Origin of the sequence: Leucobacter rhizosphaerae (assembly GCF_022919175.1) — a bacterium.
GTDB lineage: Bacteria > Actinomycetota > Actinomycetes > Actinomycetales > Microbacteriaceae > Leucobacter > Leucobacter rhizosphaerae.
The window spans coordinates 114304-169192 of sequence record NZ_CP095043.1 but is presented as its reverse complement, the minus strand read 5'-3'; the positions used below and the strand labels follow the sequence as shown (position 1 = coordinate 169192).

The 54889-nt window shown below is 70.6% G+C and carries 58 protein-coding genes (2 of these 58 running past the window's edge); 11 read left to right on the top strand and 47 right to left on the bottom strand.

Annotation, left to right across the window (positions count from 1 at the left end):
* Positions 1 to 618, bottom strand: partial view of a succinyl-diaminopimelate desuccinylase gene (gene dapE, locus MUN76_RS00825; RefSeq protein ID WP_244686312.1) — the 5' portion only. The gene continues 489 nt to the left of window position 1, outside the view; only the first 618 of its 1107 coding nucleotides appear in the window; its start codon is at positions 616 to 618; the stop codon falls past the left edge of the window.
* A gap of 41 nt (positions 619 to 659) precedes the next feature.
* On the opposite strand from dapE, the gene dapD reads away from it, so the two are divergent.
* Positions 660 to 1634 (top strand): 2,3,4,5-tetrahydropyridine-2,6-dicarboxylate N-succinyltransferase, encoded by a 975-nt coding sequence (gene dapD, locus MUN76_RS00820; protein ID WP_244686310.1) that lies wholly within the window; start codon positions 660 to 662, stop codon positions 1632 to 1634.
* Between the two features lie 84 nt (positions 1635 to 1718).
* Here the strand turns inward: dapD and MUN76_RS00815 are convergent, their stop codons facing one another.
* The 17 genes from MUN76_RS00815 to MUN76_RS00735 form a co-directional block, all read right to left on the bottom strand.
* Positions 1719 to 3380, bottom strand: a complete 1662-nt coding sequence (locus MUN76_RS00815; RefSeq protein ID WP_244686308.1) for a transporter — start codon at positions 3378 to 3380, stop codon at positions 1719 to 1721.
* The gene (locus MUN76_RS00810) at positions 3362 to 4153 is read right to left on the bottom strand and encodes an ABC transporter ATP-binding protein (RefSeq protein ID WP_244686306.1); all 792 of its coding nucleotides are present in this window, start codon (positions 4151 to 4153) and stop codon (positions 3362 to 3364) included. Before MUN76_RS00810 ends, MUN76_RS00815 begins: the two co-directional genes overlap by 19 nt.
* The gene (locus tag MUN76_RS00805; RefSeq protein ID WP_244686304.1) at positions 4153 to 5451 is read right to left on the bottom strand and encodes a citrate synthase; all 1299 of its coding nucleotides are present in this window, start codon (positions 5449 to 5451) and stop codon (positions 4153 to 4155) included. The genes MUN76_RS00810 and MUN76_RS00805 overlap by 1 nt, the downstream gene beginning before the upstream one ends.
* 278 nt (positions 5452 to 5729) lie before the next feature.
* Positions 5730 to 6833, bottom strand: a complete 1104-nt coding sequence (gene dapC, locus MUN76_RS00800; RefSeq protein ID WP_256451795.1) for a succinyldiaminopimelate transaminase — start codon at positions 6831 to 6833, stop codon at positions 5730 to 5732.
* Positions 6834 to 6836: 3 nt separating this feature from the next.
* Positions 6837 to 7157 carry a ferredoxin gene (fdxA, locus tag MUN76_RS00795; protein WP_244686302.1) on the bottom strand — a complete coding sequence of 107 codons (321 nt, stop codon included), beginning with the start codon at positions 7155 to 7157 and terminating at the stop codon, positions 6837 to 6839.
* A gap of 124 nt (positions 7158 to 7281) precedes the next feature.
* Positions 7282 to 9813 (bottom strand): glycoside hydrolase family 65 protein, encoded by a 2532-nt coding sequence (locus MUN76_RS00790; protein ID WP_244686300.1) that lies wholly within the window; start codon positions 9811 to 9813, stop codon positions 7282 to 7284.
* On the bottom strand, positions 9810 to 10541 hold the full coding sequence (locus MUN76_RS00785; protein WP_244686299.1) for an HAD family hydrolase: 732 nt from the start codon (positions 10539 to 10541) through the stop codon (positions 9810 to 9812). Before MUN76_RS00785 ends, MUN76_RS00790 begins: the two co-directional genes overlap by 4 nt.
* Before the next feature lie 96 nt (positions 10542 to 10637).
* A complete protein-coding gene (locus tag MUN76_RS00780; protein WP_244686297.1) occupies positions 10638 to 11195 on the bottom strand; it encodes a prepilin peptidase in 558 nt (185 codons plus the stop codon).
* Between the two features lie 143 nt (positions 11196 to 11338).
* Positions 11339 to 12247, bottom strand: a complete 909-nt coding sequence (gene argB / locus MUN76_RS00775; RefSeq protein ID WP_244686295.1) for an acetylglutamate kinase — start codon at positions 12245 to 12247, stop codon at positions 11339 to 11341.
* Between the two features lie 9 nt (positions 12248 to 12256).
* Positions 12257 to 13417, bottom strand: a complete 1161-nt coding sequence (argJ, locus tag MUN76_RS00770) for a bifunctional glutamate N-acetyltransferase/amino-acid acetyltransferase ArgJ (protein ID WP_244686294.1) — start codon at positions 13415 to 13417, stop codon at positions 12257 to 12259.
* A complete protein-coding gene (gene argC, locus MUN76_RS00765) occupies positions 13414 to 14487 on the bottom strand; it encodes an N-acetyl-gamma-glutamyl-phosphate reductase (protein WP_244686292.1) in 1074 nt (357 codons plus the stop codon). Before argC ends, argJ begins: the two co-directional genes overlap by 4 nt.
* 89 nt (positions 14488 to 14576) lie before the next feature.
* A complete protein-coding gene (locus MUN76_RS00760; RefSeq protein ID WP_244686290.1) occupies positions 14577 to 15353 on the bottom strand; it encodes an enoyl-CoA hydratase in 777 nt (258 codons plus the stop codon).
* Positions 15350 to 16564, bottom strand: coding sequence for a bifunctional 2-methylcitrate synthase/citrate synthase (locus MUN76_RS00755; RefSeq protein ID WP_244686288.1), 1215 nt, complete (start codon positions 16562 to 16564; stop codon positions 15350 to 15352). The genes MUN76_RS00760 and MUN76_RS00755 overlap by 4 nt, the downstream gene beginning before the upstream one ends.
* A 43-nt stretch (positions 16565 to 16607) precedes the next feature.
* On the bottom strand, positions 16608 to 17519 hold the full coding sequence (gene prpB, locus MUN76_RS00750; protein ID WP_244686286.1) for a methylisocitrate lyase: 912 nt from the start codon (positions 17517 to 17519) through the stop codon (positions 16608 to 16610).
* The gene (locus tag MUN76_RS00745; RefSeq protein WP_244686284.1) at positions 17519 to 19045 is read right to left on the bottom strand and encodes an MmgE/PrpD family protein; all 1527 of its coding nucleotides are present in this window, start codon (positions 19043 to 19045) and stop codon (positions 17519 to 17521) included. Before MUN76_RS00745 ends, prpB begins: the two co-directional genes overlap by 1 nt.
* Positions 19042 to 19680, bottom strand: coding sequence for a GntR family transcriptional regulator (locus tag MUN76_RS00740; protein ID WP_244686282.1), 639 nt, complete (start codon positions 19678 to 19680; stop codon positions 19042 to 19044). The genes MUN76_RS00745 and MUN76_RS00740 overlap by 4 nt, the downstream gene beginning before the upstream one ends.
* Positions 19681 to 19818: 138 nt before the next feature.
* Positions 19819 to 20721 carry a VOC family protein gene (locus MUN76_RS00735; protein WP_244686280.1) on the bottom strand — a complete coding sequence of 301 codons (903 nt, stop codon included), beginning with the start codon at positions 20719 to 20721 and terminating at the stop codon, positions 19819 to 19821.
* A gap of 170 nt (positions 20722 to 20891) precedes the next feature.
* Here MUN76_RS00735 and MUN76_RS00730 point away from each other — a divergent pair, with 170 nt between their 5' ends.
* On the top strand, positions 20892 to 21347 hold the full coding sequence (locus tag MUN76_RS00730; RefSeq protein ID WP_244686278.1) for a VOC family protein: 456 nt from the start codon (positions 20892 to 20894) through the stop codon (positions 21345 to 21347).
* Positions 21348 to 21450: 103 nt separating this feature from the next.
* Here MUN76_RS00730 and MUN76_RS00725 read toward each other — a convergent pair whose 3' ends face one another.
* The 4 genes from MUN76_RS00725 to pheS are packed head-to-tail and all read right to left on the bottom strand — an operon-like array spanning position 21451 to position 26304.
* Entirely contained in the window at positions 21451 to 22191 is a 741-nt protein-coding gene (locus tag MUN76_RS00725; RefSeq protein WP_244686276.1) for an SDR family oxidoreductase, read from the bottom strand.
* Positions 22188 to 22610 carry a VOC family protein gene (locus tag MUN76_RS00720; protein WP_244686274.1) on the bottom strand — a complete coding sequence of 141 codons (423 nt, stop codon included), beginning with the start codon at positions 22608 to 22610 and terminating at the stop codon, positions 22188 to 22190. The genes MUN76_RS00725 and MUN76_RS00720 overlap by 4 nt, the downstream gene beginning before the upstream one ends.
* Positions 22611 to 22663: 53 nt before the next feature.
* Entirely contained in the window at positions 22664 to 25246 is a 2583-nt protein-coding gene (gene pheT, locus MUN76_RS00715) for a phenylalanine--tRNA ligase subunit beta (protein WP_244686272.1), read from the bottom strand.
* Positions 25246 to 26304: a phenylalanine--tRNA ligase subunit alpha gene (pheS, locus tag MUN76_RS00710; protein ID WP_244686270.1), complete on the bottom strand. Its 1059-nt coding sequence runs from the start codon at positions 26302 to 26304 to the stop codon at positions 25246 to 25248. Before pheS ends, pheT begins: the two co-directional genes overlap by 1 nt.
* Before the next feature lie 41 nt (positions 26305 to 26345).
* Here pheS and MUN76_RS00705 point away from each other — a divergent pair, with 41 nt between their 5' ends.
* From MUN76_RS00705 to MUN76_RS00690, 4 genes are all read left to right on the top strand, one after another.
* The gene (locus MUN76_RS00705) at positions 26346 to 26978 is read left to right on the top strand and encodes a hypothetical protein (RefSeq protein ID WP_244686268.1); all 633 of its coding nucleotides are present in this window, start codon (positions 26346 to 26348) and stop codon (positions 26976 to 26978) included.
* A gap of 121 nt (positions 26979 to 27099) precedes the next feature.
* The gene (locus MUN76_RS00700) at positions 27100 to 27807 is read left to right on the top strand and encodes a copper resistance CopC family protein (RefSeq protein ID WP_244686267.1); all 708 of its coding nucleotides are present in this window, start codon (positions 27100 to 27102) and stop codon (positions 27805 to 27807) included.
* A complete protein-coding gene (locus MUN76_RS00695) occupies positions 27804 to 28451 on the top strand; it encodes a copper chaperone PCu(A)C (RefSeq protein ID WP_244686265.1) in 648 nt (215 codons plus the stop codon). Before MUN76_RS00700 ends, MUN76_RS00695 begins: the two co-directional genes overlap by 4 nt.
* Positions 28429 to 29784 carry a Dyp-type peroxidase gene (locus MUN76_RS00690; RefSeq protein ID WP_244686263.1) on the top strand — a complete coding sequence of 452 codons (1356 nt, stop codon included), beginning with the start codon at positions 28429 to 28431 and terminating at the stop codon, positions 29782 to 29784. The genes MUN76_RS00695 and MUN76_RS00690 overlap by 23 nt, the downstream gene beginning before the upstream one ends.
* Before the next feature lie 24 nt (positions 29785 to 29808).
* On the opposite strand, the gene MUN76_RS00685 is transcribed toward MUN76_RS00690, so the two are convergent.
* The 4 genes from MUN76_RS00685 to infC all read right to left on the bottom strand — a co-directional run bounded on the left by MUN76_RS00685 (position 29809) and on the right by infC (position 31996).
* Positions 29809 to 30606 (bottom strand): TrmH family RNA methyltransferase, encoded by a 798-nt coding sequence (locus tag MUN76_RS00685; RefSeq protein WP_244686261.1) that lies wholly within the window; start codon positions 30604 to 30606, stop codon positions 29809 to 29811.
* 79 nt (positions 30607 to 30685) lie between these two features.
* Positions 30686 to 31069 carry a 50S ribosomal protein L20 gene (rplT, locus tag MUN76_RS00680; RefSeq protein WP_244686259.1) on the bottom strand — a complete coding sequence of 128 codons (384 nt, stop codon included), beginning with the start codon at positions 31067 to 31069 and terminating at the stop codon, positions 30686 to 30688.
* A gap of 47 nt (positions 31070 to 31116) precedes the next feature.
* A complete protein-coding gene (gene rpmI / locus MUN76_RS00675; protein ID WP_244686257.1) occupies positions 31117 to 31311 on the bottom strand; it encodes a 50S ribosomal protein L35 in 195 nt (64 codons plus the stop codon).
* Positions 31312 to 31381: 70 nt separating this feature from the next.
* On the bottom strand, positions 31382 to 31996 hold the full coding sequence (gene infC, locus MUN76_RS00670) for a translation initiation factor IF-3 (protein ID WP_244688587.1): 615 nt from the start codon (positions 31994 to 31996) through the stop codon (positions 31382 to 31384).
* A 234-nt stretch (positions 31997 to 32230) separates the two neighbouring features.
* Between infC and MUN76_RS00665 the strand changes: the two genes are divergently transcribed.
* Positions 32231 to 32602 (top strand): DUF1844 domain-containing protein, encoded by a 372-nt coding sequence (locus MUN76_RS00665; protein WP_244686255.1) that lies wholly within the window; start codon positions 32231 to 32233, stop codon positions 32600 to 32602.
* Here MUN76_RS00665 and MUN76_RS00660 read toward each other — a convergent pair.
* Positions 32583 to 33038, bottom strand: a complete 456-nt coding sequence (locus MUN76_RS00660; RefSeq protein ID WP_244686253.1) for an Lrp/AsnC family transcriptional regulator — start codon at positions 33036 to 33038, stop codon at positions 32583 to 32585. The genes MUN76_RS00665 and MUN76_RS00660 overlap by 20 nt on opposite strands.
* A gap of 79 nt (positions 33039 to 33117) precedes the next feature.
* On the opposite strand from MUN76_RS00660, the gene MUN76_RS00655 reads away from it, so the two are divergent.
* Together MUN76_RS00655 and MUN76_RS00650 are read left to right on the top strand one after the other, a co-directional pair.
* On the top strand, positions 33118 to 33870 hold the full coding sequence (locus MUN76_RS00655) for an AzlC family ABC transporter permease (protein WP_244686252.1): 753 nt from the start codon (positions 33118 to 33120) through the stop codon (positions 33868 to 33870).
* The gene (locus MUN76_RS00650; RefSeq protein WP_244686250.1) at positions 33863 to 34189 is read left to right on the top strand and encodes a branched-chain amino acid transporter permease; all 327 of its coding nucleotides are present in this window, start codon (positions 33863 to 33865) and stop codon (positions 34187 to 34189) included. The genes MUN76_RS00655 and MUN76_RS00650 overlap by 8 nt, the downstream gene beginning before the upstream one ends.
* Here MUN76_RS00650 and MUN76_RS00645 read toward each other — a convergent pair.
* From MUN76_RS00645 to MUN76_RS00620, 6 genes are all read right to left on the bottom strand, one after another.
* Entirely contained in the window at positions 34176 to 35078 is a 903-nt protein-coding gene (locus tag MUN76_RS00645; protein WP_244686248.1) for an SseB family protein, read from the bottom strand. The two genes, MUN76_RS00650 and MUN76_RS00645, sit on opposite strands and share 14 nt — an antisense overlap.
* Positions 35079 to 35095: 17 nt before the next feature.
* Positions 35096 to 35842, bottom strand: a complete 747-nt coding sequence (gene priA / locus MUN76_RS00640; protein WP_244686246.1) for a bifunctional 1-(5-phosphoribosyl)-5-((5-phosphoribosylamino)methylideneamino)imidazole-4-carboxamide isomerase/phosphoribosylanthranilate isomerase PriA — start codon at positions 35840 to 35842, stop codon at positions 35096 to 35098.
* 55 nt (positions 35843 to 35897) lie between these two features.
* Complete coding sequence (gene hisH / locus MUN76_RS00635) at positions 35898 to 36530, bottom strand: imidazole glycerol phosphate synthase subunit HisH (protein ID WP_244688585.1); 633 nt, start codon at positions 36528 to 36530, stop codon at positions 35898 to 35900.
* Positions 36531 to 36532: 2 nt separating this feature from the next.
* On the bottom strand, positions 36533 to 37141 hold the full coding sequence (hisB, locus tag MUN76_RS00630; protein ID WP_244686244.1) for an imidazoleglycerol-phosphate dehydratase HisB: 609 nt from the start codon (positions 37139 to 37141) through the stop codon (positions 36533 to 36535).
* Positions 37142 to 37173: 32 nt separating this feature from the next.
* Positions 37174 to 38259, bottom strand: coding sequence for a histidinol-phosphate transaminase (locus tag MUN76_RS00625; protein WP_244686242.1), 1086 nt, complete (start codon positions 38257 to 38259; stop codon positions 37174 to 37176).
* 79 nt (positions 38260 to 38338) lie between these two features.
* Positions 38339 to 38773, bottom strand: coding sequence for a LysM peptidoglycan-binding domain-containing protein (locus tag MUN76_RS00620; RefSeq protein WP_244686240.1), 435 nt, complete (start codon positions 38771 to 38773; stop codon positions 38339 to 38341).
* A 290-nt stretch (positions 38774 to 39063) separates the two neighbouring features.
* On the opposite strand from MUN76_RS00620, the gene lexA reads away from it, so the two are divergent.
* On the top strand, positions 39064 to 39729 hold the full coding sequence (gene lexA, locus MUN76_RS00615; protein ID WP_244686238.1) for a transcriptional repressor LexA: 666 nt from the start codon (positions 39064 to 39066) through the stop codon (positions 39727 to 39729).
* 61 nt (positions 39730 to 39790) lie between these two features.
* Here the strand turns inward: lexA and MUN76_RS00610 are convergent, their stop codons facing one another.
* From MUN76_RS00610 to hflX, 4 genes are all read right to left on the bottom strand, one after another.
* Positions 39791 to 40690: a methylenetetrahydrofolate reductase gene (locus MUN76_RS00610; RefSeq protein ID WP_244686237.1), complete on the bottom strand. Its 900-nt coding sequence runs from the start codon at positions 40688 to 40690 to the stop codon at positions 39791 to 39793.
* Positions 40687 to 41979: a uroporphyrinogen decarboxylase/cobalamine-independent methonine synthase family protein gene (locus MUN76_RS00605; RefSeq protein WP_244686235.1), complete on the bottom strand. Its 1293-nt coding sequence runs from the start codon at positions 41977 to 41979 to the stop codon at positions 40687 to 40689. Before MUN76_RS00605 ends, MUN76_RS00610 begins: the two co-directional genes overlap by 4 nt.
* A gap of 1 nt (position 41980) precedes the next feature.
* On the bottom strand, positions 41981 to 44296 hold the full coding sequence (gene metE, locus MUN76_RS00600; protein ID WP_244686233.1) for a 5-methyltetrahydropteroyltriglutamate--homocysteine S-methyltransferase: 2316 nt from the start codon (positions 44294 to 44296) through the stop codon (positions 41981 to 41983).
* A 146-nt stretch (positions 44297 to 44442) separates the two neighbouring features.
* Entirely contained in the window at positions 44443 to 46041 is a 1599-nt protein-coding gene (gene hflX, locus MUN76_RS00595) for a GTPase HflX (protein WP_244686231.1), read from the bottom strand.
* Between the two features lie 98 nt (positions 46042 to 46139).
* Between hflX and MUN76_RS00590 the strand changes: the two genes are divergently transcribed.
* Positions 46140 to 46754 carry a class I SAM-dependent methyltransferase gene (locus MUN76_RS00590; protein ID WP_244686230.1) on the top strand — a complete coding sequence of 205 codons (615 nt, stop codon included), beginning with the start codon at positions 46140 to 46142 and terminating at the stop codon, positions 46752 to 46754.
* Here the strand turns inward: MUN76_RS00590 and dapF are convergent.
* From dapF to MUN76_RS00540, 10 genes are all read right to left on the bottom strand, one after another.
* On the bottom strand, positions 46751 to 47632 hold the full coding sequence (gene dapF, locus MUN76_RS00585) for a diaminopimelate epimerase (RefSeq protein WP_244686228.1): 882 nt from the start codon (positions 47630 to 47632) through the stop codon (positions 46751 to 46753). The genes MUN76_RS00590 and dapF overlap by 4 nt on opposite strands.
* Before the next feature lie 135 nt (positions 47633 to 47767).
* Complete coding sequence (miaA, locus tag MUN76_RS00580; RefSeq protein WP_244686226.1) at positions 47768 to 48682, bottom strand: tRNA (adenosine(37)-N6)-dimethylallyltransferase MiaA; 915 nt, start codon at positions 48680 to 48682, stop codon at positions 47768 to 47770.
* Complete coding sequence (gene miaB / locus MUN76_RS00575) at positions 48679 to 50235, bottom strand: tRNA (N6-isopentenyl adenosine(37)-C2)-methylthiotransferase MiaB (RefSeq protein ID WP_244686224.1); 1557 nt, start codon at positions 50233 to 50235, stop codon at positions 48679 to 48681. The genes miaA and miaB overlap by 4 nt, the downstream gene beginning before the upstream one ends.
* Positions 50236 to 50271: 36 nt before the next feature.
* Positions 50272 to 51198 (bottom strand): regulatory protein RecX, encoded by a 927-nt coding sequence (locus MUN76_RS00570; protein WP_244686222.1) that lies wholly within the window; start codon positions 51196 to 51198, stop codon positions 50272 to 50274.
* Positions 51199 to 51204: 6 nt separating this feature from the next.
* On the bottom strand, positions 51205 to 52293 hold the full coding sequence (gene recA / locus MUN76_RS00565; protein WP_244686220.1) for a recombinase RecA: 1089 nt from the start codon (positions 52291 to 52293) through the stop codon (positions 51205 to 51207).
* 250 nt (positions 52294 to 52543) lie between these two features.
* On the bottom strand, positions 52544 to 52768 hold the full coding sequence (locus tag MUN76_RS00560) for a DUF3046 domain-containing protein (RefSeq protein ID WP_244686218.1): 225 nt from the start codon (positions 52766 to 52768) through the stop codon (positions 52544 to 52546).
* Between the two features lie 126 nt (positions 52769 to 52894).
* Positions 52895 to 53215 (bottom strand): helix-turn-helix domain-containing protein, encoded by a 321-nt coding sequence (locus MUN76_RS00555; protein ID WP_244686217.1) that lies wholly within the window; start codon positions 53213 to 53215, stop codon positions 52895 to 52897.
* A 205-nt stretch (positions 53216 to 53420) separates the two neighbouring features.
* Positions 53421 to 53942 carry a CinA family protein gene (locus tag MUN76_RS00550; protein WP_244686215.1) on the bottom strand — a complete coding sequence of 174 codons (522 nt, stop codon included), beginning with the start codon at positions 53940 to 53942 and terminating at the stop codon, positions 53421 to 53423.
* Entirely contained in the window at positions 53939 to 54508 is a 570-nt protein-coding gene (gene pgsA, locus MUN76_RS00545) for a CDP-diacylglycerol--glycerol-3-phosphate 3-phosphatidyltransferase (protein ID WP_244686213.1), read from the bottom strand. Before pgsA ends, MUN76_RS00550 begins: the two co-directional genes overlap by 4 nt.
* Before the next feature lie 14 nt (positions 54509 to 54522).
* A protein-coding gene (locus MUN76_RS00540; protein WP_244686212.1) for an FtsK/SpoIIIE family DNA translocase crosses the window boundary here: on the bottom strand, positions 54523 to 54889 show its 3' portion. It continues 2522 nt past the right edge of the window; the window shows 367 of its 2889 coding nt (coding positions 2523-2889); the start codon falls outside the window, past its right edge — the gene reads right to left on this strand; its stop codon occupies positions 54523 to 54525.

Here is a 54889-nt window from a genome sequence, read left to right as displayed (position 1 = left end):
ACGATGGATCGCGTTCCGCCCCATCCAACTGCGGGCCGAGTGCGCCCGCGTGCCGTGCAGCTCGATCCGCGCCCGGAGGGTGCCGTTGCAGCCGCCCTCGATCGTGCCGTTCGAGGGCTCGCCGAGGATCGCGAAGTCCGCCTCGAAGAGCTCGGGGTGCTGGCGCATGGCGCGGCCGAGACCGCTCAGCTCCGAGGCGACCTCCTCGTGGTCGTACCAGACCCAGGTGAGGTCCACGGTCGGGGCCACGAGCTCGACCGCGAGCACCAGCTGCACCGCCACCCCGGCCTTCATGTCCACGGTGCCGCGCCCCCAGAGCATCGCGGCGCCGGTCTCCGGGTCGATCCGATCCTGGACCGGCAGGTTCTCGTTGATGGGCACCGTGTCGAGGTGCCCGGCGATCGCGACACGGCGGTCGCGCCCGAGCTCGGTGCGGGCGATGATCGTGTCGCCATCCCGCATCACGGTGAGGTGCGGGGCGTGCGCGGCCAGCATCGCCTCGACGGCATCTGCGATGGCGCGTTCGTCGCCCGAGACGGAGGGGATGTTGCAGAGCTGCCGGGTGAGCTCGACGGGGCCTGCTGCGGGATCGAGGGGTGCGGGTGCTGCGGAAGTCACACAGACCAGCCTAGGGGGTCCGCCCCGATACGATAGAGCGTATGACTGACTCTCGCTTCGCCTGGTCCGCAGGACTCGCCACCGTCGCCGTCGACTCCCCCGGAGCCGCCGACGGCGTCACCCTCGACGCCTGGTTCCCCGCGCCCGAGCTCGGCGCCCGTCCGGCGGACCGCGATCCGTGGATCGCGCCGGCCGAACTCGCGGGACTCACCGGCGCCGATGAGCGCCGCGGGGTCGAGGTGCGCTTCGTCGACATCGAGATCGACCTCGATGCGGCCCCGGCGAGCACCGAGGACGCGTACCTGCGCCTCCACCTGCTCTCGCACTGCCTCGTGGCCCCGAACTCGATCAACTTGGACGGCATCTTCGCTCAGCTCCCGAACGTCGCCTGGACGACCGCGGGCCCCATGCGTCCCGAGGTCTACGCGTCGCGCCTCCCCGCGCTGAAGCGTGCGGGCATCACCGCGGTGGGCCTCGACAAGTTCCCCCGGCTCACCGACTACGTCGTGCCGGCGGGGGTGCGCATCGCGGACGCCTCGCGCGTGCGCCTCGGCGCGCACCTCGCGCCGGGCACGACGGTCATGCACGAGGGCTTCGTGAACTTCAACGCGGGCACCCTCGGCGCATCGATGGTCGAGGGCCGCATCTCGCAGGGTGTCGTCGTCGGCGACGGCTCGGACATCGGCGGCGGCGCCTCCATCATGGGGACGCTCTCAGGCGGCGGTGCGCAGCGCATCACGATCGGGCAGCGCGCCCTGCTCGGCGCGAACTCGGGCATCGGCATCTCGATCGGCGACGACAGCGTCGTGGAGGCGGGACTCTACGTGACCGCCGGCACGAAGGTGGTGCTCCCCAAGGGCACGAGCGACTCCGCGGGCGAGCCGGTCGAGGTGAAGGCGCTCGAGCTCTCCGGGGTGGAGAAGCTCCTGTTCCGCCGCAACTCCCGCACGGGTGCGGTCGAGGTGCTGCCCCGCGAGGGATCCGGCATCGTACTGAACGCCGCACTGCACGCGTAGGCGGGGCGAGCCCGGGCTCCGTCGGCCCGGGCTCCGTCGGCCCGGGCTCCGTCGGCCCGGGCTCCGTCAGGCCAACGTCTTCCGCTAGCCCTGCGCGACGACGCGGGCGAACAGCTCCGGAGCACGGCGATCGAAGATCGCTGCTCCCCAGCGGATCCCGATCCAGCACACCACCGCGCCGTTCACGATCCCGACCGCGAGGGTCGTCCAGATCAGCCAGGGCGCGCCCGTGACCCCGGCGGCGATCGTGAAGCCGATGGTGGGGAGCGAGAGCAGCGCGAGCGAGCCGTAGGAGCCCGCCATGCCGACCATGCTCAGCACGCCGGCGCCCGGCTTCGACGCGAAGGGGTTCTCCCCCGAGGCCGGGACGGGCATGACGAACAGCGCGGAGCACACGCTCGCAACGCCGAAGCCGCCGAGCGTCACCGCGGCGACGAGGCCGAGCAGAGTGGGCAGCTGGTCGAACCGCCCCACGATCGCGGTCGTGACGAGGGCGACGAGCAGGATCACAGGCACCCCCACGATCGCGTTCGCCCAGATCCGCCCGAGCCGATCGTCGATCCCGCGCACCCCTCGCAGCACGTGGGCGCTGAACGCCGTGCCGTCGTAGGAGATGTCCGCGAAGGTGCTCAGCGAGATGAGCACGGCGACGAGCACGGTGGAGCCGGGGAGGAGGATCGGCGCGCCGGTGGTCGCGGACACGAACCCGAACACCACCGGCATCACGAGCACAACGATGAGGCTCTGCAGGTAGCGCGGGTCGCGCAGCCAGTAGGTCAGCGCGCGGGCGGCCACCGCGCCGCGGGGCGTCGCCGGGAACCGCGCGAACCACCCGGCGCCGGCGCGTCCCGACGCACGGGATCCTCCGGCGGAGGTGCCCAGGTTCGAGAGGAAGAGCCTGCGCCAGGCGAGGCCGAGCACGACCGGGGTGGCGAGGGCGATGAGTGCCTGTGCGGCGGCCTGCAGCCAGTGGCCCTCTGCGAGTCCGGCGGGCACGGCCCAAACGGCGCCGAGCGGCGTCCACCCGAATCCGGCTGCGATCGCGGGGAGGCGCTCGGCGAGCGTCGCGACCCCCGCACCGATGCCGGTGAAGATCGGGCCGAGCAGCACGAGCACGAGGATGAGCAGGCCGCCCATCACCTCGCGGAACCGGCGGCTCGCGGAGAGTCGCGAGAGCGCGGTGATCACCAGCTGGCAGGCCAGCACGGCCGTGATCGCGCCGACGGGGGCGAGCAGCAGCGCGACGACGAACGCGCCCGGCGAGCGGAGCCACACGACCGCGCTCGTGAGGGAGACGAGCAGTGTCACGAGGCCGGGGATCCCGAGCAGGCTCGCGGCGGCGATGCCGGTCAGCTGCAGGTTCGGCGAGATCGGGATGCCGACGAGCCGCGCCGGATCCAGGGTCCGATCCATGCCCGAGGTGACGATGGGCCCCACCATCCAGCCGAGCAGCACGACCGAACCGCCGAGCACCAGAGCGGTGCGCGCGAGCTCGGTCGGGGCGAACGAGAGCCCGACCAGCGCGATCACGAGGGCCGCGAGGAGACCCAGCGCGTAGAGGCCGCCCACGATCGCGCCCACGAGCTGCATCGGGTGACGGCGGAGCGTATTCCACATCACCGCGAAGCGGAGCCGCACGAGCACCCGCACGCGCGCGACGCCGCTGGTGCGCGCCGCGGTGGCGCCGACCAAACCGAGCCGGCCGGGTTCGAGCACCCCGCCCGGGGTCAGGACTGGTTCAACCACGTCGGTCCCTGCAGGTGCTGACGCCCCCCGACCAGCTCGACGAAGCGGTCCTCGAGCGTCGAAGCGCCGCGCACGTCGTCGACGGTGCCCGCGGCGAGGACATGACCCTGCGCGATGACGGCGACGTGGTCGCACATCCGCTGCACGAGGTCCATCGAGTGGCTCGACACGATCACCGTGCCGCCGCCGCGCACGAACCCCTGCAGGATGTCGCGGATGTTCGCCGCAGAGACGGGATCGACCGACTCGAACGGTTCGTCGAGCACCAGGAGCCGCGGCGCGTGCACGAGGGCGCAGGCCAGCGCGATCTTCTTGGTCATGCCCGCGGAGTAGTCGACGACCAGGGTGGTACCCGCACCCGTGAGGTCGAGCATGGTGAGCAGGTCCTGGCAGCGCCGCGCGACGGTTTCCGCATCGAGGCCGGCGAGCAGGCCGTGGTAGGTGATGAGCTGCTCCCCGGTGAGCCGGTCGAAGAGCTTCACCCCGTCGGCCAGCACTCCGACGAGCTGCTTCGCCTCCGTCGGGTGCTGCCAGACGTCGACGCCCGAGATGAGTGCCTGACCGGCATCCGGCCGCAGCAGGCCGGTGGCCATCGACAGGGTCGTGGTCTTGCCGGCGCCGTTCGGGCCGACGAGGCCGGTGCAGGATCCGGTCGGGATCGACAGGGAGATCCCGTCGACCGCGACCTTCTCGCCGAAGCGCTTGCCGAGCGCGCGGAGCTCGAGCGCGGGCGCCGCGGCGTCCACGAGGTCTCCCACTGTGCGATCCCACATCAGCGCTCCAGGTGGCGCTCCGGGCTGCCGATGTACAGCTGCTGCGGGCGGCCGATCTTGGTCTGGGGATCTTCGCGGGCCTCGCGCCACTGCGCGATCCAGCCGGGCAGACGACCGATGGCGAAGAGCACCGTGAACATCCGCGTCGGGAAGCCCATGGCCTTGTAGATGACGCCGGTGTAGAAGTCGACGTTCGGGTAGAGCTTGCGCTCCTTGAAGTAGTCGTCCTCGAGTGCGATCTGCTCGAGCTCCTGCGCGAGGTCGAGCAGCGGATCGTTGACGCCGAGCTCCTGGAGCACCTTGGCGGCGCTGTCCTTGACGATCCGCGCCCGCGGGTCGTAGTTCTTGTAGACGCGGTGCCCGAAGCCCATGAGCTTCACCCCGTCCTCCTTGCGCTTCACCTTCTCGACGAAGGTCTCCACGCTCTGCCCCGAGTCGCGGATCTGCGCGAGCATGGAGAGCACCGCTTCGTTGGCACCGCCGTGGAGGGGTCCCGAGAGGGCGTTGATCCCCGCGGAGACGGACGAGAACATGTTCGCGCCGGTCGATCCGACGAGGCGCACGGTCGAGGTCGAAGCGTTCTGCTCGTGGTCGGCGTGCAGGATGAGGAGCTTGTCGAGCGCGTCGACGAGCACGGGATTCATCTCGTACTTCTCGGCCTTGTTGCCGAAGTTGAGGCGCAGGAAGTTCTCGACGAAGCCGAGCTCGTTGTCGGGGTACAGGAAGGCCTGGCCGATCGACTTCTTGTGAGCGTAGGCCGCGAGCACCGGCAGCTTGGCGAGCAGGCGGATCGTGTTCACCTTCACGAACTCGGGCACCGCGGTGTCGAGCGAGCTCTCGTAGTAGGTCGACATCGTCTGCAGGCCGCCCGAGAGCACCGCCATCGGGTGCGCGGTGTGCGGTACGCCCTCGAAGTAGTAGCGCATGTCCTCGTGGAGGAGCGTGTGGCGACGGATCTCGCCATCGAACTCCGCGAGCTGCTCGGGGGTCGGGAGCTCCCCGTAGATCAGGAGGTAGGAGACCTCGAGAAAGGAGGACTGCTGGGCGAGCTCCTCGATCGGGTAGCCGCGGTAGCGCAGGATTCCCTGGTCGCCGTCGATGTACGTGATGGCCGACTTCGTCGACGCCGTGTTCACGAACCCGTAGTCGAGCGCCGTGTAGCCGCTCTGCTTGGTGAGCGTGCTGACGTCGATCGCCGAGGCGCCGTCGACGGCCTGGGTAATCGGGAACTCAGCACTGCCGCCGGGGAATGTCAGCTTCGCTGCCGCGGGCGCCTGGCCGTGAGTCGATTCGGTCACGTCGTCTCCTCGTGGGGGTCTCATGCTGGCGAGCGTCGGGTACGACACCGCCATTCCTACACCATATCGGCTCGCGGGGAGCACCAGGTCGCACTGCCGTTCAGACGCGTGCACCACCTAGAGTATCTTGACGTCGAGCAAAAAGTCGATTCAGCGGGTCCCCCGGCGGGTGCGCGGCAGGGCGCGGCACTCTCGCCCGAGATCCGGCCCCGCACGGGCCCCTCGCGACTACCTCTCGCACCCCCGAGGGGCGCGGGATCAGCAGGAACCACGCCCGCTCAGCGGGAGGCGGCGATCCGTGCGGCGGCCTCGGCGACGTGCGCGTCGCTCGCCGTCAGCGCGAGCCGCACGTGCTGCGGCGCGTCGTCGCCGTAGAAGTGCCCCGGCCCGACCACGATCCCGAGCCGCGCGAACGCTTCGACGCTCTGCCAGGCGTCCTCACCCCGCGTCGCCCAGAGGTAGAGCCCCGCCTCGCTGCCGTCGACGCGATAGCCCGCCGACACGAGCGCAGGTCTCAGCAGCTCGCGCCGCGCCCGGTACAGCGCCCGCTGCTCGTCCACGTGCGCTTCGTCCTGGAGCGCGGCGACCATGGCGGCCTGCACGGGTGCCGGCTGCATGAGCCCGGCATGCTTGCGCACCGTCAGCAGGGAGTCGATGAGCGCGGGATCGCCACCGATGAACGCCGCGCGGTACCCGGCCAGGTTGGACTGCTTGCTCAGGGAGTACACGCTGAGCACCCCCCGGTGATCGTCGCCGACCACCCGCGGGTCGAGGATCGACGGAATCGCCTCGCGATCCCACGGCGCATCCCAGCCGAACTCGGCGTAGCACTCGTCCCCGGCGATCACCGCGCCGAGCTCACGCGCCCGGACGACCGCAGCGCGGAGCGCCTCCACCCCGAGCACCCGCCCGTCGGGGTTCGAGGGCGAGTTCAGCCACACGAGCCGGGTGTGCTCCGGCCACTCCGCAGGGTCGTCCGAGGCGATCGCGTCGGCGCCCGCCATCGCGGCACCCATCGCGTAGCTCGGGTAGGCGATGCGCGGGAAGACCACGGCGTCCCCCTCCCCGAGACCGAGCAGGAACGGGAGCAGGGCGACGAGTTCCTTCGAGCCGACGGTGGGGAGCACGGCCTCGGGCGCCAAGGTCACGCCGCGACGACGGGAGAACCACTCGGCGATGGCCTCGCGCAGGCGCGGGGTCCCCGCGGTCGCCGGGTAGGCGTGCGCGTCGGTCGCGGCGGCGAGCGCCTCACAAACGCTCTGCGGCGAGGGATCGACCGGCGAACCGATCGACACGTTGATCGGCCCGTCGGGGTGTTGCCCGGCCAGCGCGACATAGGGCGCCATGGCGTCCCACGGGTAGTCGGGCAGCGGCCCCCGCACGGGCTACTCCCCCTGCGGCGGAAGCGCCGCGATGATCGGGTGGTCGAAGGCGTACTCGCCGACCTTCGCCGCGCCGCCGGGCGACCCGATCTCGTCGAAGAACTCGACGTTCGCCTTGTAGTAGTCGGACCACTCTTCCGGCAGGTCGTCCTCGTAGTAGATCGCCTCGACGGGGCAGACCGGTTCGCAGGCGCCGCAGTCGACGCACTCGTCGGGGTGGATGTAGAGCGATCGTTCACCCTCGTAGATGCAATCGACCGGACACTCGTCCACGCACGCGCGATCCTTCACGTCCACACACGGAAGTGCGATCACATAGGTCACGACGCCCCACCCCTCATTTCCTCTGGTGATGCCGCGGCCGCAGCCGCTTCAGAACGTCTCCATCCTACTCTCGGCGACCGGGCCCCGGCTGCACGCCGACCGGGCGACGCCGACCGGGCCGAGGTCAGCCGGCGGCGGGCCGGGTCGGGATCGAGGTCGTGACGACGGGCACCTCCGTGATGAGGTCGGGGATGACCCCGGTGTCGCCCTCGCGCGGCAGGATCGCAGCCGACAGCCCCCGGAAATCTCCGAGGTCGGGCCCCTGGTCCGCGAGCGCCACGGTGGTCGTCGATCCCGGAGCGATCTCGACCGCCTCGCCCCGCACGCTGACGTGCACCGCGTCGTCACCGGCGTCGAGCGTGAACTGGATGGCGTCCGGCACCAGCCGAACGCCGATCCTCGAGCCGTGCCACTGAAGCGAGAACTCGAGCGCATTCCAGTGCGCGGGCAGTCGCGGATCGAAGCGGAGCGTGCGTCCCGCGTCCCGCATTCCGGCGAACCCCTGCACCAGGGTCATCCACACGCCGCCCGTCGAGGCGATGTGCACGCCGTCGGAGGAGTTCTGATGCAGGTTGTCGAGATCCACGCGGAGCGCGTGTGTGAAGTAGCGGTAGGCGAGATCCCGATACCCGACCTCGGCGGCGATGATGGCCTGCACCACCGCCGACAGCGTGGAGTCCCCGGTGGTGAGCGCGTCGTAGTACTCGAAGTCGCGCAGTTTCTCATCGCGGCTGAACTCGTCGCTCGCGAGCAGCAGGGCGAGCACGACGTCGGTCTGCTTGATGACCTGGAAGCGGTAGATCACCAGCGGGTGGAAGTGCAGCAGGAGCGGCTTCTGCTCGGGGGGCGTCGCCGCCAGGTCCCACACCTCGCGCTCCAGGAAGTGCGCGTCCTGGGGGTGGATCCCGATCTCCTCGGAGTACGGGATGCACATCGCCTCGGCCGCACGCTCCCACGACGCGATCTCCTCCTCGTCGAGGTGCACCCGGTGGGCGAGCGCCGCGTACGCCTCGGGCGCCTCCGCCCGCAGCCGCCGCACCGCGCGGGCGGCGAAGCGCAGATTGAAGCGCGCCATGACATTGGTGAACAGGTTGTCGTTCACCACGGTCGTGTACTCGTCCGGGCCCGTGACGCCGTGAATGTGGAAGCTTCGTCCGCCGTCGCGGTCGGAACGCCAGAACCCGAGGCTGCGCCACAGGCGCGCCGTCTCGACCGGGATGTCGGCGACCTCCGACAGCATGAACTCCAGGTCGTTCGTCGCGGCGAGGTACCGTGCGAGCGCGTAGGTGATGTCGGCGTTGATGTGGAACGCCGCCGTGCCCGCGGCGTAATAGGCGCTCGCCTCCTCACCGCTGATGGTGCGCCACGGGAAGAGCGCGCCGTCCTCGTTCAGCATGATGGCGCGCTGCCGGGCCTGGGGCAGCATCCGCTCCCGCGCGCGAAGCGCATTGCGAGCCCAGAGCGGGCTCGTGTAGGTGAGGAACGGGAGCACGTAGATCTCCGAGTCCCAGAAGTAGTGCCCGCCGTAGCCCGATCCGGTCAACCCCTTCGCGGAGATCCCGCGGCCGTCGGCCCGCGCCGAGGCCTGGGCCAGCTGGAACAGATTCCAGCGGATCGCCTGCTGCACCCCGGGCTCGGCCTCGACGCGCACGTCGCTGCGCTCCCAGAACGCGTCCAGGAACTGCCGCTGCCGCTGCCAACGGTCCCCCGGAGCCTCGGCCGCCGCCTTGTCGAGCGTGTGCACGCACCGATCGATGAGCTCGGACAGCGCGGCGGTCGCGGACGAGTGGTAGGCGACCGTCTTCACAAGGTGTACCGTCTGACCGGCACGCGCCGTGCCCTGGAAGGTGTGCCGCACGCGGTCCTCCGAGGACTCGACGCGGCGGTGCCAGGTGCCGCCGTCGGCGGATGAGAAGTCGTGATCGACACCGACCCCGAGCCCCATGCGGGAGTCGCGCACCCGGAAACTCACGACGCTGCGGTCGTCGTCGCCGTGCGACGGCCCCGCGTCCAGCACCCGCTCCTCCGGCTGCTCGCTCTTCCGGGGATCCGGCAGCCCGACGGGGGTCGGGACCTCGGCCTGCACCCGCCCGACGTCCTGCCGATTGATGAGCAGGCTGCTCACGGTCAGCTCCGCATCGGCGTCGAGCACGGTGATGCGCATCTCCAGCGTCGCCATGTGGCGCGAGTCGAAGGAGACCATGCGCCGGGTCTCGACCCGCACGCGCTTACCCGTCGGGCTCAGCCAGAGCAGCGACCGGACGAGCGTGCCGTTGCGCAGATCGAGCGTGCGCTCGACGTCGAGGATGTCCGAGGACTCGAGGTTCAGGCGCTCGTCGTCGACGTAGATCCGGATCGTCTTCGTGTCGGGGGCGTTCACGATCGTCTGCCCGTGTTCTGCGAAACCGTAGGCGTTCTCCGCGTGGCGGATGCGCCAGGTCTCGTGCAACCCGTTCACAAAGGTGCCGTGACTGCCGAGCGGCAGGCCCTCCTCGTGGTTCCCGCGGAATCCGAGGTAGCCGTTGCCGAGGGAGAACAGCGTCTCGTCTTCACCGGCGAGCGTGGGATCGATACCGCGGACGACGAGTCGCCAGGGATCGTCGCCGAACTCGCGATGCAGGTCCGCGACCTGCGCGTCGAAGGGTTCCGGGCTCATGCCACCAGCTCCTCGAGATCCTGCACCACGATGTGGGCCCCGGCGTCGCTGAGCGCCGCCGCGCCCGCGCCGCGATCCACGCCGACCACACACGCGAACCCACCGGCGCGGCCCGCCGCGATCCCCGAGGCCGCGTCCTCCAGCACAACACTGCGCGCGGGGTCGACCGACAGCAGCTGCGCCGCGCGCAGGAAGGTGTCGGGCGCGGGCTTCCCGGGCAGGTGCTCCCGAGCCGCAACCTCGCCGTCCACGACCACCCGGAAGCGGTCGCGCAGCCCCGCCGCGCGCAGCACAGCCTCCGCGTTGCGCGAGCTCGAGACGACGCCGAGCATCGCACCGAGCGCGTCCAAGCGATCGAGGAGGCGTAGTGTTCCGGGGTATGCGGCGATGCCGTCGCGCTCCAGCACCTCGGTGAACACCCGGTTCTTGCGGTGGCCGATGCCCCGCACCGTGTCGAGTCCGTCATCGAGATCGGACCCCTCGGGCAGCACGATGCCGCGCGTCGCGAGCAGCACCTCCACCCCCGCGAAGCGCGGCCGACCGTCGAGCGACGCGAAGTAGTCCGCGTCGACGTACGGGGCCACGGCCCGAGCGGAGAAGACCTCGGCGAAGGTTTCCGCCCACGCCCGTCGGTGCACCTCGACCGTGGGGGTGATGACCCCGTCGAGGTCGAACAGGTAGGCGTCGTAGTCGGTCAGGTGAAGGGGCTGCACGGAAGCTGGCGTCACCCCTCCAGGCTAGTCAGATCCCGGGGCGCCGCGGTAGCCGAGGGTCGTGTTCCGAGGCACCGCACCGAGAATTCTCGGCTGCTTGCCACACTCCGTTCATCTGGCGTGCTCCGCCGTGAGCGTCACGACGATGACCGCCCAGCTCCCCGCGACCAGGAACGGAGCGAACGGGAGTCCCTCGGATACCGTCGACGGGGGTGGCGCGGCAGGAACCGCCGAACACGGAGCCCGGGCCCTCGCACGGCGCACGCACCGACTCGTGAGCGCTGCGAGTCCGGCACCCAGCCACGCGAGTGCACCGCCCCACGCCGCCGCCATCGCACCCCCGGAGTGCCCGAGCAGCGTCCCGAGGAGGAGCGCGAGCTTCACGTCTCCACCCCCGAGTCCGCCGAGCAGCGCAAGCGCGAGGTGCACCCCCGCGAGCCCCGCGCCCGCGCCGAGGGCCATCGCGAGCGCTTCCGGGAAGCCCGGCGGGTCACCCGGCGCATTAGCCCGCGCCGAGAGCGCGAGCAGCAGCGGCACCGCGACGCACGCCGGGACGACCGAGCGATTCGGGATCCGGCGCCACCGCACATCCGAGCGCACCGCAACGGCCGAGACGATGCCGCCCCACGCGATGGCGAGGAACTGCAGGAGCACGGGATCCGGGAGCATACGACCAGCCTGGCCGCACCGCACGGATCCCGCCGTGGGTTTCCACAGGCAGCGTTCGACCCCGGTCAGCGCCTGTGGAGAACCTACCCGCAGACTCAGGCGATCGCAGACGCAGGCGCCCGCAGACTCAGGCGTTCGCAGACTCAGGCGTTCGGCGTGACCTCGGTGCCGATCCCGCGCTCCGTGAAGATCTCGAGGAGCACCGAGTGCGGCTCGCGTCCGTCGATGATCGCGGCCTTGCTCACCCCGCCTTCGACGGCGTCGAGGCATGCCCGCATCTTCGGGATCATGCCGGACTCGAGGCTCGGCAGCATGCCCTCCAGCTCGCTCGCCGTGATCGAGGAGACGAGCGAATCGCGATCGGGCCAGTTGGCGTAGAGCCCGGCCACGTCGGTGAGGATCACGAGCTTCTCCGCGCCGAGCGCCGTGGCGAGCGCGCTCGCAGCCGCGTCCGCGTTGATGTTCAGGGAGTCCCCGGGCCGATCCATATCGGGCGCGATCGACGACACCACGGGGATGAGCCCGGCGTCGAGGAGCGCGAGCACGGGGTCGGTGCGCACGCCGACCACATCACCGACGAGCCCGAGATCGACGAGCTCTCCGTCGACGTCGATCGGCGGACGACGTCGGCCGATGAACAGCCCGGCGTCCTCGCCCGTCGTACCCGCCGCGAGCGGCCCGTGCGCGTTGATCTCGTCGACCAGCTCGGGGTTCACCTTGCCGGTCAGCACCATGCGCACGACCTCCATCGTCTCCGGAGTCGTCACGCGATAGCCGCCCTTGAACTCGCTCTCGATCCCGAGCCGCGCGAGCATGGCGTTGATCTGGGGGCCACCGCCATGCACCACGACCGGGCGGATACCGGTGTGCCGCAGGTAGACGACGTCCTCGGCGAACGCGCGCATGAGCGCGTCATCGACCATGGCGTTGCCGCCGAATTTGATCACCATGATGGCGTCGCGGAACTTCTTCAGCCACGGCAGCGACTCGATCAGGACCTCGGCCTTGGCCGCGGCCTGCTCGTGGGCGAGGCGGTGAGTGGTGGTGGTCATGGAGCGCTCCTAGCTCGAGTACGCGCTGTTCTCATGCACGTAGTCATGAGTCAGGTCGTTGGTGCGGATGGTCGCGGTGTGCTCCCCCGCGAACAATTCGATGCGCACCTGGGTCTTCCGCGGGGTCAGGTCGCACTCCTCGACGGGGCGGTCCGGGGCACCCGCGTGGCACAGCCGGATCCCGTTGAAGCTGACATCGACCTGGTACGGGTCGAACGCCGCCTCGGTCGTGCCGATGGCTGCCAGCACCCGGCCCCAGTTCGGATCGTTGCCGAAGATCGCGGCCTTGAACAGGTTGTTGCGGGCGACGGATCGGCCGACCTCGGTGGCATCCGCGACACTCGCGGCACCGACGACCTCGATGTCGATGTCGTGGCCCGCACCCTCGGCGTCGGCCTGCAGCTGGACGGCGAGCCCGTCGCACACCGTGGCGAGCGCCTCGGCGAACTCCTCCTCGTCGGGAGTGATGCCGGAGGCGCCGCTCGCGAGCAGGGTCACCTGGTCGTTCGTGGACATGCAGCCGTCGGAGTCGAGGCGGTCGAAGCTGACCGCCGTCGCCCGCCGCAGCGCACGATCGAGCGCCGCACCATCGAGCCGCGCGTCGGTGGTGATCACCACGAGCATCGTCGCGAGGCCCGGAGCCAGCATGCCGGCGCCCTTGGCCATCGCCCCGATGGTCCAGCCGTCCGCGGTGTGCACGGCGGTCTTCTCGACGGAGTCGGTGGTGAGGATCGCGGCGGGGGCGACCGTGTCGTCCGCGCTGAGCGCCGCGACCAGGGTGGGCACGCCGCCGAGGATCTTGTCGCGGAACGCCTGGTCCCCCGTGCCGATGAGCCCGGTCGAGCACACCAGCACGCGCTCCGCGTCGACGTCCGACCCCAGCTCCTCGGCCACGGCCTCTGCGGTGAGTCGGGTGGTCTCGTAACCGAAGTCGCCGGTGAAGCAGTTCGCGCCGCCGGAGTTCAGGATGATCGCGTGCGCCGGCCCCGCCTGGGCGACCTTCCGGCTCCACAGGATCGGATTCGCCTGCGCGCGATTGCTGGTGAAGACCGCCGCGCTCGCTCGCTCGGGCCCGTCATTGACGACGAGTGCGAGATCTGGCTTGCCGGTGCTCTTCAGGCCGACGGCGAGTCCGGCTGAGCGAAATCCCTGAGGGGTCGTGACGGTCACGGTGCTACTCCATTCATGCTGAGTCCGGTGTGCTCGGGGAACCCCAGCGCGATGTTCGCGGACTGGATCGCGGCCCCCGCGGTGCCCTTCGTGAGGTTGTCGAGCGCGGCCACAACGACGACCCGGCCCGCGGCCTCATCGACGGCGAGCCCGATGAGGCAGGTGTTGGCGCCGAGGGTGTCGGCCGTCCGGGGGAACTGCCCCTCGGGAAGCACCTGCACGAACGACTCCGCCGCGTACGCGTCCTCCCAGGCCGCTCGGACCTCCGCAACCGAGGTGCCTGGGACGATGCGGGCCGTCGAGGTCGCGAGGATCCCCCGGCTCATCGGGACGAGCACGGGGGTGAAACTGATCGTGGGGTCCGCGGTGGCCCCGGCGTTGCGGAGCGCCTGCCGGATCTCCGGGATGTGCCGGTGGCTGCCGCCGACGGCGTACGGGTTCGCAGAGCCCATCAGCTCCGCGCCGAGCAGGTGGGTTTTCGCCGCCTTGCCCGCGCCCGACGGCCCGACGGCCAGCACGGTGACGAGATCCTGGGCCTCGATGACCCCGGCCGCGATGCCGGGCGCCAGCGATAGCGCCACGGTCGACGCGTTGCACCCCGGCGCCGCGATGCGGGTCGCGGCGGCGAGCGCCTCGCGCTGGTGGGTCCAGATGGGGGTGCCGTCCGCCGCGCGCTCAGCGATGATGAGCTCCGGCACGCCGTAGGTCCAGGCCTCGTGGAACGCTCCCCCGTAAAAGGCCTCCCAGTCGGCCGGGTCGGTGAGCCGGTGGTCGGCGCCGCAGTCGACGACGAGCCGGACGTCGCGGAGTTCGGCGGTGAGCGCGCCGGACGCACCGTGCGGGAGGGCGAAGAACACCACGTCGTGGCCGTCGAGCACGGCGGGGGTCGTCTCCTGCAGGGTCAGATGCGCCAGCGACCGCAGGTGCGGCTGGGATTCGACGAGGGGTCGGCCGGCGCTCGAGTGGCCGGTGACGGTGCGGATCTCGAACTCCGGGTGCTGCGCGAGCAGGCGCAGCAGCTCTCCCCCGGCGTACCCGGACGCTCCGGCTACGGCGACGCTCGTGGTCATGTGACTCCTCCAGTGCCTCGGATCGCGGCAGCGAGCCGCAACCTCTCTATTCTGGCACCTCGCGTCGAGGCCACGGCCACCCGCCGCGCCTAGCGGTGGGTGAAGTCGGGGTCGCGCTTCTCGACGAAGGCGCGCATGCCCTCCTTCTGGTCCGCCGTCGCGAACGCCGCCGCGAACGACTGCCGCTCGAAGCGCAGCCCCTCCGCGAGCGGCATCTCCTGCGACGCCAGCAGCGCTTCCTTCGCCGCGTACACGGCGGGCAGCGATTTCGAGGCGATGGTCTCCGCGACGGTGCGCGCCTCGTCCAGGAGCTCGTCGGCGGGGACCACACGCGAAACCAGCCCGGAGCGCTCCGCTTCGTCTGCCCGCATCATGCGGCCGGTCAGGATCATCTCGGCGGCCTTGGCCTTGCCGATCGCGCGCGGGAGCCGCTGGGATCCGCCGAAGCCGGGCAGCACCCCGAGGTTGATCTCGGGCTGGCCGAACTTCGCGGTGTCCGCGGCGATGATGATGTCGCACATCATCGCGAGCTCGCACCCCCCGCCGAGCGCGAACCCGGCGACGGCCGCGATGACGGGGGTCCGCATCCGTTCGAAGCCGCCCCAGCTCGGGAACGGGCTTTCGAGGAGCATGTCGCTGTACTCGAGCTCCGCCATCTCCGTGATGTCGGCTCCTGCGGCGAAGGCGCGCTCGGAGCCGGTGATCACGATGGCTCCGATCCCGGGATCCGCGTCGAACGTCAGCGCAGCGTCGATGAGCTCACCGACGAGGGCGGCGTTCAGCGTGTTCAGGGCCTCCGGGCGGTGCAGCGTGATGGTCGCCACGCGCCCCCGGGTCTCGGTGATGATGCTCGTGTACTCGGTCATCGGTGATCCTCTCGTTGCGAATGGCATCGTGAGGCTCCACGACGCTGCGCTCCCACGCTACCGTGCGAGATCACTCCCCGGGCCGCGGTGCCCACGTGCCGCTCGTCGACCCCGCTGTAGGCCGACAGCGGCCGGATCAGCGCGTTCGAGGCCGCCTGCTCCCGCACGTGGGCGGTCCACCCCGTCACTCGCGCCGCGATGAACAGCGGCGTGAAGATCTCGGTGTCGAACCCGAGCAAGTGGTAGGCCGGACCCGACGGGTAGTCGAGGTTCGGGTAGATGCCCTTCCGCTCCACGAACGCGTGCTCGAGCGCGTCGACGAGCGCCGCGAGATCGTCGCGTCCGGATTCATCGAGCAGCACGTCGAGCGCCGCCCGCATCGTGGGCACACGCGAGTCGCCGTTTTTGTAGACCCGGTGCCCGAAGCCCATGATCTTGCGCTTCTCGGCAAACGCCCGGTCGAGCCACGGCCCGACATTGTCGGCCGTGCCGATCTCCGTGAAGTGGTGCATGACGGCCTCGTTCGCGCCGCCGTGGAGCGGCCCCTTCAGCGCCCCGATCGCCCCGACGACGGCCGAGTACAGATCGGAGGTCGTGGACGCGATCACGCGGGCGGTGAAGGTCGACGCGTTGAAGGAGTGCTCGGCGTAGAGCACCATCGAGATCCGGAACACGTCCACCGCGGCGTCCGACGGCAGCTCGCCGAAGGTCATCCAGAGGAAGTTCGCCGAGTAGTCGAGGTCGTCCCGCGGCGGGATCGGTTCGAGCCCGCGGCGGCGGCGCTGCACGGCGGCGACGATGGCGGGGAGCTGGGCGAACAGCGTGACCGAGCGCTGCAGGTCGAGCGCGGGATCGGTCCACCCTCCGGGCCGATGCAGCGTGTCGTCGAAGGTGCCGAGCTGGCTCACGACCGTCCGCACGATGTCCATCGGGTGCGCGGTGACGGGGATCGTCTCGAGCAGGGCGACCGTGCGCGGGTCGAGACCGCGCTGCGCCCGCTCGGTGCGCTCGAGCTCGGCCAGCTGCTCGGGCGTCGGCAGCTCGCCGTGCCACAGCAGGTAGGCGACCGCCTCGAACGACTGCGTCGCGGCGAGCTCCTGCACCGGATACCCGCGGTAGAGCAGGCTGTTCGTCTCGGGGTTGACCTTGGAGATCGCCGTGGTGTCGACGACGACCCCCGCGAGCCCCTTTTTGATGTCCGGATCAGTCATTGCGTGCTCCTTAGCGGTTGACCGTGAGGTTTCGGGTGGAACGCTAGCGTTCCACCGTGAAGTTGAAGACACTCGTGTCGAAGTGGTTGTAGCCCTCGTAGTCGATGAGGTCGTAGAGGTCGGCGCGGTGCTGCATCTCGTCGAGCTTGCTGGTGAGCTGCCCCTCCTCGTTCAGCGTGTCGAGCGCCCGACCGGTCGCCCCCATCGCGATCCGGAGCATCGACACGGGCCAGATCACGATGTTGACCCCGATGTCGGCGAGCTGCTGCGAGGAGAACAGCTCGCTCTTGCCGAACTCCGTCATGTTCGCGAGGATCGGCACGTCGACCGCCGCCCGGATCGCCGCGAACTCGTCGAGCGTGCGCATCGCCTCGGGGAAGATCGCGTCCGCGCCCGCGTCGACCAGCGCCTTCGCGCGGTCCACAGCGGCGATGAGCCCCGCCGGTCCCTCCGCCGTCGCGCGGATGTCCGTGCGCGCCATCAGCAGGAAGTGCTCGTCGCGGCGCGCGTCCGCTGCGGCGCGGATCCGCTGGATCGCCGTGGCCTCGTCGACGACGGTCTTGCCGTCGAGGTGGCCGCAGCGCTTCGGGTTGATCTGATCCTCGATGTGCAGCCCGGCGAGCCCCGCGTCCTCCAGGGTCTGCACGGTGCGCGCGACATTCATCGGCTCGCCGAACCCGGTGTCGGCGTCGACGATCGCCGGCAGTTCGGTCATGCGCGCGATCTGCTGCGAGCGCCCCGCGACCTCGGTCAGCGTCGTGAGCCCGATGTCAGGCAGCCCGAGGTCCGCGGACAGCACGGCTCCGGAGATGTAGACGCCGTCGAAGCCCTTGCGCTCGATGAGGCGGGCGGAGAGCGGATTGAACGCTCCGGGGAAGCGGAGGAGCTCCCCGGTCGCGAGCCGCTCGCGGAACAGGCGGCGCTTCTCGGCGGGTGTTGTTGTTGCGTACAGCATCAGAAGAGTCCCTTCGGGCTCGGCACCGACGCGAGGAGTCCGGGCCGGGCGATGATCGTGAGCTCGCGGACCTCGGCCGCCGACAGCTCGGGCAACCGCTCCACGAGCGCGAGGAATCGCTCGATCTCGGCGGGTTCGAGCACGGGCTCCGCGAGCAGCCGGAACTTCGCGACGTACTGCTCCCGCGCGAACGGCCGGGCGCCCAGCGGATGGGCATCCGCCACCGCGATCTCGTCGACGATCGTGCGGCCGTCGGTGAGGGTGATCTCGACGCGGCCCCCGAAGGCCTTCTCAGCCGGGTCGATCGAGTGGTACCGACGGGTCCACTCCGCATCCTCCGCCGTCGTGACCTTGTGCCACAGCGCGACCGTGTCCGCGCGACCTGCGCGCTCCGGCGTGTACGAGTCGACGTGGTGCCAGCCGCCGTCCTGCAGCGCGACCGCGAAGATGTACGGGATCGAGTGGTCGAGGGTCTCGCGGGTGGCCGCCGGGTCGTACTTCTGCGGGTCGTTCGCTCCGGATCCGATCACGGTGTGCGTGTGGTGGCTCGTGTGGAGCACCACCCGCTCGACGTTGGCGGGGTCGGCGATCTCGGGGTGCTCGCGGTGGAGCTTTCGCGCCAGGTCGATCCACGCCTGAGCCTGGTACTCCGCCGAGTGCTCCTTCGTGTACGAGTCGAGGATCGCGCGCTTCGCCTCGCCCGCGGCGGGCAACGGCACGTCGTAGGCCGCGTCCGGGCCATCGAGCAGCCAGGCGATCACCCCGTCCTCGCCCTCGTAGATGGGGCTCGGCGAGGTCTGCCCGCGCATGGCGCGGTCCACGGCCTCGACCGCCATCTTCCCGGCGAACGCGGGCGCGTACGCCTTCCAAGTCGAGATCTCGCCCTTCCGGCTCTGCCGCGTCGCGGTGGTGGTGTGCAGCCCCTGGGCGACGGCCTGGGAGATCGTCTCGACGTCGAGGCCGAGCAGCGTGCCGATGCCCGCGGCGGCCGAGGGGCCGATGTGGGCGATGTGGTCGATCTTGTGCTGGTGGAGGCAGATCGCGCGCACGAGGTCCATCTGGATCTCGTACCCCGTCGCGATTCCGCGCACGAGCGCGGCACCGTCCGCGCCCACGTGCTGGGCGACGGCGACGAGCGGCGGAATGTTGTCGCCGGGATGCGAGTACTCGGCCGCGAGGAAGGTGTCGTGGTAGTCGAGCTCGCGGACCGCGACGCCGTTCGCCCAGGCGGCCCATTCCGGGCTCGAGAGCTCGGTGGGCGCGCAGCCGAAGACGGTGGCGCCGGATCCGCCGGTGGAGACGGGGTGCGCGAGTGCCTGCGCCCGGGCCGCCACGATCGGCGCCCGCACCAGCGAGGCGGCCGCGACGGCGGCGTTGTCGATGATCCGGTTGATGATCATGTCGACGACATCGGGCTCGACGGCGACCGGGTCGGCGGCGACTTCCGCGATCTTCCAGGCGAGCTGGTCCTCGCGGCGGAGCGTCTCCTCGCTCTTGTACACACGGACGTGGTGGGTGACGGTCATTGCTGTCCTTCCCGGATGGACTCCAGAATCGAGGTGAGCGCGCGATGCAGATGGACGTGGGTGGCGTGAGCCGCGAGATCGGGATCGCCGGCGCCGATCGCGGAGGCGATGAGCGTGTGCTCGGCGACGGACGCCTCGAGGCGATCGTGATGGTCTTGGGCGATCCTGCGGGCCCGCGCCAGATGGGTGCGGACCGAGCGGAGGGCCGCGGTGAGATAGGCGTTGTCGACCGCCGTATCGACGGCCGCATCGAACTCGGCGATGAGCGCGTAATAGGCGTCGATGGACGCGGGGTCTTCGGGGGCGGTTGCGGCGAACCGTGCGGCGAGGCGCACGAAGTTCTCCCGCTCCCCCCGGATCGCCGCCAAGCGCGCCGCGGTCTCCTCGAGTGCACGACGGGTCTCGAACAGGGCGCGAATGTCGTCGACGTCGAAGTCCGACACGACGGTGATCCGGGGCGACTGCTGCACGACGAGCCCATCGGAGACGAGCCGCCCGATCGCCTCGCGGAGCGGGGTCCGGCTCACGCCGAGCCGGGTCGCCTGCTCGACCTCCGCGAGCACGGCGCCCGGCGGCAACGCGCCGCCCTGGATCTCTTCGAGGAGCACGGCGTACGCTCGATCACTCGCGCGCATCTGGCCTCCTCTCGCTTCACGCTTCAGTGTATACACAAAACGAGCACAGTGTCAGATTACCACCGAGTGAGCGCCAGAGTGCATACATGTTGCATCAAAAGCGCCGCGAGGTGAGGCGCACCGGTGGTGCCCCGGACCCTAGAGATCGTCGATGATGATCTTGGTCATCGACAGCATGTGGGCGAATGCATCGGGCCGTCGCATCAACTCGCCCATGTTCTCGGGCACGACCTGCCAGCTCACGCCGAACGGATCCGCGAGCCAGCCGCACTGCTCGGCCTCCGGCACCGCCGACAGCGCCTCCCAGAGCCGGTCGATCTCGGCCTGATCCGCGCAGGCGACCTCGATGGACATGCCGCATCCGAACGGCCAAGCGTCGTCCGCACCGGAGTCCATGGCGGTGAACCACTGGTCGCCGAGCCGGAAGTCGCTGAACATCACGGCCCCCGGGGGTGCGGGACCACGTGTCTCGGGGTACGGCACCCGCATGCCGAGCTCGGCACCCGGGAAGAGCTCGACGTACCGATCGACCGCGTCCGCGGCGAGGTTCTGCGACGGGCCGCTGAAGAGGAGCGACGTCATCACGAACGGCCGCACACCGCGCGATCCGTCCGTCAGCGTGAGCTGCCAGCTCACGCCGTACCGGTCCTCGACCCAGCCGTAGCGTGCGCTGAACGGGTACTCCTGCAGCGGCATCAGGATCCGACCGCCGTCGCTCAGCGACGCCCAGATGGCGTCGAGCTGCGCGCGGGTCGCCACCCCGTCACCCTCGAAGCGCGCGGGATCGAAGGAGAGGGTGAAAGAGATCGAGGGGTTGGGGGCGAACTCGCTCCCCGCGTTGATCAGCACGATCCGGGTCCCCGCGAGATCGACGGCCACCGTGAGCGGCTTCCCGGCGAACTCCTGCTGGAAGTCGAGGAGTCCCTCGTGAGGGTAGGTGGATTCGACCGCGGACGAGGTCTCGGGGAATACCGAAGCATAGAAGCGCCCCGCCTCCTCGGCGTTGCGGTCGCACCAGATATTCGTCACGAAGCGTTGCATGGGGTCTCCCTCGCCCGATCGTGCCCCGAGCGCACCGCTCGCGGCTTGCGATCAGTATCCGCCCGGTTCGCGGATCGCCGCAAGGCCCCGGATCCGCGCTTGCCCTCCGCGCACTCCCCCGCGCACAATGAGAGCACTCGCCCACCCGATGCATCATCGAAGGAGCCGTCATGTCCATTCACCTCAACCCGTACCTGAGTTTCCGCGGCGAGGCCCGCGCGGCGCTGGAGTTCTACCACTCGGTGTTCGGCGGCGACCTGATCCTGAACCGCTACGATTCGATCCCGGGCATGATGGGCGACGGCGACGAGGGCTCGAAGATCATGCACGGGCAGCTCGATACTCCCGACGGACTGACGATCATGGCCGCCGACATGCCCGCGAGCATGGCGGATCAGCCCGGCACCCCGAACGTCGGCGGTTCGGCCTGCATCTGGGGGGAGGACGACGACCGGATCCGCGGGCTGTGGGAGGGCCTCTCCGACGGCGCCGACATCCAGGTGCCGTTCGAACAGGCGCCCTGGGGCGACACCTTCGGCGACCTGCGCGACCGCTTCGGCGTCTCCTGGATGTTCAGCCTCGCCGACGGCGACGGCGCTGCCGACGGAGCGAGTGCCGCCGCCTGACGGATCTTCGCACGCCGAACGCCTCGTATCTCGCCGAGTGCCTCCGAAGTGAGCGCGCAGGTCAGAGGCGCTCGGCGAGAAGGAAGGGGCTCGGTCGAAATCGCTACCGAAGGGGCGGCTCGGCCTGCAGCCACTCCGCGAAGGTCTGGGTCGTGAGCTGCGCTCCGGGCCCCGGCAGGATCGCGCCGGAGCGGATCGCACGGCCGAAGCCGCCGGGGATCGGCACCTCGATCACCCGGCCCGTGGCCCCCGTTCGCGCCCGCCACGCGCGAGTGAGTTCGACCATGCGCTCCTCGCGCGGCCCGGCCAGATCCTCGGCGTCGCCGATCGGGCCGCCCTCCGCGAGCTCCAGCAGTCTCGCCGCGACCGTCGTCGCCGCGAGGGGCTGCGACCGCATCGCGGGGACCACCACGAGCGGGCCGACCCGGGTCGCTACCTGATGCGCGAACTCGAAGAACTGGGCGGCGCGCAGGATGGACCAGGGCACCGGGCCCGCGGCGACGGCGCGCTCCTGCGCGGCTTTCCCGGCGTAGTAGCCGTGGGGCGCCCGGGAGGCCCCGACGATCGACAGCGCCACGTGGTGCGTCACCCCCGCGGCGACCTCGGCGGCGAGCAGGTGTCGCGTGGCGGAGGTGAAGAAGCGTTCCGATCGTCGGGCCGACGTCGTCTGCACCCCCGACGCGTCGATCACCGTATCGACCCCCGTGAGATCGAGCCCGGTCCCCCGCTCGAGATCAACGCCCGTGCTGCGCGAGAGCACTCGGACCTCATGTCCGGCGGCGTCGGCCAGCTCGACGATGCGGCGCCCGACGGCACCCGTTCCTCCGGCGACGGCGATCCTCATGGTGTGCTCCCTGCCTCGCGTGCGTCCCGCTCGTAGCCGACGAGCCACCGCAGCCCGTATCGATCCTGCACCTGCCCGTCGACGGCACCCCAGGGACGTTCCTCGAGCGGGGCGAGCACTCGGCCACCAACAGCGAGCGCGTCGAACCAGCGGTGCAGCGTCGGGGGCTCGGCGGTCCCGAGCAGCGCGAACATGAGCCCGCCTGCGTGCACCGCGTCCTCGTCGGGTCCGGCATCGGCCCCGTAGAGCCGCACGTCGCCGTGCAGCACGCCGTGCGCGATCGCGTCCGGCGGGCCGTCCGCTCGCCCGAACTCCTGGTACGTGGCGAGCGCGAGCTCACCCCCGAAGACGTCCTGATAGAAGCGCATCGCCTCGTCCGCGGTTCCGGGGAAGAGCACGTAGGGGGTGGGCCCGGTCATGGTGCCACTGTAGCGCGCTCCGGGCAGCACCGATCGGCACCGCCCGACGAGCACTAGTCCCGGAGCTTCGCGCCGAAGGCCAGCTCCGCCGCCGCGACACCCGCCAGTCGGGCCTCGCTCGCCTCCTCGGCCTTCAGCGTGCGATCCTCGGCACGGAACCGGAGCGCGAAGGTGAGCGCCTTCTGCCCCTCCGCGACGCCGGACCCCCGGTAGTCGTCGACCACCCGAGCGGTCTCGAGCAGGTCGCCCGCACCCGCCTGGACCACCGCGAGCACATCACCGGCGGGCACCCTGGCGTCCACGACGAGGGTGAGATCCTGCGTCGCCGCCGGGTAGGTCGACAGCGGGAAGGTTTCGGGCTCGCGTGCGGCGATCTCGATGAGGCGCTCGAGGTCGAGCTCGAACGCCGCGACGCGACCGGGCAGGTGGTACGCGGCCACGAGCTCGGGCAGGAGCTCACCGGCGACCCCGACGACCTCGAGGCCGTCGTCGACGCGAACGCTCAGCTCGGCGGTGCGACCCGGGTGGAACGCGCGGTGCTCCCCCTGCTGCACGACGAGTTCGGCGGACACGGCGGAGGCCAGGATCCGCGCGGCATCGAGTGCGTCAGCCCAGTCCGCGGCTCGCGGGGCCTCACCGGGCTGCTTCGCGACGAGGTCGCCGAGCAGCAGCGCGGCGGCGCGGCCAGGCTGCGCGGGGATCGACGCGTCGAGCTCCGCCAGCACGTCAGCCGGGGGCAGTTCCGCGAGCGGCGGCACCGTCGACGTGCCGAGCGCCGCAGAGCCGTCTCCCGGCTCGTAGACCGCGCCGAACTCGACGAGAGCGAGGTCGGTCAGCCCGCGCGACACGTTGCGCTGCGCGGCCGTGACGAGCCCGGGAAGCAGCGAGCGCCGCAGGAACGGCGACTCGCCGTCGAGCGGATTCGCCAGACGGATCGCGGGCACGGTGGTCGCCCGCTCCGCCGGCGCGTCGGGGCTCGAGTCCTCAGCACCCGCACCGAAGTCGTCCAGCTGCGCGCGGGAGACGAACGGGTAGCTCTGCACCTCGTCAAGGCCAGCGGCGGTCGTGATGTTCGCGGCACGCCGACGCAGTCGCTGCAAACGAGAGAGTCCGCGACCCGGAGGCGCGACGGGCAGCACGGAGGGAATGCGGTCGTAGCCGACGATGCGCGCGACCTCCTCGATCAGGTCGGCCGCACGGCTCAGGTCCGAGCGCCAGCTCGGCGGGGTCACCACGAGCTCGCGCTCGTCGCCGTCCACCACGTCGCAGCCGATCATCTCGATGGCGGCGCGCGCCTCTGCGTCGGTGTAGTCGGCGCCCATGAGCCCGTTGACCCGCTCGAGCGGCAGACGGATCTCGGCCGGCTGCCACTCGGCGACGATCTCCGCGCCGAGCGGGTCCGCGGTGCCCCCGGCGAGGTCCACGAGCAGGTCGACCATGCGCTGCGCGGCGGCACGGGCCACGAGCGGATCGACCCCGCGCTCGAAGCGTTTCGACGCCTCGCTCGGCAGCTTGTGCCGACGTGATGTGCGCGCGATCGAGATCGGATCGAACGTCGCCGCCTCGACGAGGATGCCGACGGTGTCGTCGCTCGTCTTCGTCGACTGCCCGCCCATGACCCCGGCGAGTCCGATGACCCCGGACTCATCGGTGATCAGCAGGTCCTCGGGGTGCAGGGTGCGCTCCTGCTCGTCGAGGGTGACGAGCGTCTCCCCCGGCTGCGCACGACGGACGGTGATGCCGCCCTGGAGCTTCGCGAGATCGTAGGCGTGGAGCGGCGAGCCGAGCTCGAGCATCACGTAGTTCGAGATGTCGACGGGCAGCGACAGCGCGCGGATCCCGGCGAGCTGCAGTCGCGTGACCATCCACGGCGGGGTCGGGCGCGTGGCGTCGATCCCGCGCACCACCCGGGCGATGAAGCCGCTGGCGCCGACGCGTCCGCGGATGGGAGCGTCGTCAGTGATCGCGACCGGGAACCCGCTCGCTTTCGCCGGGGTCACCGTCGAGGCGGGGTCGGTGAAGGCGGCTCCGGTGGAGTGCGCGACCTCGCGGGCCACCCCGCGGATCGAGAAGGCGTAGCCGCGATCCGGAGTCACGTTGATCTCGACGGCCGTCTGGTCGAGACCGAGGAGCGCGAGCGCGTCGGTGCCGACCTCCGGCTCGGCGTCGCCCGTGAAGCCGAGCCGCGACAGCACGATGATGCCGTCGTGGTCCTCACCCAGGGTCAGCTCGCGCGCGGAGGCGATCATGCCGTCCGAGACGTGCCCGTAGGTCTTGCGCGCGGCGATGACGAAGTCACCGGGCAGCACGGCACCGGGCAGGGTGACGACCACGCGGTCGCCCGGGCCGAAGTTGTGCGCACCGCAGACGATGCCGCGGACATCCGGACCGCCGTCGGCCGCCGTCTCGCCCTCGGGCGCCACGCGCACCTGGCACCAGTTGATCGTCTTGCCGTTGCTCTGCGGTTCGGGCTCCTGGGAGAGCACCTCCCCGACCACGATCGGACCGGAGACGTCGAAGCGCCGGATCGACTCCTCTTCGAAGCCCACCCGCACGAGGTCGGCGTGCACCTGCTCGGGGGTGACGTCGTCGGGCAGTGCAGCGTACTCGCCGAGCCAGCTCAGGGGAACGCGCATTAGACCAGGCCTCCGAATTGTGCGTTGAAGCGGACGTCGCCTTCAACCATGTCTCTCATGTCATTGATGTCGTGACGGAACTGCAGGGTGCGCTCGATGCCCATGCCGAACGCGAATCCCTGGAACTCGTCGGGATCGATGCCCGCGGCGAGCAGGACCCGCGGGTCGACCATGCCGCACCCGCCCCACTCGACCCAGCGCGCGCCGCCCTTCGCGTTCGGCTGCCAGACGTCCATCTCCGCCGAGGGCTCGGTGAAGGGGAAGAAGTTCGGCCGCAGCCGGATCTTCGCCTCCTCGCCGAACATCTGGCGGGCGAAGTGCTCGAGTGTGCCGCGCAGGTGCGCCATGGTGAGGCCGCGGTCGATCGCGATGCCCTCGATTTGGTGGAACACCGGGGTGTGCGTGGCGTCGAGCTCGTCGGTGCGGTAGACCCGACCGGGCGCGACGACGTAGACGGGCAGCTCGCGCGACAGCAGCGATCGGACCTGCACGGGCGAGGTGTGCGTGCGCAGCAGCAGGTGACGATCCGCGGGATCGACGAAGAAGGTGTCCTGCATCGCGCGTGCGGGGTGGTCGGGATCGAAGCCGAGGGCGTCGAAGTTGAACCACTCGTGCTCGATCTCGGGCCCCTCCGCGATCTCCCAGCCCATGCCGACGAAGATGTCCGCGGCCTCCTCCTGGAGCTGCGCGAGGGGGTGCCGGGATCCCGCGCGGCGGCGCACCGGGGCCTCGGTCACGTCGACCGTCTCGGCGACGAGCCGCAGGGCGGCCTCCTCCGAGGCGAGCGCCGACTCGCGACCGGAGTACGCGCCCTCGATCCGGCCGCGGGCCTGGCCCATGAGCTTTCCCGTCGCAGCCTTCTCGGCCTTCGGCACCGCGCGCATCTGGGCGTTCAGCCGCGCGATCGCGGACGCGTCGCCCGCGTGCTCGGTGCGGGCCGCCTTGAGCGCGGCGACCGAATCCGCGGCTTCGAAGGCCGCGAGCGCGGCGCTCACCGCGGCGTCGACCGCGTCCTGGGTGATGGGGTTGGAACCTTCGTCCACTGCACTCTCTGACACGGGTACTCATCCTATCCTGCAACGCCGGTAGACTGGGAGTCGTGACTTCGCCCGCTCAGCCGATGCCCCGCGCCCTGCGCGTCGCGCGCGGCGGGGTCGGCGCCGGGGTGGCCTCCCTCCTGGCCGCGCTCTCCCACAGCGTCGCGGGTGGGGATATGTCCTGGCTCGCGATCGTGGCGACCACGATCCTCGCGCTGCCCCTGTGCACGGCCCTCGCCGGTCGGGTGGGTTCGCTGTGGCGTCTTTCGGTGGCGGTCGGCGCGGCGCAGTTCCTGTTCCACTGGTCGTTCGCCGGGCTCGGCATCTCCGCCAGTGCGGCCGGGAGCTCGATCCTCGGCGGCGGGGCGGCCATGCCGCACGGCGCCGCGCACAGCGCGCACCACCTGGCGGCGGCGAGCTTCGTCCCGAGCGCGTTCGGCGCCGACGCGACCATGTGGCTGCTGCACGCCGTCGCGGCAGTGCTCACCATCGGACTCCTGCACCGCGGCGAGCGCGCCGCCCTCGCCCTCATCGGGCTCCTGCGCCGCGCTGTGCCGTTCGATGCGCCGACGGCGGGAGCGACCTCGCTCCGCCCGGCCCCGCGGCCGATGGTCGCGGCGACGGCCGGCCGACTCGCGCGACGTCTCTTCTCTCCCGCCGCGATCACGCACCGCGGCCCGCCCTGCGCCGCCTAGCGTCGCCCGAGCGACGCCGCACGCACCCCCTCACTTCTCAGCACCCGCCCGCCGGTGGTCATCCCCGGCGTGCGCGAGGTGCGCCGTCACCGGCGTTCCGCCGGAGAAACTCGGAGACCCCATGTCTCGCACACGCACGAGCCGCCTGACCCGGCTCTCGGCCGCCGCCCTCATCGCGGGCGCGGCCACCTTCGGCATCGCCGCCCCGGCCTTCGCCCACGACGAACTGATCAACACGGAGCTCGTCGCCGGCACCTCCGACGGTGCTGTCGAGGCGATCCGCCTCACCTTCAGCAACAGCATCATCCCGACGGGCACGGAGATCGTCGTCACCGGCCCCGACGGATCCGCAGCGGCCGACGGCGCACCGGTGATCGCCGGCGCCGACGTGACGCAGCCCCTCATCGACGACCTGGCATCGGGCGACTACGACGCCGCCTGGCGTGTCGTGTCGAGCGACGGCCACCCCATCGAGGGGGCATTCGCGTTCGCCGTCGCGACGGACGGCAGCGCCGCGATCGTCGAGGCCGCACCGGCCGAGGACCACGCCGAGGGCGAGGAGCACAGCCACGCGGACGGCGAGGACGCGGATCACACGCACGCGGACGAGGCATCCGAGTCCAGCGGATCCGAGGGCCTGCCCGCCGGCGCCGTCGTCGCCATCATCGTCGCCGCGGTTGTGGCCGCCGGTGGCGCCGTGACCGCTGCGGTCGTCGCGCAGCGCCGTCGCGCGCAGGCGTTGGGAGGGAACGCCTCGGCTGATCCCTCCATCACGGGCACGGACGTGCCCGAAGCGCCGGAATCGACCACCGGGGAGGACCCCCGATGAGCCGGATCACCCGGACCCGCGCCCGTTCCGCTTCCACGCTGCGTCTCGCGGCGCTCGCGCTGACCGCGCCGCTCCTGCTCGCCGGCTGCGCCGGCAGTGCGCCCGATACGGCCACCGCGAGTGCGGCGTCGACCGAGGCGTCCACGTCGACGGTCGCCCTGCAGGACGGCTGGGCGAAGGCGGGCGACGGCATGACCGGTGTCTTCGGCAGCATCGTCAACGACGGCGACACTGACCTCACCCTCGTGAGCGTCGAGAGCCCGGCCGCCGGCATGATCGAGCTCCACGAGACGGTCACCACCGGCGGGGCCGCGACCATGCGCGAGGTCGACGGCGGATTCTCGATCCCCGCGGGCGGCTCGTTCGACCTCGAGCCGGGCGGCAACCACATCATGTTCATGGACATGCCCGAGGCGCTGCTCGCCGGCGACGAGGTGCCGCTGACGCTGACCTTCGACGACGACAGCACCCTCGAGGTCACCGTGCTCGTCAAGGACTTCAGCGGCGCGCAGGAGAACTACGAGGGCGGCGACTCGCACGACTCGATGGACTCGCACGACGGGGCCGACGGACACGGTGCCGACGGAGCCGACGGGCACGAGGCCGACGGGCACTCGCACGATGCCGACGACGCCGGGCACTGAGCCGCGAGTCGAGGCGCGCACCGCGGATCACCCCTCGGCCGAATCGGGCCCCGACGCCCGTTTCGGCCGCCGCGCCCTCCTTACCGGGGGCGCGGCGGGTGCCGGCATCGGTGCCGTGCTCGGCATCGGTGCGGCGCTCGGCATCCCGGCGCTCCGCGACGCGACGAGCGGCGCCGGCGCGGGTGGCTCGGGTGGCTCGGGCAGCACCGGGACGAACGGCGGGGACGGATCAGATCCCACCGTGATCGACGCCGCCGGGTTCGGGGGCGAGTCCCTCCCCTGCCACGGCGCGCACCAGGCGGGAGTGATGACCGCCCCCGTCGCGCACGCCCGGTACGTCGCGTACACGCTGCGACCCGAGTCGGACCGCGCCGCACTCGCGCGTATGTTCCGGATCCTCACCGGTGACATCGAGGGGCTCACCTCCGGGCGCGCACCGCTCGCCGATCCCGAGCCGGAGCTCGCGGCACGACCGTCGAATCTGACGATCACGATCGGGGTCGGACCGGAGCTCGTGCGGCGGATCGACGCGTCGCGCGTCCCCGAGTGGCTCGCACCGCTACCGGCCTTCGAGCGCGATCGCCTGGACGGTCGGCACGACGGCGGGGACCTGCTCGTGCTGCTGCAGGCCGACGATCCGCTGCCGCTCGCGCACGCCGCGCGAATGCTGGAGCGGGACCTGCGGAGCTTCGCCGACGTGCGATGGTCCCAGCAGGGCTTCCGACAGGCACGCGGGGCGGAGCCCAACGGGACGACGATGCGGAACCTCATGGGCCAGGTCGACGGCACCATCAACCCGGCGCCCGTGGACGAGGACTTCGCGTCACTGGTGTGGATCGGCTCGGGAGACGATCGAGGCGATCAGCCGACCTGGGTGCACGGGGGCAGCGCCCTCGTACTACGACGCATCCGCATGCAGCTCGACACCTGGGACATGGTCGACCGCCCGGGTCGCGAGCAGACCATCGGCCGCACGCTCGCCGACGGCAGCCCGCTCACCGGAGGGGACGAGCACACGCCCGTCGACTTCGAGGCGACAAACGCCAATGGCCTGCCGGTGATCCCGAGCTACGCGCACGTGCGTCGGGCGCACTCGACCGATCCGAGTGAGCGCATCTTCCGGCGCAGCACGAACTACGACGAGGGCGGCGAGTCCGGGTTGCTGTTCGCCTGCTACCAGCGCGATCCGCTCGCGCAGTTCGTGCCGATCCAGCGGCGCCTCGATGAGCTCGACCTCTTGAACGAGTGGGTCGAGCACACCGGCTCTGCGGTGTTCGCGATCCTGCCGGGATTCACGCCCGACACCGGGCTGGGCGACACGCTGCTCGCGTAGGGCGCATCCGCAGACCCGGGTGACCTACGAGCGCTGCGCGAAGGCCGTCTCGTAGAGCAGCACACTCGCGGCGGTCGCGAGGTTGAGCGACTCCGCCTCACCGTAGATGGGGAGACGGAGGGACCGGTCGGTGAGCGCCCGATCGGTCTCGCTCAGCCCGTTCGCTTCGTTGCCGAACACCCAGGCGACGGGGCCGCGGAGGATCCCGTCGGCCCGCGCGTCGAGGAGACCGTCACCGCGCACGTCGGCCGCGAGTACGGTGAGCCCGGAGGCGCGGGCGGCCTCGGTCGCCGCGTCGAGCGTCGCGACGGTCGTCACCGGCAGGTGGAACAGCGAGCCGGTGGTCGATCGGACGACCTTGGGGTGGAACGGATCGATGCTCTCCCCCGCGAAGATCACCGCGTCGGCCCCGGCCGCGTCGGCCGCTCGGAGCACGGTGCCGGCGTTGCCCGGGTCGCGGACCTCGTGCAGGATCACCACGAGCGTCGCGTCCGCGAAGACCTCGGAGAGCGGCGTCTGCCAGGTGCGCGCGACCGCCAGCACGCCCTGCGGGGTGACGGTCTCCGCCATGGCCGCGAGCACCTCGGGGGTGACCCGCTCGAGGTCGATCCCGCCGTCGGACGCCAGGCGATCGATCTCGTGCTGCCACGGTTCGGTGCCCATGGTCGCGTAGACGGTGTCGACCAGTCCGGGGCGGTGGACGAGCGCCTCGCGCACGGCCTGCGGCCCCTCCACCAGGAACCGGCCCGTCGCGAGGCGTTCCTTCTTGCGGGCCAGGGCGGCCACGCGCTTGGCACGCGGCGCTTTGGGGTTCTCGATCACCCGTCCACCCTACCGCGCACGAGAACGGCCCCCGGTCCGCAGGAGTGCGGGCCGGGGGCCGTTCGAGAAACCGTGAGGGCTAGGCAGCCTTCGGAGCCGAGGTGTCCTCGGGCAGTGCGCCCTTGGCGACCTCGACGAGTGCCGCGAACGCGGTGGGCTCGTTGGTCGCGAGCTCGGAGAGCATGCGACGGTCGACCTCGACACCCGCGAGCCCGAGGCCCTGGATGAAGCGGTTGTAGGTCAGGCCGTTGGCGCGAGCGCCGGCGTTGATCCGCTGGATCCACAGGCGACGGAAGTCGCCCTTCTTCTTGCGGCGATCGTTGTACGAGTAGACGAGCGAGTGGATGACCTGCTCTTTGGCCTTCCGGTACAGACGCGACCGCTGTCCGCGGTAGCCCTCGGCACGCTCGAGGATAACGCGACGCTTCTTGTGGGCATTGACGGCCCGCTTGACTCTTGCCATTTCAGTTCTTCCTTACAAAAAAGTCGTGAGGTGTTGACGGGCCGTGCTTAGTGACCGAGGAGCTTCATCGCCTGCTTGGCGTCGCCCTTGGCGAGCACCTGCTCGGCGTTCAGGCGGCGCTTGCGCTTCGAGGACTTGACCTCGAGGTTGTGGCGCATGCCGGCCTGCTGCTTCATCAGCTTGCCGGTGCCGGTGAGCTTGAAGCGCTTCTTGGCCCCCGAGTGGGTCTTCTGCTTGGGCATCGATTTCTCCTTGTTGTGTGCGCGCCTGTCGGCTGCATCGTGCGCGGTGCTGCGTGCGCAGCGGCCGCAGTTATTCGCTCGCGGCAGCGGCTGCGTCGGACTCCGCCGACTTGTCCGCCTTGCGAGTGGCCTTCTCCTCGGCGCGACGAGCATTCTGCTCGGCCTTCGCCTCGGACTTGTTCTTGAGGGGTGCGATCACCATGACCATGTTGCGGCCATCGATGCGCGGCGACGACTCGACGGTGCCGTACTCGACGATGTCCTCGGCGAACTGCTGCAGCAGCCGCACGCCCTGCTCCGGACGCGACTGCTCGCGGCCGCGGAAGAGGATCATGGCCTTGACCTTGTCGCCCTGCGACAGGAAGCCGATGGCGCGCTTCGTCTTCGTCTCGTAGTCGTGGGTGTCGATCTTCAGGCGGAAGCGGACCTCCTTGAGGACCGTGTTGGCCTGGTTGCGGCGGGCTTCCTTCGCCTTCTGAGCCGCCTCGTACTTGAACTTCCCGAAGTCCATGATCTTGGCCACGGGAGGCTTCGAGTTCGGGGCAACCTCGACGAGATCAAGATCGGCGTCGGCCGCGAGGCGCAGGGCAGTCTCGATCGGCACCACGCCGACCTGCTCGCCACTGGGTCCTACCAGGCGAACTTCGCTGACGCGGATTCTGTCATTCGTACGGGGATCGCTGATCTCGTGCTCCTCTGATCTCGTGAAACGGCCACTCCCGGCGGGAGCGGCGGGCGGAGATCAGGAACGCACACGTGCGATCTGCACCCTTCCAGCTGCCGCGTGAACGACGGGGTGCCAACTACCCGGTAACCTTAGAGGCGGTGCCGGGTGGGAGAATCTCCACTTCCGCATCTCGACTGGACGCCGAGAACCTCAGCAAGCTTATCACACGAAACACCCGACAGTCAGGACAGCATGACCGAGAACACCGCCGACCACACCGAGCACACAGAGCACGTCGATTCCGCGCAGGCGACGCGCGACATCGCGGACGTCGCTGCGGTCGAGGTCATCACCACGGCAGCGGTCCACCTGCTGAGCGCAGCGGCGGTGAAGGTCGGCCTCGCCGACGATCCCGAATCGCAGACGGACCTCGATGAGGCCCGCAAGCTCATCAACGCACTGGCCGGCCTCATCACGGCCGCGGCCCCCGACATCAGCGACATGCACGCGCGCAGCCTGCGCGACGGGCTCCGCTCCGTGCAGCTCGCATTCCGCGAGGCCTCGCTCATCCCCGACCCGATCGGTCAGGGCCCCGGAGAGAAGTTCACCGGCCCGGTGAACTGACCTCGCCCTTCAGGTTCTTCATGGCGAAGTGGGAGCTCACCTTGCCGACGCCCCGCTCTGCCATGATCTTCCGCGTCAGGAAGTCCTCGTACGCGGCGAGATCGGCCACCGCCACCCGCAGGAAGTAGTCGGGGGTCCCGAACAGCCGCTTGAACTCGACCACCTCGTCGAGCAGCGCCACCTCCCGTTCAAAGTGCTGCACGACGGTCGCCTCCTGGGTGACGAGATCGATGTGCAGGATCACCTCGAAGGAGCGCCCGGTCGCGACCGGGTCGACCTCCGCGTGATACCCGCGGATCACCCCACTCGATTCGAGACGCTGCACCCGCCGCAGGCACGGCCCGGCCGTGAGGCCGACGCGCGCCGCCAGATCGACATTGCTGAGTCGCCCTTCGCGCTCGAGTTCCGCGATAATTGCGCGATCCAGTGCATCCATGTGACTATCTTGCCGGATCCCGCGCAATTCCGGCGAGAAACGCACCCACATTGCGCGGCCCCTGCGTCACACTGAAGAGATGCACGCACCACCTTCCGCCATCACGGACGCGCCGGAGTCTCCGGGCCGCTCGCAGATCGCCGCGGGCCTGCGCGATTCGCTCGGGGTCGGGATCGGGATCTTCCCGCTCGGCATCGCGCTCGGGGTGCTGGTGGTGCAGGCCGGGCTGCCCTGGTGGGTGGCGCCCGCACTCTCCATCGTTGTCTTCGCCGGGTCGGTCGAGCTGCTCATGGTGAGCATGCTCGCCGCGGCGACCCCGATTCTCACGATCGCCGTCACCGTGTTCGCCATCAACTTCCGGCACGTCTTCTACGCGCTCTCGTTCCCCATCGACCGCGTGCGCCGCGGGCTCCCCCGCGCCTATTCCATCTACGCGCTCATCGACGAGGCCTACGCCACGTACGTGCTCATGCCCGCCGCGCAGCTCTCGTCGCGCCGAGTCATCACGGGGCAGTTCGCCATGCAGGCCTACTGGGTGCTCGGCGGGGTCGCGGGCGTGCTCATCGCGGGTGCACTGCCCGAACCGATCGAGGGGTTCGAGTTCGCGCTCGTCGCGCTGTTCGTCGTGATGACGCTCGACGCGGTGCGCAGCGCACGCGAGGTGCCGTCCGCGGTGCTCGCCGGGCTCGCCGTCGGGATCGCGATCGTCGTGGTCCCCGACAACGCGCTCCTCGCCGCCCTCGTACTGTTCACCGTGATGCTCGCGGTGCGCTACGCGCTGTCGCGCCGCGCGAGCTCGGGCTCGGAGACGGACGGGGGCGACCGTGCCTGACGTCGGCACCCTCCTCCTCGCCATCGGGGTCTCGGGCCTCATCACGGTGGCCCTGCGAGCACTGCCCTTCGCGATCCTGAAGCCGCTCCGCAAGTCCCGCTTCGTGCAGGCGCTCGGGCGGTGGATGCCCGCGGGCATCCTGCTGATCCTCGCCGTGGTGATCCTGCGCGGCGAGGCCCTCAGCCGCCCCGGCGACCTGTGGGCGATCGCCGCCGCGACCGCGGTCACGATCGTGGTGCATCTCGTCGGCAAGCGGCGCTCGCTGCTCAGCATCGCGGCCGGGACGACCTGCTACGTGCTGCTGCTCAACCTGCTGTAGGGGCGGCGTGCGGCACCATGCGCATGGAGTCGACCCGATCCGCGATGACGGCGTTCGCCGCGAGGCGCTGCTGCACCGAGGTGAGCAGCGCACCGAGGGCGTCGCGATCGAGCCCGGGAGCGAGCATGAGGTGCACCTCGGTCTCGGGGGCGAGCAGTCGCCCCTCCGGATCTCCCGGGAGGAGGGCGATCGCCTCGACGCGGTCCTCTCCGCCGAGTGCGGAGGCGAAGGCGGCGCGCACGTCGTCGTCCGCCCACGCCGGGATCGCGGGCTCGCCGAGCGCGAGCGCGCGCAGTGCGGGTCGCCGCACCCCGCACTCGCTCTCGGGCGACCCGGCGTCGATGACGATGAGGTCGGTCTCCTCCTGCGCCGCGGCCAGCGCGAGCTGGGGCCCGGGGACGGGGATCGGCCGAGCGTCCGCGTTCCAGGCGCGCATCGCCGCCGTGGAGCTGAACGCCAGCATCACACGCCGCCCGTCGGGGCCGGCGACCGTCACTATGGAGAGCTCCTGGGACTTCTCCACCGTACGCCCTTCAGGGGTGACGCCGACGTCGCCGGCCTCGGCGAGCAGCGGCACGAGCAGTCGACTCGACGCGAGTGCCGCGGGGATCCCGGCCTGCGCCGCCGCGAGCGCGGAGAGCGCCGCGGCCTGCTCCCCCGGCGCGGCGTCGCGGAAGGCGCGCGCCGCCGTGCGGACCGCCGAGACGGCGCGGAGGAGCTGCTGCGGAGCCTCACCCGTGTCGTCGGCGAACGCCGTCTCGTGGTGGTCGAACGTGCGCCCGGCCCACGGGAACCCCGCGGAGTCGACAGCACCGCCCGGCGTCAGGCTCTCCGGAACGCCCGTGGCGCGCGGAGCGTCACCGGTCGAGGGGAGCTTCTTGATGGCCATGGCGCACCCTCGGGGCCTTAGTGCCCCGCCACATCGAGCGCGGCGGGCAGGGTGAACGCACCGTCGTAGAGCGCCTTGCCGATGATGGCGCCCTCGACGCCCAGCGGTACGACCTCGCGGAGCGCCGCGATATCGTCGAGGCTCGAGATGCCGCCGGAGGCCACGACCGGGCGGGCCGTGCGCGCGCAGACCTGGCGCAGGAGGTCGATGTTCGGCCCGCGCAGCGTGCCGTCCTTCGTCACATCCGTCACGACGTAGCGGGGGCACTTCGCGTCTTCGAGTCGCTCGAGCACCTCCCAGAGGTTGCCGCCCTCCTCGGTCCAGCCGCGGGCGGCGAGTGTCTCGCCGCGCACGTCGAGCCCGACTGCGATCTGATCACCGTAGCGGGCGATCACGGAGCGCGTCCACTCGGGGTTCTCCAGTGCGGCGGTGCCGAGGTTCACGCGGCGCGCCCCCATCTCGAGCGCGGCCTCCAGGCTCGCGTCGTCGCGGATCCCGCCCGAGAACTCGATGTGCACACGACTGAACTTCTTGATGATCTTGCGCGCCACACCGACGTTGCTGCCGCGACCGAAGGCGGCGTCGAGGTCCACGAGGTGGATCCACTCCGCGCCCTGCTCGATCCAGTCGGCGGCGGCGTCGACCGGATTGCCGTACCCGGTCTCGGTGCCGGCCTCACCCTGGGTGAGACGGACGGCCGTGCCGTCGACCATGTCGATGGCCGGCAGCAGCTGCAGCTCCGGTCCCTCGGCGAGCTCGCTCATGCGTGTGTTCTCCGTTCAGCGGTGTGCGGGGTGATCGGCGGCGCCGATCCCGTGGTCAAAGCGTCGAGAGCCAGTTGCGCAGGAGCTGGATGCCCGCGTCGCCCGACTTCTCCGGGTGGAACTGGGTGGCCGAGAGCGGGCCGTTCTCGACGGCCGCGACGAAGGGCTCGCCGTGCTCGGCCCAGGTGACGCGCGGGCGCGTCGCCGCGTTCCGGCCCTCGAGCGTCCACTCGGTCGCGGCGTAGCTGTGCACGAAGTAGAAGCGCTCGTCGGCGATGCCCTCGAACAGCACCGAGCCCTCGGGGGGCGACACGGTGTTCCAGCCCATGTGCGGCAGGATCGGCGCGCGCAGTTCGCGCACGGTGCCGGGCCACTGGCCGAGCCCCTCGGTCTCCACGCCGCGCTCGATCCCGCGCTCGAACATCACCTGCTCGCCCACGCAGATGCCGAGCACCGGTCGACCGCCCGCGAGTCGCCGATCGATGAGCTCGTCGCCGCGCACCGCGCGCAGCTGGTGCATCACGGCGTCGAAGGCGCCCACACCGGGCACGAGCAACCCGTCCGCTGCAGCGACGGCGCGCGGGTCCCGGGTCAGCTCGACCTCGGCCCCCGCGTGCACGAGCGCCTTGACCGCGGAGTGCACGTTGCCCGACCCGTAGTCGAGCACCACCACCTGTTTCCGGGGCAGCGTCACAGAGCACCCTTCGTGGACGGCACACCCGCGACGAGCGGGTCGAGCGCCTTGGCCTGGCGGAATGCGCGCGCGAACGCCTTGAACTCGGCCTCCGCGATGTGGTGCGGATCCCGACCCTCGATGAGGCGCACGTGCACGGTGAGCCGCGCGTTCAGCGTCAGCGCTTCGAAGAAGTGCCGCACCATCGACCCCGTGAAGTGGCCGCCGATGAGGTGGAACTCGAAGCCGGCGGGCTCGCCGGAGTGCACGAGGTACGGGCGACCCGAGATGTCGACGACGGCCTGGGCGAGCGCCTCGTCGAGCGGCACGAGCGCATCGCCGTAGCGGGAGATGCCACGTTTGTCGCCGAGCGCGGCGAGCAGCGCCTGGCCGAGCAGGATGCCCGTGTCCTCCACCGTGTGGTGCACGTCGATGTGGGTGTCGCCCTGCGCGCGGACCGTCAGGTCGGTCAGGGAGTGGCGAGCGAACGCGGTGAGCATGTGATCGAAGAACGGAACCCCGGTCTCGATGCTCGACTCCCCCGTGCCGTCGAGGTCGACGCTCAGGCTGATCTGAGATTCGCTCGTCGAACGCTCGAGCGAGGCGGTGCGCGCAGCTGCAGTCATGCCACAATCCTACCGCGAGCGCGGGGTCGGATTCAGCGGGCGCCGCCGGGCCCGAGCGCCGCGACGGCGTCGATCAGGGTCGTCGTCTCCGCTTCGGTGCCCGCGGTGATGCGGAGATGCCCGTCGATGCCGAGATTCCGGATCAGGATGCCCTGGGCGCGCAGCGCCGAGAACGTGGCATCCGGGTTCGCGAATCCGTCGACGAGCAGGAAGTTGGCGCCGGACGGGTGCACCGCGTAGCCGAGTTCGGTGAGCGCGGTCTCCAGACGATCTCGCTGGGCGCGGATGTCGGCGACGGTCGAGAGCATCGTATCGGCGTGCCGGATCGCGGCGGTGGCCGCGGCTTGCGTGAGCGCAGACAGGTGATAGGGCAGGCGGACGAGCCGGAGCGCGTCGACGACCGCGGGATCCGCGGCGAGGTAGCCCACGCGCACGCCCGCGAAGGCGAACGCCTTGCTCATCGTGCGGGAGACGAGCAGCCGCGGGCGGCCCGGCAGGAGCGCGATCGCGGTCTCGGTCTCGGCGTCGAACTCCTGATACGCCTCGTCCACGACGAGGATGCCGTCGAATGCGTCGTAGGCCGCGAGGATCACCTCGCGATCGAGCACGGTGCCGGTCGGGTTGTTCGGGCCGCACAGAATCGCCACACTCGGCTGGTGCTCGCGCAGTGCCGCAGCGACGCCCTCCGGGGTGAGGGCGTACCCATCGGGTCGTGCCACCGGGATCCAGGTGGTGTCGGTGCCGTCCGCGAGCAGCGGGTACATCGAGTAGGTCGGTGTGAAGCTCAGCAGGGACCGTCCCGGGCCACCGAAGGCCTGCAGGATCTGCTGGAGCACCTCGTTCGAGCCGTTCGCCGCCCACACCTGCTCGGGAGTGAGACCGTGGCCGAGATACCCGGCGAGTGCGGCCCGCAGCTCCAGGAACTCACGATCCGGGTATCGGTTCACCCCGCGGACCGCCTCTGCGAGCGCGCGCACGATGTCGTCGACGACCTCGTCGGGAATCGGATGCGTGTTCTCGTTGACGTTCAGGCTGACCGGGACCGGGTCCTGGGGTGCGCCGTAGGGGAGCTTGCCGACGAGGGTGTCGCGGAGGGGAAGATCGTTCAGACTGGTCACGGAACCAGTCTAGAGCTGCGAGCAGGGGGGCTCGACGCACCTCATCATCACCGGGCGACTCCGGCGGTCACCGCCGGCCTCAGAAGGCCGCAGCCTCGAGTTCGCCCGAGAGTTCCTCGCCCGACACCACACCGGCGGCGTCGGAGTAGCGCAGCGGCACCGCGATCGGCTGGCCGGCCTGCACGCCCGAGCCGTCGAGCTGGTTCAGCTGCACGATCTCCGCGACGAGGTCGCGCGGGTCAGCAGAGGGATCGAGTGTCGACGCGAGCGACCAGAGAGAGGCTCCCGGCTGCGCCACGACGTAGTGAAACTCCTGGCCGCCGGCCGAGTTCGAGGCGAGCGCCTGGGGCGCGGCGATGGCGGCCACACACGCAAGGAGACCGGCAACGAGCGCCGTTGCCAGCGCACCGAAGACCATGCGCCCGCGCTTGGTGAGGCGCACGCGCATCGCGGGTGCCGCCTCGTATGCCACGGGGGTGAACTCCGACTGCGAGTCGAGAACCAGTGCGCTCATGGTGGTGTCCTTTCCATCGCGTTCGGGGAGCAATACGCCTACCCGAACATCTGTTTCGAATATATCTTCGATTGCTCGAAACTTCAAGAGCCCATTCGAAGATATGTTTCGTGTTTTCCCGCGACACTCGAACACATGTTTGCCCGTTTTCGAATGCAGCGGATAGGGTTTCGATCAACGGCTTCACTCAACACCCCACCTCCGACATTCACGGTCACCCGCAGAATTCCGGCAGGAAGTCGCCCTCACACCCGCGTCGGATCCGATTCCGGCACCAGGAAAGGACAGCGATGAGCACCGCGGCCGCGCCCCCCTCCTCGAAGCCCCTCACCGAAAAGCAGCAGGCGATCCTCGAGTTCATCTCCCAGTCGGTCGAGTCGCGGGGGTACCCCCCGAGCATGCGGGAGATCGGTGACGCCGTCGGGTTGTCATCGCTCTCGAGCGTGACCCACCAGCTCAGTCGGCTCGAGCTCGCCGGGTTCATCCGCCGCGACCCGAACCGGCCGCGCGCGCTCGAGATCCTCGTCGAGCTGGCGAGCACCCGCAGCGCGGTCGATGAGGCTCCGCAGCAGCGCCCGGAGGAGACGGCCTTCGTGCCGCTCGTCGGCCACATCGCAGCGGGGGTGCCGATCACGGCGGATCAGCAGGTGGAGGAGCTCGTGCCGCTCCCCCGTCAGTTGGTGGGAGACGGACAGCTCTTCATGCTCCGGGTCGTGGGCGACTCGATGATCGACGCCGCCATCTGCGATCGCGACTTCGTCGTCGTCCGGCAGCAGCGGGAAGCGGAGAATGGGGACATCGTCGCGGCGATGCTCGACGGCGAGGCGACCGTCAAGGTCTTCCGCCGTCGCGACGGGCACACCTGGCTCCTCCCCCGCAACAGCGCGTTCGAGCCGATCCTCGGCGATCACGCCGAGGTGCTGGGCAAGGTCGTGGCGGTCTTCCGCTCGGTGTAATCCGCGCGCCTCACCCGGGCGCCGCGATGCTCCCTCGTCGGACCGCGTCAGCGCGACGCCGTCAGGCCGGCACGGCCAGCAAATGGAGCTCCCGAAGCACGGCGAGCACCTGCTCGTGGCGGTTGAAGGTGTAGAGGTGGATCGACGGCGCACCCCCGTCGAGCAGCTCCCGCGCCAGCTCGACCGCGTACTCGACGCCCAGTTCGGGAGCGAAACCGCCGGTCGCTTCCATTTCACGCTCGAGTTCGACGGGCGCCGGGCGGCCGGCGAGCGACGCGACCTTGCGGAGTTGCGCGCTCGTCGACACGGGCATGAGTCCCGGGAGTACCGGGATACGGAGCCCCGCGGATCGTGCATCCGCGACGAACCCGAGGTACTCCTCCGCCCGGAAGAAGAGCTGCGTGATGGCGAACTGCGCGCCCGCCTCCTGTTTCGTGATGAGCCAGTCGATGTCTTCGGAGCGGGATCGGGACAGCGGGTGACCGTTCGGGTACGCCGCCACCACCGTCCGCCCCACACTCGTGAAGTGCGGCCGCTCGCTGCGCACCTCGGCGATCAGCTCCAGCAGCTCGACCGAGCTGAGCGAACCGGCGACGGCGGGGTCGTCCTCGCCGAGCCCCCTCGGCGGGTCGCCCCGCAGCGCGAGGAAGTCGTGCACACCGGCATCCATGATGCGGTGGATCACCGACCGCACGGCGTCCCGGTCCTCGCCGACGGTCGTCAGGTGCGCCAGCGGCAGCGCATCCGTGTGGTTGCGCAGGTAGGTGAGCAGGTCGAGTGATGCGTCCCGGTTCGAGCCGTTCGCGCCGTACGTCACCGAGATGAAATCTGGCCCGACCGCGGACAGGTGCTGAACGGCGTGGCCGAGCGCCAGCGCGGCCGCGCCGCTCCGCGCGGGAAACACCTCGAACGAGAACCGAGCGCGCGTCGGCGCGCTGCCGGTCAGGAGCGTGGCGGTCACGATGCGGCGCCCCCCTCTGCGCCCGCGCCGGCCGTCGCGAGGCCGGCAGCACCGATCCCGGAGCCCCGAAGCTCCGCGGCAGCGAGTTCGGTCCCCCGGACCCGAGCCGCGATCTTCGCGAACGCGACCTCGCGGGCGAAGTCCGGAGAGCCGTGGCGCGGCTTCTCGTCGATGAGGTAGGGCGAGAACCCGCAGTCGTCCGTCGAGCCGAGCAGTTCGGCGGGGATGAACCGTGCCGCGCGCACGAGATGATCCCGGATCTCCTCCGCGGTCTCGAGCTTCGGGCTCGTCGGATTCGTCACGCCGATCAGCACCCGGGGCGACGGCCGGTCGGCAGCCCTCGTGCGCAGTTGACGCCCGATCAGACGCGCGACTCGATCCGGGTCCTCCTCACTCGCCGACTGCACGAGGAAGTATCCGGCGTCGATCTGGAAGAGCTCCGGGATGAGACCCGCGTAGTCGACGTCGGCGCTGTGCGCCGAGTCGTTGTCATTGCCCGGGCACGTGTGCACCCCCACCGCGAGACGCTGCTCCGGAGTGAGCCGGTCGAGCACTCGGTTGATGAGTTCGATGAACCCCGCGAGCGCGTGGGGTCCGGCCCAGGGCGCTCGCACGTCCCGGCGCAGAGCGAGCCGGCCCTCGGTGAAGTCGATCGACACCCGGCTCGCACCGGCGTCGAAGCAGCGCACGATGTCTTCTGCGCACCCGCGGACGACGTCCTCGAGGAACTCGGCGCGGGAGTAGTCGCCGAGCCCCTCCTCCGGCACCATCAACGACAGCATCGAGGGCGAGATGACCGCCTGCTTGAGCGGCCGCGACGTCTCGGCGCGCGCCGCACGGACGTCGTCGGCGGCCCACGCGTGGAAGGCGAAGGGCGCACGTGCGAGGCTCGGGATCACCCGGTGGTGCCCGTCCGCGAACACCGCGAACACCTGCCCCGCGTCGACGTCCTCGGTCCCGAGCGGATAGCTCGCGAAGCTCTGTCGACGCTGCTCGCCGTCGGTGATCACGGGTGAGCCGGTCTCCGCCATGCGCTGCAGGGTGTCGCGCACCGCGAGATCCTGCTCGGCACGCAGCTCGCTCAGCGGTGCGAGTCCCGTCTCGGCGTCGAGCACGGCACGCTGCAGGCGCGCGGGCCGCGGCAGGCTCCCGACCGGTTCGGTCGGCAGCGCATCGACGGGCCACGCGACGATGCCGGTGACGCCCGGCTCGGCGGCGGCGGGATCGCCGACGGACGCGCCGGGGACCGCGGTCCCCGGCGCGTCCGGACGATCGTCGTGAGGCGTCACACTAGGCCCCGCGGACCGCCTTGGCCGCCTGCACCAGGTTGGTGAGGCTCGCCACGGTCTCCTCGTAGCCGCGGGTCTTGAGCCCGCAGTCGGGGTTCACCCACAGCTGCTTGCCCGGAATGCGCTCCGCGGCGATCTTGATGAGCTCCGTCTGCTCCTCGACGCTCGGCACGCGGGGCGAGTGGATGTCGTAGACGCCCGGGCCGATGCCGCGCGAGTACCCGTGGTCGCCGAGCGGCTCCACCACGTCCATACGGCTGCGCGCGGCTTCGATGCTCGTGACATCGGCGTCGAGGCCGTCGACGGCGTCGATGATCTCACCGAATTCGGAGTAGCAGAGGTGCGTGTGGATCTGCACCTCCGGAGCGGCCCCGCCCGTTGCGAGACGGAACGCGCCGACCGACCAGTCGAGGTAGTCGCTCTGGCGATCCGCGTCGAGCGGCAGCAGCTCGCGGAGCGCGGGCTCGTCGACCTGCACGATGCCGATGCCGGCCGCCACGAGGTCGTCGATCTCGTCGCGGAGGGCGAGCGCCACCTGCGCGGCCGTGTCGCCGAGGGGCTGATCGTCGCGGACGAACGACCAGGCGAGGATCGTCACGGGGCCCGTCAGCATACCCTTCACGCGCTGCTCCGTGAGCGACTGCGCGTACGCAGACCAGGCCACCGTCATCGGGGCCGGGCGCGACACGTCACCCCAGAGGATCGACGGGCGCGTCGCCCGCGTGCCGTAGGACTGCACCCAGCCGTGCTCGGTGACCGCGAATCCGTCGAGCAGCTCAGCGAAGTACTGCACCATGTCGTTGCGCTCGGCCTCGCCGTGGACGAGGACGTCGAGGCCGATCTCCTCCTGGAGGCGGATCACGCGTGCGATCTCGTCGCGCAGAAAGCCGTCGTAGGCCTCCTGGTCGATCTCGCCGCGGGTGAACGCGGCGCGCGCCTTCCGGATCTCTCCGGTCTGGGGGAACGAACCGATCGTCGTGGTAGCGAGGTCGGGGATCCCGAGCGCCTGTTGCGCGTCGCGGCGCGCCTGCTCGTCGGCGCGATTGCGGTCGTCGCTCGTCACGGACGCGGCGCGATCCCGCACATCGCTGACCCGCACCCCGGGGGCTGCGGCACGGTCCTGGAGCACCCGGTCGACCTCGGCGAGCAACGCCTCGATCGCCTCGGCGCCCTCGGTGAGCCCCTGCGCAAGGGTGGCGACCTGCTCGACCTTCTGGTCCGCGAACGCGAGCCACGACTGCAGGCGGGCATCGAGCTTCGACTCGTCGGTCACGTCGTGCGGCACGTGCTGCAGGCTGTTCGAGGTGCCGACCACCACGTGCAGCCCGGCCTCGGTCAGCGCGGTGAGCTGAGCGAACGCCGCACGCAGGTCGGTGCGCCAGATGTTGCGGCCGTCGACCACGCCGGCGACGAGCTGGGTGCCGTCGAACGCGCTTGCGAGCGCACCCGATGCGAGTGCGTCCGCGGGCAGCGTGCCGCGGACCAGGTCGGCCTGCACGGCTTCGACCGGCAGCGCGCCGAGACGCGTCAGGGCGTCGGCGGAGTTGCCGTAGGGGGCGGTGATGAGGATCTGGGGGCGGGGCTCGACCGCGCCCAGCACGGCGTAGGCGCGCTCCACGAGCGCGAGCACCTCGGCGCGCGGCACCGAGAGGGAGTCGGAGACGAGTGCGGGCTCATCGAGCTGCACCCAGCCCGCACCCGCCGCCGCGAGCGACTGCAGCAGCTCGGCGTATACGGCGACGACCTCGTCGAGCCGCGAGATCGGGCTGAATCCCTCGGCCGCGCCGTCGGCCGCCTTCGCGAGCAGAAGGTAGGTGACGGGGCCGACGAGCACGGGGCGGGAATCGATCCCCTGCTCCGCGGCCTCCTGCAGCTGGGTCACGAGTGCCGCCGGGTTGGCGGCGAAGGCGGTCTGCTCATCGATCTCGGGAACGCTGTAGTGGTAGTTCGTGTCGAACCACTTCGTCATCTCGAGCGGCTGGTGATCCTTGTCACCGCGCGCGAGAGCGAACGTGATCTCCAGATCGCTTCCCGTGACGGCGCTGAAGCGGCCCGGGATCGCGCCGAGCGCGATCGTCGCGTCGAGCACCTGGTCGTAGAAGCTGAAGCTCTCGGGGACGGCGCCGCCCTGGGCCGGGAGCCCGAGTTCGACCAGCCGCGCGCGGGTCGCCGCCCGCAGCTCGCGTGCCGTGGCGGTCAGCTCGGCCTCGCTCGTGTTGCCCTTCCAGTAGGACTCGATCGCGCGCTTGAGCTCGCGGCGGCGACCCAGACGCGGGTACCCCAGAATCGTGGCGTTCGGCAGAGGTGTAGCGGGCATCGGTGTCCTTCGGCTCGGGAACGTGGCGCCAGGCGCCTCACGGGCCCCGACCACCACAAGCTACCAAGCACCTCGGACGCACCCGCGTTTGGTTGCGCTGTGTTACTCGCGCCGCTCGCCGTCGACGCGGCTCCCGTGCTCCCGGATCAGCCGCGGTCGACGTCGATCGTCTCGAACTCCAGGTACGGTTCGAGCTTCGACAGCATCTCCGCCGTTACGAACGCGCGGACCCGCGTGCCGGCCTCGACGTACTCCGTCGACACCACCCGGTTGCGCTCGTGGAGTTCGGCGACGATCTCACCGCGGTCGTACGGGACGACCACGGTCACCTCACGGTCGGGCACCGGGATCGCGGCGTCCACCCGCCGCCGGAGCTCCTCCACGCCCTCGCCCGTGCGCGCCGAGACGAACACGGCGTCGGGGGCGAGCCCGTGCAGCACGAGGCGCTGCGACTCGTCGATCAGGTCGGCCTTGTTGAACACGACGAGCTCGGGGATGTCCTGCGCATCGACCTCCGCAACCACGTCGCGCACGGTGCGCAGCTGCGCGACCGGATCCGGGTGGGAGCCGTCGACGACGTGCAGGATCACATCGGCGTCGCCGACCTCCTCGAATGTCGAGCGGAACGCCTCGACGAGCTGGTGCGGCAGGTTGCGCACGAATCCGACGGTGTCGGCGTAGGTGAAACGGCGTCCGTCGTCGGTCTCGGCGTGACGGATCGCCGTGTCGAGGGTCGCGAAGAGCTGGTTCTGCACGAGCTCCTGCGTGCCCGTCAGCCGATTCAGCAGGCTCGACTTGCCGGCGTTGGTGTACCCGGCGATCGCGACCGACGGCACCTCGCCGCGCTTGCGGTTCGCCCGCTTCGCCTCGCGTGCGGGTGCGAAGCCCTGGATCTGCTTGCGCAACTTCGACATGCGGGTGTGGATCTTCCGGCGATCCAGCTCCATCTTCGTCTCACCGGGGCCGCGCGAGCCCATGCCCGCGCCGGCGGATCCGACCTGGCCGCCCGCCTGCCGCGACATCGACTCGCCCCAGCCGCGCAGCCGCGGCAGCAGGTACTCGAGCTGCGCCAGTTCGACCTGGGCCTTCCCCTCACGACTCTTCGCGTGCTGGCTGAAGATGTCGAGGATCACCGCGGTGCGGTCGATCACCTTGACCTTCACCACGTCCTCCAGCGCGCGCCGCTGGCTCGGCGCGAGTTCGGTGTCGGCGATCACGGTATCGGCGCCCACGGCCGCGACGAGTTCCGCGAGCTCCTGGGCCTTGCCCTTGCCGAGGTAGGTGGCGGGATCCGGGTTCGCGCGTCGCTGCAGCAGGCCGTCGAGCACCACGGCTCCGGCCGTCTCGGCGAGTGCGGCCAACTCACGGAGCGAATTCTCCGCGTCCTCCGTCGAGCGCTGGGAGTAGATGCCGATGAGCACGACGTTCTCGATGCGGAGCTGCCGGTACTCGACCTCCGTGACGTCGTCGAGTTCGGTCGACAGCCCGGCGACGCGCTTGAGCGACGCGCGGTCGGCGCGCTCCATGCGAATCGCGTCGAGATCCTCCGCGAGCTGGTCGTGGGACTCGTCGCCGAGCGCCTGCGCACCGCTCGTGAGATCGCGGATCACCGTGGCGCCGCCGGCGCCCTCGGCGCGGGCGAGCACCCGGTCGAGCGGATCCTGCGAGGTGGTCGAGGGATCGCCTGCGGACCCCCGCGTCGGTGCCGTGCTGGAGTCTCGGTCTGCTGAAGATCGTTGTGTCATCTGGCCTCCAGTGTACGTGCGGGGTCCGGGATCGCGCACGGCCTGTTCACTCAGGGCGCAGCAGCGGCGCGACACCCGAGGCCTGGGATACTGGAGGGGTGAACCAGCACTACTTCTCCGAGTCCCCCGCGGGCGACTTCACGACCCGCGAGATCGAGGTGGTGCTCGCGGGCGCCCCGCGCTCGGTCGTCACCGCGGGCGGCGTCTTCAGCCCCGAGCACCTCGACCGGGGCACCGCGATCCTCCTCCGCGAGCTTCCGGAGGCCGTGGGCGACGGCCCGGTCCTCGACATCGGCTCCGGTTGGGGTCCGATCGCGCTGAGCGCGGCCCTCGAGGCGCCGGACCGCGAGGTGTGGGCGATCGACGTGAACGAGCGGTCGCGCGACTTGACCCGGCTCAACGCCGAGCGCCTGGGGCTCGCGAACCTCCGGATCAGCGCACCCGAGGAGGTGCCGGCCGAGCTGCGGTTCTCGGAGATCCGGTCGAACCCGCCGATCCGGGTCGGCAAGGACGCACTGCACGGGATCCTGCAGCAGTGGCTCCCCCGGCTCGCTCCCGACGGCGTCGCGCACCTCGTGGTCGCGAAGCACCTCGGTGCCGACTCGCTGCAGCGCTGGATCGCCGCCGAGTTCCCGGAGCTGGACGTCGCCCGTGTGGCGCGCGACAAGGGCTTCCACGTCATCGCCGCAGCGCGGCAGGATCGCGCCGCCTAGGCCTCCGGCAGCTCGATCTCGCCCCGGTAGACGAGTTCGGCCGGCCCGGAGAGCGAGACGTGCTCCCCCTCCTCGGTCGGGAACATGCGCACCGCAAGGCGGCCGCCGGGCACGTCGACCCGCCAGTGGTTCGGCATGCCATCGCCACCCCAGTGCCGGAACGCGAGTGCCGCCGCCGCCGTGCCGGTGCCGCAGGAGAGGGTCTCGCCCACTCCGCGCTCGTGCACGCGCATGCGGATGCGGCCGACGCCGTCGGCGATGAGCGGATCCTCGGGCACGACGAACTCGACGTTCGCGCCGAGCTCGGCGACCGGGTCGAGCGCCGGGATCTGCGTCAGGTCGACGGCATCCAGCTCACCGGCGTGGGCGAGCGCGGTCACGACGTGCGGGTTGCCGAGATCGATCCCGAGCCCCGGTCGCGCCACATCGAGTCCGCGGGCCGCGACGAGGCGCTCCGCATCCAGGCGCCAGCGTCCGAGATCAACGGTGTACCCGCTCACACCGGCCAGCACGTCCTTGACGCCCGAGCGGGTGCCGATCGGCAGGGTGTCGCGCCGCTCGGGTGCGACGAGGCCCTCCGAGATCAGGTAGTGCGCGTACACCCGGACGCCGTTGCCGCACATCTCGGCCGGAGTGCCGTCAGCGTTCCAGTAGTCCATGAACCACTCGGCCTCGGGCTCCTCGGCCAGGCTCGCGGCGCCCTCCGCGATCGCACGGGATCGCACCGCGCGGATCACTCCGTCGGCGCCGACGCCGAAGCGGCGATCGCAGAGGAAGCGGATCTGCTCCGGCGTGAGATCGCGCTCACCGTCCGGGTCGGTGAAGAGCACGAAGTCGTTGCCGGTGCCGTGACCCTTGGTGAAGGAGAGTGCCGTCATGCCCTCAGTCTACGGGGCCGTGCTGGGGCGCCGACATGCCCAGAGGTTCCGCCACGCGGTTCTCACCGGTCATGCGGATGGAACTGGTCTGTGCCATCCGCATCAGGTGCATGATCCGCATGGTCGGCGCCAACGTCACGGCAGTTCCACCCCGGTGAGCTCCGGCGCGTCGAGCCACTCCACGTCGGTGTAGCGCTTGAACCAGCTCACCTGGCGCCGCGCGTACCGGCGCGTGAGGGCCTGGGTTTCGGCGATTGCCTCCGCCTGCGGCTGCCGGCCGGCCAGCTGTGCGAGTGCCTGGGCGTAGCCGATGGCGCGGCTCGCCGTCGGCCCACGTTCGATGCCGCGCGGGATCAGCCCTCGCACCTCGTCGAGCAGCCCATCGGCCCACATGCCCTCGACACGGCGATCCAGCCGCTCGACGAGCTCGGCGCGCTCCGCCCGCACCCCGAGGATCCGGGTCCCCGGCTGCCATACGGTCGGTTCCTCGGGCAGCGCACCGGTGGCCGACTCGCCCAGGGCGTGCAGCTCGAGGGCGCGCACCACGCGGCGGCCGTTGCGCGCGTCCACGGCCGCCGCCGCCGCCGGGTCGAGCTCCTGCAGCCGCGTGAAGAGCGCTCCCACACCGAGGGTCTCCAGTTCGGTTTCCAGCGCGGCCCGCAGGGCATGATCGCGCGGCCGGAACCGGAAGTCGAAGATCGCACTCGACACGTACAGCCCGGATCCTCCGACGAGGATCGCGTCGGCGCCGCGCGCCTGGATGTCCGCGACGCACGCGCGCGCGGCGGGCTGGAACCACGCGACCGTCGCCTCCTCGGTGGGGTCGAGCACGTCGAAGAGATGGTGCGGGATCCCCCGCCGCTCCGGGACCGGCAGCTTGGCGGTGCCGATGTCCATGCCGCGGTAGAACTGCATGGCGTCGGCGTTCACGATCTCCGCAGCACGACCGCGCGCAGCGAGCGCCTCCACGAGGTCGAGCGAGAGCGCGGACTTGCCGGTCCCGGTCGCGCCGACGATTGCCCACAGCCGTGGCGGCGTCGCTCCGGTCATCGCGCGCGCAGGGTCGGCAGCCCGAGGCTGACGACCGCCGGCGACGACGCAGCCGTTCCCCCGCCGGCAGGCGACGCCGGGACCCCGCAGCTCTCGGCCTGCCGGCGATCGTGGGCGTCGCCCGCGCGCGTCCGTCGCAGGGCGTACACGCCGGGGACGACGTCGGCGATGAGGAAGTGCGGCGCGGCCTCAGTGATCTGCACGGTCACGACGTCACCGGGCCGGGGCTCTTCAGCGCCGTCGGGAACCGCGAAGTGCACCAGCCGGTTGTCCTCCGAGCGCCCGGAGAGTCGCCGCCGCGTCGTGTCCTTGCGCCCCTCACCCACGGACACGAGCACCTGCACCGTCTCGCCGATCTGAGCCTGGTTCTCCGCCAGGGACATGCGCTCCTGGAGCGCGTGCAGGCGTTCGTAACGCTCCTGCACCACGGCCTTAGGCACCTGATCGGACATGGTCGCGGCCGGGGTGCCGGGGCGGATCGAGTACTGGAAGGTGAACGCGCTCGCGAAACGCGACGCCTCGACGACGCGCATCGTCTCGGCGAAGTCCTCCTCGGTCTCGCCGGGGAACCCCACGATGATGTCGGTGGTGATGGCGGCATTCGGGATCCGCTCGCGGACCTGCTCGAGGATGCGCAGGAACTTCGCCGAGCGGTAGGAGCGCCGCATGGATTTGAGGATCGCGTCGGAGCCCGACTGCAGCGGCATGTGGAGCGAGGGCATCACGTTGGGCGTCTCCGCCATCGCCGCGATGACGTCCTCGGTGAATGCCGCGGGGTGCGGGCTCGTGAAGCGCACCCGCTCGAGCCCCTCGATCCCGCCCATCGCCCGGAGCAGCTTGCCGAAGGCCTGGCGGTCGCCGAACTCGACGCCGTAGGTGTTGACGTTCTGCCCGAGGAGGGTGACCTCGATCGCGCCGTCATCGACGAGCGCCTGCACCTCGGCGAGAATGTCGCCGGGGCGGCGGTCCTTCTCCTTGCCGCGCAGGGCCGGAACGATGCAGAACGTGCACGTGTTGTTGCAGCCGACCGAGATCGAGACCCAGCCGCTGGAGGCGGAGTCGCGCTTCGTCGGCAGCGTCGACGGGAAGACCTCGAGCGACTCGAGGATCTCGACCTGCGCTTCGTGGTTGTGCCGGGCGCGCTCGAGCAGGGTCGGCAGGGATCCCATGTTGTGGGTGCCGAACACCACGTCGACCCAGGGCGCCTTCTCGACGATCGTGCCCTGATCCTTCTGCGCCAGGCAGCCGCCGACCGCGATCTGCATGCCGTCCCGCTCGCGCTTCACCCCGGCCAGGTACCCGAGGTTGCCGTAGAGCTTGTTCGCCGCGTTCTCGCGGACCGCGCAGGTGTTGATCACGATCACGTCCGCCTGCTCCGCGTCGTCCGCCGCGATGTACCCGGCGGCCTCCAGCGACCCTGACAGGCGCTCCGAGTCGTGCACGTTCATCTGGCAGCCGAGGGTGCGGACGGTGTAGCTCCGCGGGCTGCCGTCCGGTCGCAGCGCCGCCGGGGAACGGTCGATCACGGTGGGGTCAGATGCTGCGGAACTCATACACCCGATTCTATTGCGCCGCGAGCGGGCGATAGCTCAGCGGAAGCGCACGCCGCTGCCACCGCCGCGGGGTCGCGGGGCGGCGGCATCGAGGGCCTCGCGCACCGCTCGCATGGCGGGTTCGCCCGACCAGCCACGCCGGGCGAGAAAGCCGAGCAGGCGGCGCTCCGCGGTCGGCCGGTCGAGATCGCGCAGCGTGCGGGCGCGGTCCGCCGCGGCTCGGCGCAGAAGCGCGATCTCGTCCTCGTCGTCGAGCTCATCGAGGGCAGCCTCGATCGCGGCGTCCGCGAGCTTGCGCGCGCGGAGCTTCGTGCGGATCTGCGCGCGGCTCGCCCGTTTGGCCTCGCGGAGCTTCTCCGTGAGTACCCGCGCCAAGCCGACGTCGTCGAGGTACAGGCTGCGTTCGAACTCCTCGACGACCGTTTCGACCTCGTACGCGTCGTGACCCAGCCGCAGGAGCTCCTCCCGGAGCTCACCGCTCGAGCGCGCCTTGCGCGCCAGCAGCCGCACCCCGTCTTCGTTCGCGCTCCGCTCGGGGCCAAGCGCGCTCGCTTCTGACGCGTCGAAGTCGTCCGCCGACTCCGCGCCCTCCGCCGGGAGCGTGGCTGCCGGCTCGTCGAGCTCCGCCGCAGCCGTGGCAGCCGGCTCCGCGCGCTCCGCAGCACGGCCGAAATCCGCCCGCACGACATTGCTCGGCTCGGAGGCGTCGACCGCACTGCGCTTCGGGGTACCCACGGCACTGATCACGGACGGGTCACCGCTCGCCGCGGACTCGTCACCGCTCGCCGCGGACTCGTCACCACCCGCTGACTCGCCGGCTGGCTCGTCCCCGGTCGACCCGGGCACGCGCCACTTGGCGTGGCTCAGGAGCGAACGGAGCTCGATGACCTCCGCGAGGTCGGTACGGTCACCACCCGGTGGGGACGCATCCCCACCGGGTGGTGGGAGAAACCGTACGGCCATGCGAGCCTAGGCGCTCGCGCGCTTGGTCGCGGGAGTGGCGGCGGGCGCTGCCGGGGCGGTCGCGGCCGTCTCAGCGGGTGCCTCAGCGGTCTCACCACGGCCGTTGACGCCGAGCTTGGTGAGGATCTTCTCCTCGATCTCCGCCGCGACGTCGGTGTGCTCGATGAGGAACCGGCGGGCGTTCTCCATGCCCTGGCCCAGCTGATCGCCCTCGTAGGTGAACCACGCGCCGCTCTTCTTGATGAAGCCGTGCTCGACGCCGTAGTCGATCAGCGACCCCTCGCGGGAGATGCCGATGCCGTAGAGGATGTCGAACTCCGCCTGCTTGAACGGCGGCGCCATCTTGTTCTTGACGACCTTCACCCGCGTTCGGTTGCCCACCGCGTCGCTGCCATCCTTCAGGGTCTGGATGCGACGGATGTCGAGTCGCACCGACGCGTAGAACTTCAGCGCCTTGCCGCCCGAGGTCGTCTCCGGGCTGCCGAAGAAGACGCCGATCTTCTCGCGCAGCTGGTTGATGAAGATGCAGGTGGTCTTCGTGGCGTTCAGGCTGCCGGTGATCTTCCGGAGCGCCTGCGACATGAGACGAGCCTGGAGGCCGACGTGACTGTCGCCCATCTCGCCGTCGATCTCCGCCTTCGGCACGAGCGCCGCGACGGAGTCGACGACCACGAGGTCGACCGACCCGGAGCGGATGAGCATGTCCGCGATCTCCAGCGCCTGCTCCCCCGTGTCGGGCTGGGCGACGAGCAGGGCGTCGATGTCGACTCCGAGCTTCTTCGCGTACTCGGGATCGAGTGCGTGCTCGGCGTCGATGAAGGCCGCAATGCCGCCGGCGCGCTGCGCGTTCGCGATGGCGTGGAGCGTGAGCGTCGTCTTGCCGGAGGACTCGGGGCCGTAGATCTCGATGATGCGCCCGCGCGGGAGCCCTCCGATCCCCAGCGCCACGTCCAGTGCGACGGAGCCCGTGGGAATGACCTCGACGGGGGCCCGCTCCTGGCTGCCCATGCGCATGATCGCGCCCTTGCCGAAGTTCCGATCGATCTGCGCGAGGGCGGCCTCGAGTGCCTTTTCGCGATCCTTGACTGCTGCCATGTGCTGTTCCTTTGCTCTGCGCGGCGGAGCCGCTGGGTTGCTGCCTAGAGGCTGTCTTGACCCCGCGGGACGGGGCAGACAAGGCACGGGTTACCAACGATTCCCACCCTAAGAGCCACCCCCGACATTGACGGTCGGAGCGGTGGATCCGTGGATGGATCAGCGATTGGTTCGCCTGTGGACGAAGGTAGCACCATTCGAACACATCTTCGAACAGCAGGTCGGCGTGTCGCGCGCGGTGTGACTGCGCTCAGTCGGTGCGCGGATCCCGCAGCCCGCGCCCGTGCCGGCGCTCCACGGGCACTTCAAGATCGACGCAGAGCGCCTGCCAGATCTCGCGCGCCGCCACCCCGCGGTCCAGCGCGTCCTGCGCCGTGCCGCCCAGCGCGGTGATCCAGTGATCCCGGATCACCACACTCGCGTACTCCGGGCCGAACTCGGCGGCACACGCCCGTCGGAACTCGCTCAACCGCATCACGGCCCCCTTACTCCTCTGCACCCGTCCACCGACATCGCAAAGCGCCCGGTCCACCTGGGACCGGGCGCCTGCGATGTGCGCGCAATACGCGCATTCGTCTGTGCGAACTACGACACCAGCGGGCTACGACACCAGCTGGGCGGCGTAGCCGGACATGAGCTCCGCCGGCACCGTGTCGGGGACCCGGCCGGGGAGCGGGATCGACAGACCCTCAACCACTGCGAGCCGTTCGCTCACCTCGCCCATGATCACGGACAAGGGCGTATCGAGCGCATCCGCCACCGCCGCGAGAATCTCGCTCGACGCTTCCTTCTGGCCGCGCTCGACCTCACTCAGGTACCCGAGTGCCACACTCGCTTCACCGGCGACCTGTCGAAGCGTGCGCCCCTTCTGCAAGCGGAAGTCACGGAGTACGTCGCCGATCTCTTGACGCATCAGCACCATGTGTACCCTCCTTCGCTCGCACGATCTGACGATCGTGCTTCAACCCTACCCGCTCGGCCGCGAGATCGCTTCCGGCGGAACGCCATCTCTGCTCGGTGGCGTCACTGGGAGTAACTCAGAGACTATCCCGCGTATTCCTGAAACTTTGCTGAACTTGAGCCGGATCGACTCAAGTTGCATGGAACTCGGGGGTCACATTCAGGAATCACCGCGAAGGGATCGCCGCGAGCCACTCGGCGGCGAGACCCAGGGCCGCTTCGACCGCCGCGCGGCGGATCGCCGGCCGGTCCCCGTTGCACCGGACCGACACGGCCCCGGTGCGATCCCGCAGGCTCAAGCCGACCCACACCACACCGGCGGGCTGCCCGGACTGGGGGTCGGGATCCGGCCCGGCCACCCCGGTCGTCGCAATGCCGAGCTCCACGGGAGCATCGGGGCGCGCGCAGGCGACCCGTACACCCGCCGCCATCTGCTCTGCCACCTGCGCATCTACGGGACCGCGCAGCCGCAGCAGGTCCGCGTCGACACCCACCAGGGTGTGCTTGAGCGCCGTGTCGTAGGCCACGATGCCACCCGCGAAGACCCGGGAGGCGCCCGGGACCGAGACGAACGCGTCGGCCAAAAGTCCTCCGGTGAGGGACTCCGCGACTGCGACCCGGACACCCCGCGCCTCGGCGAGCGCCAGCACGCGCTGACCCGAGGTCGTCCGCGCGTCCGGCCCGGTCATGAGGCCCGCTTCCCTCCGCGGACGAAGCCGATGATGTAGTCGATGCCGCTCGCGATCGTCAGCACCACGGCGATCGTCATCGTGATGATATTGAGCCAGATGGCCACGGGCGCGGCCGCTCCGAGGACACTCGCGAGGGGCAACAGCGCCAGGGTGATCGCCACCGACTGCGCGACCGTCTTCAGCTTTCCCATCCAGGCCGCCGCCATCACGACGTCGCGAGCCACCATCAACCGGTGCACGGTGATGCCGATCTCTCGAACGAGGACGACGATCGTGACCCACCAGGGCAGCTCGTGGAGGATCGACAGGCCCACGAGCGCGGCACCGGTGAGGAACTTATCCGCGATGGGGTCGAGCAGCTTGCCGAGGTTTGTGATGAGCCCGCGGGATCGCGCGATGTGCCCGTCCCAGGCGTCCGTCGCGATGGCCACGACGAAAAAGGCGGCCGCGGCCCAGCGCCACGGCCCGAGCTCGCCGTTGTCGGCCAGCAGCATCCACAAGAAGAAGGGGGTGGCGATGATCCGCGCGGTCGTGATGATGTTCGGGGCGTTCCAGTTGCTCACGGGAGCCGCGGCCGTCACGAGTCGCGTCCCGTCAGCTGCCAGGCGTCCTCATCGGGCTCACCCTCGACCTCATCGAGTGTCGCTTGATACTTGGCCACGGGATCGTCGTAGCGGTCATCGATGGTGTCGTCGGACGCGCCAGACTCCGTGAGCGGATCGATCACGTCGGTGGCCCCCTCCGCATCGGCCGGCGCGCTCGGCGCGACCGCGGGTGCCAGTGCCTGGGTCGGCGCGGCAGGAGCGGACGCCGGCGCAGCAGGCGCGGCCGGTGCGGGAGCGGGCGACCCCTTGATCCGACCGAGCACCTCTGCGAGCTGATCCGGTGTCACGAGCACATCGCGGGCTTTGGAGCCCTCCGAGGGTCCGACGATGTCGCGGGAC

Excerpts from the sequence above, each read along its gene's own strand:
- dapD (WP_244686310.1), top strand. The coding sequence starts at position 660 with ATGACTGACTCTCGCTTCGCCTGGTCCGCAGGACTCGCCACCGTCGCC.
- MUN76_RS00810 (WP_244686306.1), bottom strand. The coding sequence starts at position 4,153 with ATGTGGGATCGCACAGTGGGAGACCTCGTGGACGCCGCGGCGCCCGCG.
- MUN76_RS00790 (WP_244686300.1), bottom strand. The coding sequence starts at position 9,813 with ATGAGCCCGGAACCCTTCGACGCGCAGGTCGCGGACCTGCATCGCGAG.
- MUN76_RS00780 (WP_244686297.1), bottom strand. The coding sequence starts at position 11,195 with ATGCTCCCGGATCCCGTGCTCCTGCAGTTCCTCGCCATCGCGTGGGGC.
- argB (WP_244686295.1), bottom strand. The coding sequence starts at position 12,247 with ATGACCACCACCACTCACCGCCTCGCCCACGAGCAGGCCGCGGCCAAG.
- argC (WP_244686292.1), bottom strand. The coding sequence starts at position 14,487 with ATGACCACGAGCGTCGCCGTAGCCGGAGCGTCCGGGTACGCCGGGGGA.
- MUN76_RS00760 (WP_244686290.1), bottom strand. The coding sequence starts at position 15,353 with ATGACCGAGTACACGAGCATCATCACCGAGACCCGGGGGCGCGTGGCG.
- MUN76_RS00755 (WP_244686288.1), bottom strand. The coding sequence starts at position 16,564 with ATGACTGATCCGGACATCAAAAAGGGGCTCGCGGGGGTCGTCGTCGAC.
- prpB (WP_244686286.1), bottom strand. The coding sequence starts at position 17,519 with ATGCTGTACGCAACAACAACACCCGCCGAGAAGCGCCGCCTGTTCCGC.
- MUN76_RS00745 (WP_244686284.1), bottom strand. The coding sequence starts at position 19,045 with ATGACCGTCACCCACCACGTCCGTGTGTACAAGAGCGAGGAGACGCTC.
- MUN76_RS00740 (WP_244686282.1), bottom strand. The coding sequence starts at position 19,680 with ATGCGCGCGAGTGATCGAGCGTACGCCGTGCTCCTCGAAGAGATCCAG.
- MUN76_RS00735 (WP_244686280.1), bottom strand. The coding sequence starts at position 20,721 with ATGCAACGCTTCGTGACGAATATCTGGTGCGACCGCAACGCCGAGGAG.
- MUN76_RS00730 (WP_244686278.1), top strand. The coding sequence starts at position 20,892 with ATGTCCATTCACCTCAACCCGTACCTGAGTTTCCGCGGCGAGGCCCGC.
- MUN76_RS00725 (WP_244686276.1), bottom strand. The coding sequence starts at position 22,191 with ATGAGGATCGCCGTCGCCGGAGGAACGGGTGCCGTCGGGCGCCGCATC.
- MUN76_RS00720 (WP_244686274.1), bottom strand. The coding sequence starts at position 22,610 with ATGACCGGGCCCACCCCCTACGTGCTCTTCCCCGGAACCGCGGACGAG.
- pheT (WP_244686272.1), bottom strand. The coding sequence starts at position 25,246 with ATGCGCGTTCCCCTGAGCTGGCTCGGCGAGTACGCTGCACTGCCCGAC.
- MUN76_RS00700 (WP_244686267.1), top strand. The coding sequence starts at position 27,100 with ATGTCTCGCACACGCACGAGCCGCCTGACCCGGCTCTCGGCCGCCGCC.
- MUN76_RS00695 (WP_244686265.1), top strand. The coding sequence starts at position 27,804 with ATGAGCCGGATCACCCGGACCCGCGCCCGTTCCGCTTCCACGCTGCGT.
- MUN76_RS00690 (WP_244686263.1), top strand. The coding sequence starts at position 28,429 with ATGCCGACGACGCCGGGCACTGAGCCGCGAGTCGAGGCGCGCACCGCG.
- rplT (WP_244686259.1), bottom strand. The coding sequence starts at position 31,069 with ATGGCAAGAGTCAAGCGGGCCGTCAATGCCCACAAGAAGCGTCGCGTT.
- rpmI (WP_244686257.1), bottom strand. The coding sequence starts at position 31,311 with ATGCCCAAGCAGAAGACCCACTCGGGGGCCAAGAAGCGCTTCAAGCTC.
- MUN76_RS00665 (WP_244686255.1), top strand. The coding sequence starts at position 32,231 with ATGACCGAGAACACCGCCGACCACACCGAGCACACAGAGCACGTCGAT.
- MUN76_RS00660 (WP_244686253.1), bottom strand. The coding sequence starts at position 33,038 with ATGGATGCACTGGATCGCGCAATTATCGCGGAACTCGAGCGCGAAGGG.
- MUN76_RS00655 (WP_244686252.1), top strand. The coding sequence starts at position 33,118 with ATGCACGCACCACCTTCCGCCATCACGGACGCGCCGGAGTCTCCGGGC.
- MUN76_RS00645 (WP_244686248.1), bottom strand. The coding sequence starts at position 35,078 with ATGGCCATCAAGAAGCTCCCCTCGACCGGTGACGCTCCGCGCGCCACG.
- priA (WP_244686246.1), bottom strand. The coding sequence starts at position 35,842 with ATGAGCGAGCTCGCCGAGGGACCGGAGCTGCAGCTGCTGCCGGCCATC.
- hisB (WP_244686244.1), bottom strand. The coding sequence starts at position 37,141 with ATGACTGCAGCTGCGCGCACCGCCTCGCTCGAGCGTTCGACGAGCGAA.
- MUN76_RS00620 (WP_244686240.1), bottom strand. The coding sequence starts at position 38,773 with ATGAGCGCACTGGTTCTCGACTCGCAGTCGGAGTTCACCCCCGTGGCA.
- lexA (WP_244686238.1), top strand. The coding sequence starts at position 39,064 with ATGAGCACCGCGGCCGCGCCCCCCTCCTCGAAGCCCCTCACCGAAAAG.
- metE (WP_244686233.1), bottom strand. The coding sequence starts at position 44,296 with ATGCCCGCTACACCTCTGCCGAACGCCACGATTCTGGGGTACCCGCGT.
- hflX (WP_244686231.1), bottom strand. The coding sequence starts at position 46,041 with ATGACACAACGATCTTCAGCAGACCGAGACTCCAGCACGGCACCGACG.
- dapF (WP_244686228.1), bottom strand. The coding sequence starts at position 47,632 with ATGACGGCACTCTCCTTCACCAAGGGTCACGGCACCGGCAACGACTTC.
- miaA (WP_244686226.1), bottom strand. The coding sequence starts at position 48,682 with ATGACCGGAGCGACGCCGCCACGGCTGTGGGCAATCGTCGGCGCGACC.
- miaB (WP_244686224.1), bottom strand. The coding sequence starts at position 50,235 with ATGAGTTCCGCAGCATCTGACCCCACCGTGATCGACCGTTCCCCGGCG.
- MUN76_RS00570 (WP_244686222.1), bottom strand. The coding sequence starts at position 51,198 with ATGGCCGTACGGTTTCTCCCACCACCCGGTGGGGATGCGTCCCCACCG.
- recA (WP_244686220.1), bottom strand. The coding sequence starts at position 52,293 with ATGGCAGCAGTCAAGGATCGCGAAAAGGCACTCGAGGCCGCCCTCGCG.
- MUN76_RS00560 (WP_244686218.1), bottom strand. The coding sequence starts at position 52,768 with ATGCGGTTGAGCGAGTTCCGACGGGCGTGTGCCGCCGAGTTCGGCCCG.
- MUN76_RS00555 (WP_244686217.1), bottom strand. The coding sequence starts at position 53,215 with ATGGTGCTGATGCGTCAAGAGATCGGCGACGTACTCCGTGACTTCCGC.
- MUN76_RS00550 (WP_244686215.1), bottom strand. The coding sequence starts at position 53,942 with ATGACCGGGCCGGACGCGCGGACGACCTCGGGTCAGCGCGTGCTGGCG.